The sequence below is a fragment of the Mycobacterium sp. UM_11 genome (genome assembly GCF_001414075.1).
GTDB lineage: Bacteria > Actinomycetota > Actinomycetes > Mycobacteriales > Mycobacteriaceae > Mycobacterium.
This window is the reverse complement of record NZ_LATC01000035.1, coordinates 1-46,050: the sequence shown is the minus strand read 5'-3', so window position 1 is coordinate 46,050 and position 46,050 is coordinate 1. Positions and strand designations below refer to the sequence as shown.

Below are 46,050 nucleotides of genomic sequence, written 5' to 3'. Positions count from 1 at the left end.
GATGTGTATAAGAGACAGGTTCGGGCACTTCGACTTCAGCGGCATCACGGTGCGCAACGCCGATCAGACCTTCGAGCGCGACCTGACCATCGAAGTGGGCGGGCGGCGCGTCGACCTGCTGAACCTGGGTCCCGCGCACACCGCCGCGGATTCGGTGGTGCACGTGCCCGATGCCGGGGTGCTGTTCGGCGGCGACCTGCTGTTCATCGGCTGCACCCCGATCGTGTGGGCCGGCCCGATCGCCAACTGGATCACCGCGTGCGACACCATGATCGGGCTCGACGCGCCGACGGTGGTGCCCGGCCACGGGCCCGTCAGCGACCCGGACGGAATCCGCGCCGTCCGCGGGTATCTCGCGCATGTGTCCGAACAGGCCGAGGCCGCTTATCGCCGCGGCCTGTCGTGGTCCGAGGCGGCGGACACCATCGACCTCGGCGAGTACGGCACCTGGCTGGACGCGGAGCGCGTCGTCGTCAACGTCTACCAGCGTTACCGCGAACTGGACCCCGAGACCCCGCAGCTGGAGGTGATGGCCTTGCTGGTGATGCAGGCCGAGTGGCTGGCCAAGCGGGGCGCCGGCTAAACCCGAACGGCCCGAACGAAATTGATCGTGGTCGCCGGAACCTGCTGGGCCGTCGGCCCCAGCTCGGGCAGCCCCGCGGCGGCGAACAGATCGGTCAGCCGGGATTGGGTGGTGTCCCACCCGTTGTCGTGCAGATGCGCGGCGACGTCGGTGTGCTCGCCCGGGTACGTCAACTTGCCGAGGTCCATGTCGAGTCCCCATCGTCGCCAGCCCTCGTTCATCAGCCGGGCTTGTTCCTGGGCCTCCGGCGAAGTCCCGGTCACCGTTCCGTAGTCAGCGGCGAACCGGCTGCCCTCGGCGGACAGCGGGATGATGGAATCCAGCAACCGAACCTCGGCCTCCGGGGGCAGCCATCCAATCAGCACCCCCTCGGCGAGCCATGCGGTGGGATGGGCCGGATCGAAGCCCTCGTCCTGAAGCGCCGCCGGCCAATCCTCGCGCAGATCGATCCCGACCTCGCGAAGCTTGGCGGTGGGCGCCGCCCCGATCGCCGACATCGTCGCGGCCTTGAACGCGATCACCTCGGGCTGATCGATCTCGTACACGATCGTTCCGATCGGCCAGCGCAGCCGGTAGGCGCGCGAATCCAGACCCGACGCCACGATCACCACCTGCAGCAGCCCCGCTTCGCCGGCGGCGGCGAGGTAGTCGTCGAAATACCGCGCGCGGGCCGCGAACGTGTCGACCATCCGGGCGAAGCCCACGGTCCGCTCGAGTTCGTCGGAATCCAGTTCACCGCTGGCCAGCTTGGTGAAGACGTCCAACCCGACGGCACGCACCAGGGGTCCGGCGAAGTCATCCGTGATCACCGGCTGCGGCCGCTTGCTCGCGGCGGCCCGGGCGGCGGCGACCATGGTGGCCGTCGCTCCCACGCTGTTGGCCAGGTCCCAACTGTCACCTTCGGTTCGCGCCATGGTTCTCCTTCGACGTCGCGGCAAAACCACCGTATGCCCCTTCCGTGAACTTCCGCGTCGCCTACGGTTTCTCCCATGCCCGCAGTGGAATTGGAAACCCTCGAAGACGACATCGCCCTCGTCACCCTGAACCGGCCCGAGCGTCTCAACGCCATCGACGGATCGCTGATCGACGGCGTGCACGACGCCCTGGCCGAACTCTCCGCCGGCGAGTTCAGGGCCGCGATCCTGACCGGCGCCGGTCGCGGATTCTGCGCGGGTGCCGACCTGAGCGGCACCGGCGAGCCGTGGACCAAGCCCAGGCCGTCGACCCCGCCGTTCAAGGTCAACTACGACTCCCAGGTCCGGCTCGCCGACCTGTTCGTCCGGATCTACGAGTTGCCCATTCCGGTGGTCGCCGCGGTCAACGGCGTCGCCGTCGGGGGAGGGCTGGCGTTCACACTGGTCTCCGATGTCCGGGTCGCGTCCGAGCAGGCCAGGTTCGGGTCCGCGTTCATCAAGGCGGGCTTCTCGTCGATGGACATGGGCACCAGCTACCTCCTGCCGAAGATCGTCGGCGCGGGGGTGGCGCGCGAACTCATGCTGTCCGGACGGATCATCGACGCGGCCGAGGCCTACCGCATCAAGTTGGTGCACGAGGTGGTGGCCGCCGACGAGCTGATGGCGGCCGCGCTGAAGGTGGCCCGCTCGATCGCCGAGAACAACGCCTACGGCGTGTGGCAGACCAAGATCGGCCTCAACGCGGCGCTGGACGCGCCGAGCTTGCGCCACGCCATCGAGATCGAGAACCGCACCCAGATCCTCAGCGGTTTCACCAACAATCCCGTCGAGGCGGCCATGGCGCACCGGGAGAAACGGGCCCCGAAGTGGGACCCGCTATAAGCGGCCTTCGCCCGGCCTGATGGCGGCCGCGCTCGCGACCGCCGCTAGACCTTCGCGATCACGTTCTCGGCGAACATCTCCAGATTGCGGATCTTGGTCTCCAGCGGCTCGGTGTCCTTGCCCTTGATGTAGGGAATGCGGAAGCCGACGATGGCGTCGGTGACGCCCTTGTCCTCGAGGCGTTTGATGCCGTCGACGGTGTAGGCGTCGACCGAGATAACGTGAATCTGGAACGGCCCGGTCTTGCCGGCTTCCTCCCGATACCGCTTGAGCTTGGCGATCAGCCCGTCGAGTTCCTCCGGGTCCCCGCCGCCGTGCATCCAGCCGTCCAGCCGCGCGGCGCGGCGCAGCGCAGCGTCGGCGTGCCCACCGATCAGGATCGGGATCGGCTGGGTGGGCGCCGGCGTCATCTTGGTCTTCGGGATGTCGTAGAACTCGCCGTGGAACTCGAAGTAGTCACCCGTGGTGAGGCCCTGAATGATCTCGATGCATTCGTCCATGCGCTTGCCGCGCTTGGCGAACGGGACACCCAGCAGCTCGTAGTCCTCCGGCCAGGGGCTGGTGCCGACGCCGAAACCCACCCGGTTGTTGGTCATCGCCGCCAACGAGCCGATCTGCTTGGCCACCAGCGCCGGCGGCCGGATGGGCAGCTTGAGGACGAAGAAGTTGAAGTGCAACTTCGTCGTCACCGCGCCCAAAGCCGCTGTCAGCACGAAGGTTTCGATGAACTCCTTGCCGTCCAGAAATTCGCGGTCGCCGTCCGGCGTGTACGGGTACTTCGAGTCGGACTCGAAGGGATAGGCGATGCTGTCGGCGATCGTCATCGCGTGATAACCCGCCGCCTCGGCCGCCTGGGCCAGCGGGATGTAGTACCGGTGGTCGGTCATCGCCTCCGCGTAGGTGAACCGCACGTCATCCGCCTTCCTGGAACGGGTCGTCACACGAGATTAGAACGTGTTCTAGTTCTACCCGTGCGCGGGTTCCCAGACAATAAGGCGTCAGAGCTGGTTTTCGGGGCCGATGACCGCCCACACCGTCTTGCCGGACGAGGTGGGGGTGCTGCCCCACGCCCGGGACAACGCATCGACGATCGCCAGGCCGGAGACGTCGATGCCGGGGCCCGGCGACGGCAGCCGCAGGGCCGGGGCGTGGCTGCTGTCGGACACCGCGATGGTCGCGGTCGCGCCGTGGCTCTCGATCCGCATCACGGGCATGCTCGCGGTGTGCTCCAGCACGTTCTCGACGAACACGTTGACCACGACCAGCGCGACGGGGATGAGCGTGGACTGCGACCAGGCGGTCAGCCATTCGCGGACCAGGCGCCGTGATTCGCGCAGGCTGGTCAGGTCGGCGGGCAGCTGCGCGTCGGCGCGGCGCACCGCACGCCGGCTCTGCTGACCCAGTGCCTTCATCGCCGCCTTCTCGGTCGAGTAGACCGGCATGAAGTAGGCGACGCCGCTGCGGGCGATCGCCTCGCGGGTGCCGCGGTGCGCGCAGACCAACACGATCGGCACATTGGGGTTGCTGCGGACTTGCCAGTGCGCCCCGATGAAGGTCGACCACGCCAGTTCGGCTATCACCTTGAGCGCCGAGATGTTGACGACGACGGCGGCGGGTTCGTCCAGCGTGGCCTGCAGGATGTGGTCGCGCAGGGCCGCGGAGTTGGTGGTGTCGAGCACGCCGTCGACGGTCAGCACGGTGACCGATTCGTCCGTCCGCGTCGCGACGGCCAGCGTGCTGGGGGACTCAGCTACCGAGCTCGCCACCGCGACCCCTCTCCATGGCCGGACCGCGTGGTGTCGAGGCGCTCGAATACCCGGGCGGGCGACGACGGATGGGACGTCGCAACGCGGCTGCCCACCTGGGTCCTGCCGTCGGGTTCCATCGCTGCTCCTCGAATCGCTGCCGGGCCGACTGCTTGAGTATCCGCCCTCAGCGGCAAAAGTCTAATTCGGGTGCAGCGGCCAAGACGCCAACGGAAAGAGCAGCCCACGGGCGCGGCGCCCCGAGCGCGCGACGCAGGGGCGCGGTATGAGTGAGGCGCGTGCGAGTCCCCACCCGTTCGAGGCCCCCGCCTCTACCGCACCGAACATATCGTTCGAATTCGCTGCGCAGCACGCGCACTCGCCGGGGTTACCCCGTCGCGGGGGTCCCCAAACGCCCGGAAAATATCGCGATAAGCAGGCGAAAAGGGGTCAGCGGGATGCGTACGGCGGCGCGCCCACGCCGGCGATCGAGTGCGTGCCCCACGGCGTTTGTTCGACGATGCGCGCGGCGGCGCTGCGCCGGCCGACCGTCAGCGTCGCGGTCCTTGCTTGCTTGAGCGCATCGTCGGGCAGCGGCCGCGACGGCGAACCGGACACCGTTCCCTGCCAGTGGTAGCGGCCGTCGATCGGGTCGAGATGGCCGGCGAGCCGCACCCGGACCGGATGACGCGCGCCGGCGATCTCCAGCGTCGCCGCCCCGTCATAGGTGTCGTCGCGCCCGGGTGCGCTCGCCGACACGTCGAAGACCGCCGCGGCCGCGGGAGGCCGGTCGGGTGCCAGCTGGGCGCGGTCGTTGAACACCCGCAGGCTGCTGGCGCGCACCTCGATGCGGCTGCTGGACGTGCGCTCCATCAGCCGCAGGCACTCGGCGAGGTAGCGGGCCTGCGCGTCGGTGTCGGGGCCGGTCAGGAAGAAATAGTTGGGAAATCCGCACACCGCCACCCCGTAGAACGGCTCCATGCCGTCGCGCCACACCCGCTGGAGGGTCAGCCCGCCGGAACCGACGAGGGCCCGATCGGGCAGTTCGTCGGCGATCGAGAACCCGGTGCCGTAGACGATCGCGTCGAGGTGGTGCTCGACGCCGTCGCGGGTGCGCAGGCCCGTCGCGGTCACCGCGTCGATCGGCGCGGCGGCCAATGCCGGGAGCTTGGCGGCCGGACGGATGCGGCGCCGCAGCCAGCGTTTGGCGCGGGTCGGCCACCGCGGGAGTTCGGTGACGACGCGGCGCGGCGAGTGCGCGAAGACGGTGACCGACGCCGCCGATTCGATCAGCCCGCGGATGTGGTGGCCGGCCGTGGCGTCGACGCCGACGACGGCGATGCGCTTGCCGGACGGATCGAAATCCGGGTCCCAGGCGGCGGCGTGAAACGACGCGCCAAGGAACTCATCGCGGCCCGCGATGTCCGGCAGCCAGGGCACGAACGGCGCCGGGCCGGCGGCGACGACGGCCCGCACCTGCACGTCCTCCCCGTCGGCCGTGGTCAACAGCCAGGTATCGGTGGCGTCGTCGAACGTGCATTGGACTGCCGAGGGGACGACGACGAAGTCGGTGAGGCCGGCCGCCAGCAACGCCGAGCGGGGGCCGTCGGGCGCGCCGAGGACGGCGATCGGGTGGCGGGGATCGCCGGGGCCGGGCGGCCGCGTCACAGAAACCTGCTGCGCTTCCAGCCGCGGCGTGCGAGGGGGCCCAGCAGTCCCACCTCGGTCAGGAACGCCGCCAGCGGGGCGAAGCCGGCGACCTGCATGTCGCGGCGATGCGGGCTGGTCCGCGCGGCCCGCCGCGCCCGCTTCGGGTCCAGGCCCGTGCGCGCGTACGGGATGGGGTTGCTGAACAGGTAATTGAAGAAGTACCCGCCCAGCCCGTTGATGTTGGCCATGAACCACCGGTTGAGGCGCGGCATCTCGGCGACGCGCTTGCGCGCGCCGTCGCGGGCGAACTGGATGTGGCGCGCTTCCTCGGTGACGTGAATTCGCATGAGCCGCTGGATGATCGGCTGTAACTCCGGGTCGTCCATCATCTGCCGCTGCAGCGAATCGAAAATCTCCTCACCGATCAGCGCCGCCACCCACAGCATCGAGCCGCGCTGGAAGGCCAGGGGCAGCGCGTTGATGATCGTGCGGTGAAACCGCCCGGGGCGCACCGGCTTTGCGCCAATGCGCTCGATGGCCTTACCGAACATGACCATGTGTCGGGTCTCGTCGCCCAGCTCGGTCAGCTTGTAGTGCGTCGACCGGCTGGTCGGGTCCTCGTGCAGGATCGTCCGCAGCAACGACTGATTGAGCATGTTCTCGAACCAGATGCCGGCCGACAGGGTGTTGACCAACTCCTGACGCGACAGCTCGATCTGCTGTTCGCGGGTCATCTCGTCCCACATCGGCGTGCCGTACAGCGACACCAGCCGAGGCGGCAGGTAGAACTTGTCGGGATCCAGCGGGGCGTCCCAGTCGATGTCGACGACCGGCTCGTAAGACTTCTTGACCGAGCCCTTCAGCAGACGCTCCGAGAACTCCTCCCGGCTGGGCCCATCCGGTTTCACCGCAGTAGTCATTCTCGCTGGCGTCCCTTCATTGGGTGCTGCAGACGGTACCCATGGTACTGGGTACTTTTGGTCCCGACTAGGCCCTTTCGATATCGATTCGGCAATCTTGGCTCAGCGAGGAGGAGGTTTTCGTGGGCCGGCACATCCACGTCATCGGCATCGGCGCCGGCGACCCCGACTACCTGACCGTCCAGGCGATCGAGGCGCTCAACGACACCCAGGTGTTCTTCGCGATGGACAAGGGCGAGCGCAAGAGCGACCTGGTAGCGCTGCGCCGGGCCGTCTGCGCCCGATTCATCCGCGAGCCCGGCTACCGCTTCGTCGAGCTGCCCGACCCCGAACGGGCGACCGACGCCGACTACCGCGAGGCGGTTTCGGACTGGCACGCGGCGCGGGCGCGGGTCTGGGCAGCGGCCATCGCCGCCGAACTGGGACCCGACGGCGTCGGCGCCTTCCTGGCCTGGGGCGATCCCTCGCTCTACGACAGCACGCTGCGCATCCTGGACACCGTCGGTGCGCAGCTCGACTTCACCTTCGACGTCATCCCCGGAATCACCGCGGTGCAGGCGCTCACCGCCCGGCACCGCATCCCGCTCAATGAGGTCGGCGAACCGGTCCTGATCACCACCGGCAGAAAGCTGCGCGCGCACGGGCTGGCCGGCTCCGCGGTCGTCATGCTCGACGCCGAGTGCTCCTTTGCGGCGTGCCCGCCCGACACCCGGATCTGGTGGGGCGCCTACCTGGGCACCGACGACGAGCTGTTGGTGGCGGGAACGATCGGCGAGGTCGCGACGCGCATCGCGGAGCTCCGGACGCAAGCCCGCGCGCGGCACGGCTGGATCATGGACACCTATTTACTGCGACCGGCAGACTGAGAGCGTGCCTGAACTACCCGAGGTCGAAGCGCTGGCCGACCATCTGCGCCGCCACGCCGTCGGCCTGACGATCGGACGCGTCGACGTCGGCGCGCTGTCCGTGCTGAAAACCTTCGACCCGCCCCTGAGCGCGCTGCACGGCCAAACCGTGACGGGGGCCCACCGCTGGGGCAAGTACCTCGGACTGCAGGCCGGCGAGCTGTACCTGATCGCACACCTGTCGCGGGCGGGGTGGTTGCGGTGGTCGGAAAAGCTGGCCGCCGCGCCGCTACGACCGGGCAAGGGCCCGATCGCGCTGCGCGTGCACCTGGGCAGGCCCGGCGAGGCGCCCGGTTTCGACCTCACCGAGGCCGGCACCCAAAAGCGGCTGGCCGTCTGGCTCGTCGACGATCCGCAGCTGGTGCCGGGGATCGCCGCCCTCGGGCCCGACGCGCTGGAACTCAGCGCCGACGACCTCGCCGGCCTGTTGGCCGGAAACACCGGGCGGATCAAGACCGTCATCACGGATCAGAAGGTGATCGCCGGCATCGGCAACGCCTACAGCGACGAAATCCTGCACGTCGCCAAGATCTCCCCGTTCGCCACCGCGGGCAAGCTGACCGACGAGCAGCTCGCCACGCTGCACGACGCGATGGTGTCGGTGCTGCGCGACGCGGTGACCCGCTCCGTGGGCCAGGGGGCGGCCACGCTCAAGGGCGAGAAGCGTTCCGGCCTGCGGGTGCACGCCCGCACCGGCCTGCCCTGCCCGGTGTGCGGGGACACCGTGCGCGAAGTTTCCTTCGCGGACAAGTCTTTTCAGTACTGCCCCACCTGCCAGACCGGGGGCAAGGTGCTGGCCGACCGGCGGATGTCGCGGCTGCTCAAGTAGGCGGCGGCCCGCAAGTTGACACCTGTCGATATGCTGCCCGGGTGACTCGTCAGAAGATCCTCATCACGGGCGCCAGCTCCGGACTGGGCGCCGGCATGGCTCGCGCCTTCGCCGCCAAGGGCCGCGACCTGGCGCTGTGCGCCCGGCGCACCGACCGGCTGGACGAGCTGAAAGCCGAACTGTCGCAAAAGTATCCGGGCATCGAGATCGCCGTGGCCGCGCTGGACGTCAACGACCACGAGCAGGTGCCCAAGATCTTCGGCGAACTGCGCGACGAGCTCGGCGGGATCGATCGGATCATCGTCAACGCCGGCATCGGCAAGGGCGCGAAGCTCGGCTCGGGCAAGCTGTGGGCCAACAAGGCCACCATCGAGACCAATCTGGTGGCCGCACTGGTGCAGATCGAGACCGCGCTGGAAATGTTCAACGACGCGGGCTCGGGCCACCTGGTGCTGATCTCCTCGGTGCTCGGCAACAAGGGGGTGCCGGGCGTCAAGGCCGCCTACGCCGCGAGCAAGGCCGGGCTGAGCTCGCTGGGTGAATCCCTGCGCGCCGAATACGCCAAGGGCCCCATCAAGGTTTCCGTCATCGAGCCCGGCTATATCGAGTCGGAGATGACCGCCAAGTCCAACAGCACAATGCTGATGGTGGACAACGAGACTGGTGTGAACGCGCTCGTCGCCGCCATGGAACGCGAGCCCGGCCGGGCGGCGGTGCCATGGTGGCCGTGGGCCCCGCTGGTGCAGGTGATGCGGGTGCTGCCGCCCCCGCTCACCAAGTGGTTCGCCTAGCTGGTGCGGCCGCGTTCGGTCCGGTAGCGGCGGACCAGCGCGTCGGTCGAGCTGTCCGACTGCGGCGCCGGTGAGTCGTCCGACGTGATCACCGGCAGCAGCGCCTTGGCCTGCGTCTTGCCCAGCTCGACGCCCCACTGATCGAACGAATCGATGCCCCACACCACGCCCTCGGTGAAGACCTGGTGCTCATAGAGCGCGATCAGCTGGCCCAGCACCGACGGCGTGAGGCGGTCGGCCAGGATCGAGGTCGTCGGCCGGTTGCCGGGCATCACCTTGTGCGGCACGATGTCGGCCGGCGTGCCTTCGTCGGCGATCTCCTCGGCGGTCTTGCCGAACGCCAGCACCTGCGTCTGGGCGAAGAAGTTGCTCATCAGCAGGTCGTGCATGCTGCCGGTGCCCTCGACGGTGGGCAGGTCGTCGAGGGGCTGGCTGAAGCCGATGAAGTCGGCCGGCACCAACCGGGTGCCCTGGTGCAGCAATTGGTAGAACGCATGCTGGCCGTTGGTTCCCGGCTCGCCCCAGAAGATTTCGCCGGTGTCGGTGGTGACGGGCGTGCCGTCGGCGCGGGTGGATTTGCCGTTGGACTCCATGGTCAGCTGTTGCAGATACGCGGCGAACCGCGCCAGGTCGTTGGAGTAGGGCAGCACCGCGCGTGACTGCGCGCCCATGAAGTTCGAGTACCACAGCCCGATCAGCCCCAGCAGCGCGGGCGCGTTCGATTCCAGCGGGGCGGTCTTGAAATGCCGGTCCACGATGTGGAATCCGGACAGGAAATCGGCGAAGGCCTCCTTACCGATGGCCGCCATCACCGACAGGCCGATCGCCGAATCGACCGAGTACCGTCCGCCGACCCAGTCCCAGAAGCCGAACATGTTGTCGGTGTTGATGCCGAAGTCGTCGACCAGGCGCTTGTTGGTGGAAACCGCCACGAAGTGCTTGGACACCGCGGCGTCGCCGAGGGCGTCGGTGAGCCAGCGGCGCGCGGCGGTCGCGTTGGTCAGCGTTTCCAGTGTGGAGAACGTTTTCGATGCGACGATGAAAAGCGTTGTGGCAGGGTCTAAGTCGGCCAGGGTGGCGATCAGGTCGGCCGGGTCGACGTTGGAGACGAACCGGGCCGAAATCCCGGCGTCGGCGTAGTGGCGCAGCGCCTGGTAGACCATCACCGGACCCAGATCCGAACCGCCGATGCCGATGTTGACCACCGTGCTGATTCTTTTCCCGGTCGCCCCGGTCCATTCACCGCTGCGTAACCGGTCGGTGAAGTCGCCCATCCGGTCGAGTACCTCGTGCACGTCCTCGACCACGTTGTGGCCGTCGACGATCAGCTCGGCGTCCCGGGGCAGCCGCAGCGCGGTGTGCAGCACCGCCCGGTCCTCCGAGACGTTGATGTGGGCGCCGGCGAACATCTCGTCGCGACGCTCTTCGAGGTTAGCCGTCCGTGCCAGATCGATCAGTAGCCGCAGCGTCTCTCGGGTGATGCGGTGTTTGCTGTAGTCGATGTAGAGGTCGCCCACCGAGACGGTGAGGTCGCGGCCGCGGTCGGGATCCTCGTCGAACAACTGGCGCAGATGGGTCGCGCCGATTTGTTCGTGATGCCTGCGCAGGGCGTCCCACGCTGGGGTGGCGGTGATGTCGGGGAGGCTTTGCAGGGAGGTCATGCTTTCGACCCTAGTGACGGTCGCAAGCGCGGCGTAGCCGGGCGCGGCGGGCCGTCACCATTGAAGCTAGTGACGGTCGCAAGCGCGGCGTTGGGGGCACCTCCCGCTTGCGGGGGACCGGGCGCGGCGGGCCGTCACCATTGAACCTAGTGACGGTCGCAAGCGCGGTGCGACCGCGTGACGGGGCGACCTCAGTGGCCGAGCCGGCCCCTGCCCAACCTCAGCAGCAGGATCGCGAGGTCCTTGCCGTCGGGACCCAGCTCGCTGTAGCGCTCGATCACCTTCATCTCGCGGCTGTGCACGAGCCGCGTGCCGCCGGACGCCATCCGTACCTTGCCGATCGCCTGCGACACCTCGGTGCGCCGCTTCACCGCGGCGAGGATCTCGGCGTCCAACCGGTCGATCTCGTGGCGCAGGTCGTCGATGCTCAACTCTTCGGCGGCGGTCTGTGGGGTTTCCACCGTGTCAACCTTCATCTCTGCTAACTCCGCATTGTCGGGATGTGGGGGTTGTGGTCTCATCCGGTTTCGGGCCTCACAAAAGAGACGAGCCCCGATTTCGCCGAAGCGGACCACGGGGCTCTGGTGAAGCAGCTAGACCACGGGGACCGCGAACCGGTACCCGTAGAAAAATCGGCGGCAGTTCGGGGTGAAGGCCTGCCGACGGCACTGCGCGTTGAGCACAAAACGAGTGTGCCACTAAAAACGGCTTACACGCAAAAATGTATGCGTGAACTGGTGATTACATCCGGGCGCCGCGCGGCGTCCGAGGCCGCCTTCCGCGGGCGCCGCGGTGGCGTGCCGTTCTGGATTCCCTTAACAATGCGCGAAGTTCGCGCCCATTTCGATTCCACCCTGTCAGCGCCGGCGAGAAACTCGGATGCGTTTAGCGCGGCTTTTTGTACTCGCGTGTAATTGCGTCGCCAATTTGAAAGGGCCGAGCATTACCACGCGAAACACGCCATTTCCGATGGGCGGATTTGGCGGGCGAAGGCCGCTCGTGGCACTAGCGTGGTCTCACGCCTGGGCGCGTTGCGTCGGTGGGCGGCGGTAAGTTTGGACCAACATGAGTGTGTACGTAACCGATCCCAATCTGGCCTCCGAAGCAGATCAGCTGCTGGAAGGCCTCAACCCGCAACAGCGCCAGGCGGTGTTGCACGAGGGTTCGCCGCTGCTGATCGTGGCCGGGGCGGGCTCGGGCAAGACCGCGGTGCTCACCCGCCGCATCGCCTACCTGATCGCGGCGCGCGGAGTCGGGGTCGGCCAGATCCTGGCCATCACCTTCACCAATAAGGCCGCCGCGGAGATGCGCGAGCGGGTGGTGCGCCTGGTGGGCAACCGGGCCCGCGCCATGTGGGTGTCCACCTTCCACTCGACGTGTGTGCGGATCCTGCGCAACCAGGCGTCGTTGATCGAGGGCCTCAACTCCAACTTCTCCATCTACGACGCCGACGATTCCCGCCGGCTGCTGCAGATGATCGGGCGGGACATGGGGCTCGACATCAAGCGCTACTCGCCCCGGCTGCTGGCCAACGCCATCTCCAATCTGAAGAACGAGCTGATCGATCCCGCGGACGCCGTGGACAAACTGACGGATGAGTCCGACGACCTGGTTCGCACCGTGGCCTCCGTGTACGGCGAATACCAGCGGCGGCTGCGCGCGGCCAACGCGTTGGACTTCGACGACCTGATCGGCGAAACCGTCGCCGTGCTGCGGGCCTTCCCGCAGATCGCCCAGCACTACCGGCGTCGATTCCGCCATGTCCTCGTCGACGAATACCAGGACACCAACCATGCGCAGTACGTCCTGGTGCGCGAACTCGTCGGTCACGGCGTCACGGAATCGGCCGACGATGTGCCCCCGGCGGAGTTATGTGTGGTCGGCGACGCCGATCAGTCGATCTATGCCTTCCGCGGCGCCACCATCCGCAACATCGAGGACTTCGAGCGCGACTACCCGGACGCGACAACCATTCTGCTGGAACAGAATTACCGCTCGACGCAGAACATCCTCTCGGCGGCCAACTCGGTGATCGCCCGCAACTCCGGGCGCCGGGAGAAACGGCTGTGGACCGACGCCGGCGCCGGCGAGTTGATCGTCGGCTACGTCGCGGACAACGAGCACGACGAGGCCAGGTTCGTCGCCGAGGAGATCGACGCGCTCGCCGACCGCGGCGAGATCACCTACAACGACGTGGCGGTGTTCTACCGCACCAACAACTCGTCGCGGTCGTTCGAAGAGGTGTTCATCCGCGCGGGCATTCCGTACAAAGTCGTTGGGGGAGTGCGCTTTTACGAGCGCAAGGAGATTCGCGACATCGTCGCCTATCTGCGGGTGCTGGACAACCCCGGCGATGCGGTCAGCCTGCGGCGCATCCTCAACACCCCGCGCCGTGGCATCGGGGATCGCGCCGAGGCCTGCGCCGCGGTGTACGCCGAGAACACCGGCGCCAGTTTCGCCGACGCGCTGGTGGCCGCCGCCGAAGGCAAAGTGCCGATGCTGAATTCGCGCGCGGAGAAGGCGATCGCCGGTTTCGTCGAACTGCTCGACGAGCTCAGGGGCCGCCTCGACGAGGATCTCGGCGACTTGGTCGAGTCGGTGCTGGAGCGCACCGGATACCGCCGCGAGCTTGAGTCCTCCACCGATCCCCAGGACCTGGCCCGCCTGGACAACCTCAACGAACTCGTCAGCGTCGCACACGAATTCAGCACCGACAGGGCCAACGCGGCCGCGTTGGACGAGTCGTTGCAGGCGCCCGACGACGAAGACGTGCCGGACACCGGTGTGCTGGCGGAGTTTCTGGAGCGGGTTTCGCTGGTTTCCGACAGCGACGACATCCCCGACGACGGCGCCGGCATGGTCACCCTGATGACGTTGCACACCGCCAAGGGTCTGGAGTTCCCGGTGGTGTTCGTCACCGGCTGGGAGGACGGCATGTTCCCGCACATGCGGGCGCTGGACGATCCGACGGAACTGTCCGAGGAGCGGCGGCTGGCCTACGTCGGCATCACCCGCGCCCGCCAGCGGCTCTACCTGAGCAGGGCCATCGTCCGGTCGTCTTGGGGGCAGCCGATGCTGAACCCGGAATCGCGCTTCCTGCGCGAGGTTCCGCAGGAACTCATCGAGTGGCGGCGCACCGCGCCGGCCCCGTCGTTCAGCGCGCCGGTGAGCGGCGCGGGCCGATTCGGCGCGCCGCGCGCCGCGCCTACCCGGTCGGGCGCGGGCAAGCGCCCGCTGCTGGTGCTCGAGCCCGGCGACCGGGTGACGCACGACAAGTACGGGCTGGGCCGCGTCGAGGAAGTGTCCGGGGTGGGCGAATCGGCCATGTCGCTCATCGACTTCGGCAGCGCGGGGCGGGTCAAGCTGATGCACAACCACGCCCCGATCAGCAAGCTCTAGCAGCCGCGGGCGCCGGGCCCGCTAGGCCTCCAGCCAGCGCTTGGTTCGCGGGTGCAGGGCCAGCACCACGCTGGCGATCGGCAGTAGCGGCAGCAGGTGCACGATCCACGCGACCCGGGCGCCGGCGATGAACACCCCGATGTAGGTCAACACCGCGACCACCGCGCCGACCACGATGAGCCAGCGCCCAAAGGGCCGGCGCTGCAGCAACATGATCACGCCCGAAATGGTGGCCGCGGCGAACACCAGGGCCAGAAACGCGATGGCGGTGCAGAACAGCCGGTCGGACCGCCACCAGCCGGCGATCAGGTCGGTCGCCACCACCGAGGTCGCCCAGCCGCTCACGATGCTGACGGCGCAGGCGGCGGCGGCCGTCCGGCCGCCCGGCTCGCCCGCCAGAGCGGGTCGGGGCCCGGCGCCGGGAGCGGCATAGGGCGGCGGTTGCGGCGGAATATGGGTGGTCGGTGACTCCGGCGCGATGGGGAGCGGTCCGGTGGGTGCGCGGCGGATGATCCGCGTCTTGGAGTCCGACGGCGTCGTGGACTCGGGCGGTTGCGGACCGGGAGGTGGCTGGTTCGGCGCGGTCACCTCAACCAGCGTAGTTACCGACCATAAGACCCCGCTTAGCCAACCATGGCACGGGATCGATGCGTTCGGTGCCGCCCTGGAGCACCTCGAAATGCAGGTGCGGACCGGTGGAGTTGCCCCGGTTGCCCATGGTGGCGATCTGGTCGCCGGCCATCACGCGCTGGCCGACGCTGACGAGGGTGGTGTTGACGTGGCCGTAGAGGGTCACCGTGCCGTCGGCGTGGCGCAGCTTGACCAGCGCCCCGTAGCCGGCGGCGGGACCGGCATCGATGACCACGCCGTCGGACACCGCGTAGATCGGCGTCCCGATGGAGTTGGCCAGGTCGATGCCGGCGTGCAGCACCCCCCAGCGGTAACCGAAGTTGGAGGTGAAGATGCCCTTGGTCGGCATCACGTAGAGCGGCTGCTGCAACCGCGCCTCGCGCTGGGCGCGGTCGTTGGCGAACGCGACGCCCTTGGCGAGCTCCTGGTTGTGCAGCGCGGCGGTCGCGGCCGGCTCGAGGGCGACCACCTGGGCGCCGCGAATGGTGTTGTTGCCGGAGCCGCCGGTGAGCGCCGACGCGTTCGCGGTCAGCACGGCCTCGGTCTTGGGGGTGTCGGCGTGGCTGGTGGCGGTGTGGGCCGCAGCGGCGGCGGCGCCGGCGGCCATCGCGGAGATCAGCAGGCGACCCCGGGCCGCGCTGGTCGGTTGCTTGCGATGCTGCCCGCCCTGCCGTGCCACCCCGACCACGTCGGTGGTGTGCGCGCGTCCGAGCCGCGGCGCGGCGGCGGGTGCGATGACCACGCGCGGCAGCACCTCGGTCACCGGTGCGGCCAGCCACCGGGGAGACGGTTCGTCGTCGTCGTTCAGGTCGTCGAGCTCGGGCGCCAGCAGCACCTGCGCCGCGTTGTCGAACGTGGAGTCGTTGCTGTAGTCGAGGTCGCCGAGATCGCCCGCCTCGTCACGCCAATCGAGGTCGTCGAAGTCGAAGCCGTCGAGTGGGAGGATTTCGGTGACTTCGTTCCGATGGGGCTCGATACCCCGGCCGCCGGCGGCACGACCAACCCTCACCACGCCTGCTGTTTCGGCAGCAAAAGGTGCCAAACGGTGCTGGGACAAGCTGAAATGTCCTCGTATCGTGACCATAACGTTATCTGGACCCTAGGACGGTATCCGCTGACTCGCGGAACTGGCAACCTCGTCGCGCAATCCGGTCGAAATTGTGATTTGGGTCACGAACCGGGTACGCCGCTACGCCGTGAGCTGTGCCACATCGCCGGACGCGCCCGTAAGAGCCGGTTGGCCAGTGGATACAGTTCGTCCGTGCGAGTTGCCGAACGCGGCACCGCCCATCAAGAGGCCTAGCAGTTGAGTCGAGCGAAGACAGAGAGCCCATGGACCTTTTCGAGTATCAAGCCAAAGAATTGTTCGTCAAGCACAACGTACCGACCACGCCGGGGCGGGTGACCGACACCGCCGAGGGCGCGAAGGAAATCGCCACCGAGGTCGGCGCGCCGGTAATGGTCAAGGCGCAGGTCAAGGTCGGTGGGCGCGGCAAGGCGGGCGGCGTCAAATACGCGGCGACCCCGGACGACGCCTACGAGCACGCCAAGAACATCCTCGGTCTCGACATCAAGGGTCACGTCGTCAAGAAGCTGTTGGTCGCCGAGGCCAGCGACATCGCCGAGGAGTACTACATCTCCTTCCTGCTCGACCGCGCCAACCGCACCTACCTCGCGATGTGTTCGGTCGAGGGCGGCATGGAAATCGAGGAGGTCGCCGCCACCAAGCCCGAGCGGCTGGCCAAGGTCCCGGTGGACGCCGTCCAGGGGGTCGACCTGGCGACCGCGCGTTCCATCGCCGAGAAGGGTCACCTGCCGGCCGAGGTGCTCGACGCGGCCGCGGTGACCATCAACAAGCTGTGGGAGCTCTTCGTCGCCGAGGACGCCACGCTGGTCGAGGTCAACCCGCTGGTGCGCACCCCCGACGACCGGATCCTGGCGTTGGACGGCAAGGTCACCCTGGACGCCAACGCCGACTTCCGCCAGCCCGGCCACGCCGAGTTCGAGGACCGCGACGCAACCGACCCGCTCGAGCTCAAGGCCAAGGAGCACGACCTCAACTACGTGAAGCTGGACGGCGCCGTCGGCATCATCGGCAACGGCGCGGGCCTGGTCATGTCGACCCTCGACGTCGTCGCCTACGCGGGCGAGAAGCACGGCGGAGTGAAGCCGGCCAACTTCCTCGACATCGGTGGCGGTGCGTCGGCCGAGGTGATGGCGGCGGGGCTGGACGTCATCCTGAACGACAAGCAGGTCAAGAGCGTGTTCGTGAACGTGTTCGGCGGCATCACCTCGTGCGACGCCGTCGCCAACGGCATCGTGACCGCCCTCAACATGCTGGGCGACGAGGCCAACAAGCCGCTCGTGGTGCGGCTGGATGGCAACAACGTCGACGAAGGCCGGCGCATCCTGGCCGCGGCCAACCACCCGCTGGTGATCCAGGCCGACACGATGGACGCCGGAGCCGACAAAGCCGCCGAGCTGGCGAACAAGTAAGGGAGCCAACACATGTCGATCTTCCTGAACAAGGATTCCAAGGTCATCGTCCAGGGCATCACCGGCGGCGAGGGCACCAAGCACACCGCGCTGATGCTGAAGGCCGGCACCCAGGTGGTCGGTGGCGTGAACGCCCGCAAGGCGGGCACCACGGTCTCGCACGTCGACCCAGTCGGCAAGGACGTCGAACTGCCGGTGTTCGCCACCGTCGCGGAGGCGATGAAGGAGACCGGCGCCAACGTTTCCGTGGTCTTCGTGCCGCCGAAATTCGCCAAGGACGCGATCATCGAGGCGATCGACGCCGAGATCCCGCTGCTGGTCGTCATCACCGAGGGAATCCCGGTGCAGGACACCGCTTTTGCGTGGGCCTACAACGTCGATAAGGGCCAGAAGACCCGCATCATCGGGCCGAACTGTCCCGGCATCATCACGCCGGGCGAGGCGCTGGCGGGTATCACCCCGGCCAACATCACCGGTCCGGGACCGGTCGGGCTGGTGTCCAAGTCGGGCACCCTGACCTACCAAATGATGTACGAGCTGCGCGATTTCGGGTTCACCACGTCGATCGGTATCGGCGGTGACCCGGTGATCGGGACGACGCACATCGACGCCATCGAGGCCTTCGAGAAGGACCCCGACACCAAGGTCATCGTGATGATCGGCGAGATCGGCGGGGACGCCGAGGAGCGGGCCGCCGACTACATCAAGGCCAACGTCTCCAAGCCGGTCGTCGGCTATGTCGCGGGATTCACCGCGCCGGAGGGCAAGACGATGGGCCACGCCGGCGCCATCGTGTCCGGCTCGTCGGGCACCGCGGCCGCCAAGAAGGAGGCCCTGGAGGCGGCCGGCGTCAAGGTCGGTAAGACCCCGTCGGAGACCGCGGCGCTGGCCCGGGAGATCCTGCAGAGTCTGTAGTTGCCCATTGGGACCGTGGTCAGATCGCGAATCCGCGAACTGGCCACGGTTTCGTTTCGGCCTCAGCCATCCGTTAGCCTGTCGAACTAACAGTTGCCAGGAGGTTCGTCATGCCGGTGGATCCGCGTACTCCGGTGCTCGTCGGGGTCGGCCAGTTCACCGAGCGCATCGACGATCCCGACTATCGGGGCATGTCGGCGGTCGACCTCGCGACCGCGGCCGCGCGAGCGGCTCTTGCGGATACCGGCGCCAAAGGCGTCGCCAAGGCCGTCGACACCGTCTTCGGGCTGCGGCAATTCGAGATCTCCGGACCGATGCCGGCGACGCTGGGCAGGTCCAACAACTACCCGCGTTCGGTGATGAACCGGCTGGGCGGCGACCCGGCCCGCGTGGTGCTCGAACCGGTTGGGGGGCAGGGTCCGCAGAAGCTTGTCACCGAGGCGGGCAATGCCATCGTGGCCGGCGACGCCGAAGTCGTGCTGATCATGGGCTCGGAGCCGGGGTCGACGGCTCGTTACTTCGCCAACCGTGATGACAAGCCCGACTTCACCGAGCACGTCGAGGGTCAGCTGGAGGACCGGGGTCACCAGATCTCCAGCTACATCGACGAGTACACGATCCAGCACGGCCTGACCGGCGCCCCCGTGCAGTACGGGCTTCTGGAGAATGCCCGCCGCGCCCGCCTTGGGCGCAGCGTGGCCGACTACCGGCGCGAAATGGCCGAACTGTTCGCCCCGATGTCGAAAGTGGCTGCCAAGAACCCGTTTTCGTCATCACCGGTCGAGCGGTCGATCGAGGAGATCATCACGATCACCGACGACAACAGGATGATCAGTGACCCGTACCCGCGTCTGCTCGTCGCCCGCGATCAGGTCAATCAGGGCGCCGCGGCGGTGTTGATGTCGGTCCAGGCGGCGAGGAGCCTCGGGGTGGCCGAGGACAACTGGGTCTATCTGCACGGCCACTCGGACATGGTCGAGCAGGCGATGCTCGATCGCGCCGACCTGGGCGCCAGCCCGGCCGCCGTCCATGCGGCGCGCGAAGCGCTGCGGGTGGCCGGAATCGGCGTCGACGACGTCGCCACCTTCGATCTGTACAGCTGCTTTCCGTTTCCGGTGTTCGTCATCTGCGAAGCCCTGGGCATCGCCGGCGACGACCCGCGCGGCCTGACCCTGACCGGCGGATTGCCGTATTTCGGCGGCCCCGGCAACAGCTATTCGCTGCATGGTATCGCTGAGACGGTCGCCCAGATGCGGGACAGGCCAGGGCAATTCGGGTTCGTCGGCGCCAATGGCGGCATCATGAGCAAGTACTCGGTCGGTATTTACTCGACCACGCCGGTGGACTGGCGCAGCGACAACTGCGCGGAGCTGAGAACGCAGATCGCCGCACTCCCGAAGGTCGCCGTCACGAAGAAGGCCGAGGGTGCGGCAACCATCGAGACGTACTCCGTGCGCTACGACTGGCCGGTCCGCACCGGCATCATCGTCGGCAGGCTCGCCGCGGACAACACGCGATTCATGGCCACCACCGACGACGACGATCTCGTGGCGTTGATGTGCGACGGCGACCCCCTCGGCGCGGAGATCTTCGTGTGGTCAACCGACAACGGCAACCGGGCTTCGCTGGGTTAGGCCCGGCCGTGGTTTATGTCTCGCGGATCCGACCCGGCGTCAGACCAGGGCGGCCAGCTTGCCGGCCAGCCGCTCGACGTAGGCGGCGACCTCGTCCTCCGAGCGGTCCGGTAGGCCGAACAGCACCTCGGTCACCCCGAGCTCGGCCCACTTGGCGAGCTTCTCGGGCACCGGCTTGAAGTCCAGCGCCACGATCTGCGGGGCGCCGTCGCGGCCGGCCGCCGCCCAGGTGTCCTGCAGCAACTTCACCGGCTCGTCGATGTCGAAGTCGCGCGGGGTGGTGATCCAGCCGTCGGCGCTGCGGGCGATCCATTTGAAGTTCTTCTCCGTGCCGGCCGCGCCGACCAGCACGGGAATGTGGGGTTGCACGGGCTTGGGCCACGCCCAGCTCGGCCCGAACTTCACGAACTCGCCGTCGTAGGCGGCCTCCTCCTTGGTCCACAGCTCGCGCATCGCCTCGATGTATTCGCGCAACATCGTGCGGCGCCGGGCGGGCGGCACGCCGTGGTCGGCGAGCTCATCGGTGTTCCATCCGAATCCGACGCCGAGGCTCACCCGCCCGCCGGACAAATGATCGAGTGTGGCAATGCTTTTCGCCAACGTGATCGGGTCATGTTCGACGGGCAGCGCCACCGCGGTGGACAGTCGCACCCGCGACGTCACGGCGCAGGCCGCGCCCAGGCTTACCCATGGGTCTAGTGTCCGCATGTAGCGGTCGTCGGGCAGCGATTCGTCACCCGTCGTCGGATGGGCCGCCTCCCGCTTGACCGGGATGTGGGTGTGTTCCGGCACGTAGAAGGTGGTGAAGCCGTGTTCGTCGGCAAGCTTCGCGGCCGCCGCCGGGGAGATGCCACGGTCGCTGGTAAAAAGCACAAGCCCGTAATCCATGCAGAGAATTAGAACGTGTTCTACCTCCGCGGAGCAAGCGGCCGCCCTCACGGCACGGATCGGTGCCCAAGCCGGTGGTCACGGCGCGGGCGTTCGGAAGTGCGCTAGCGTGGTTGATCGATCGCGTCGCGACGCACCCGCCGGGCACGGCGGTTACGGAACGGCGCGCCCGCAAGCACAGCGCCGCGATGCAACCGCGGTGGCCGCACCGGCACTTCAAAGGCACAGCAACAGGAGGAGCCAATGACCTACTCGCCCGGTAGCCCCGGATACCCGCCCGCGCAGCCCGGCGGCTCCTACACCGGCGGCACGCCGTCGTTCACCAAGGACGACGACGGCACGTCGAAGCTCCCGCTCTACCTGACCATCGCGGTGGTAGTGCTGGGCCTGGCGGTGTATCTGCTGAACTTCGGGCCGACGTTCACCATCGGCGCCGACCTGGGCCCGGGCGTCGGCGGACGCGCCGGCGACGCGGGCACCGCCGTCATCGTCGCGCTCCTGGCCGCGCTGCTCGCGGGGCTGAGCCTGGTGCCCAAGGCCAAGAGCTACACCGGAATCGTCGCGGTCATCGCGGTTTTGGGTGCGTTGCTCGCCATCACCGAGACGATCAACCTGCCCACCGGCGTCTCGATCGGCTGGGCGATGTGGCCGCTGGTGGCGTGCAGCGTGCTGCAGGCGATCGCCGCCGTCGTCGCCGTCCTGCTGGAGGCCGGCGTCATCACCGCGCCGGCACCCCGGCCGAAATACGACCCCTACGCCCAATACGGCCAGTACGGGCAGTACGGCCAGTACGGCCAGCAGCCCTATTACGGTCAGCAGCAGTCGCCCCAGCACCCCGGCTACGGATCGCAGTACGGCGGCTACCAGCCCAGCCAGGCCCCGACCCAGACCGCGGTGCAGACCGGCGGCTTCGGCGCCCAGCCGCAGTCGGGCCCCCAGCCGGCCGCGCAGCAAGGACCCAACACGCCGCCCACCGGCTTCCCCAGCTTCAGCCCGCCGCCCGCGGCCGGTTCCGAGGGTTCGGCGCCCAATTACTCCGGACAGGGCGGCGGCCAGCAGCCCTACGGCCAGGAGCAGCAGCCGCCCTCGTCGCCGTCTGGTCCAGCGCCCTCCTAACCGTGCGCCCTCGCGGCTAGTCGGGACGTACGCCAAAGAGTGAAGAGGGTGTCGGAAGGCGCGGACAACCGGCCGGCGGGCGCTCGCCAGGCGCGTGACCTCGTCCGGGTCGCGTTCGGCCCGGCGGTGGTGGCCCTGGTCATCATCGCCGCCGTCACGCTATTGCAGCTGTTGATCGCCAACAGCGACATGACCGGTGCGCTGGGCGCGATCGCCAGCATGTGGCTCGGCGTGCACCAGGTGCCGATCTCGATCGGCGGCCGCGAGCTGGGCGTCATGCCGTTGCTGCCGGTGCTGCTGATGATCTGGGCGACCGCGCGCAGCACCGCCCGGGCCACCTCCCCGTATTCCTCCTGGCTGGTGATCCGCTGGGTCGTCGCGTCGGCGCTGGGCGGGCCGCTGCTGATCGCGGCCATCGCTCTGGCGGTCATTCACGACGCGTCGTCGGTGATCACCGAGCTGCAGACGCCCAGCGCCCTGCGCGCATTCGCCAGCGTGCTCGTCGTGCACGCCCTCGGCGCCGCGATCGGCCTGTGGTCGCGGGTGGGGCGGCGGGCGTTGGCGGCGGCGTCGCTGCCGCTTTGGCTGGGCGATGCGCTGCGCGCCGCGTCGGCCGGGGTGCTCGCGCTGCTCGGACTTTCCGGCCTGGTGACCGCGGGCTCGCTGGTGGTGCATTGGGCAACGATGCAAGACCTTTACGGCATCACCGATTCGATCTTCGGGCAGTTCAGCCTCACGGTGCTGTCGATCTTGTACGCGCCCAACGTCATTGTGGGCACCGCGGCGATGGCGGTCGGGTCCAGCGCTCATGTGGGCTTCGCGACGTTCAGTTCGTTCACCGTCTTCGGTGGCGACATTCCGGCGCTGCCGATCCTGGCCGCGACCCCCCGGCCGCCGCTCGGGCCGGTATGGGTGGCGCTGCTGATCATCGGCGCCTCGGCCGGGGTGGCCGTCGGGCAGCAGTGCGCCCGGCGGGCGCTGCCGCTGATCCCCGCGATGGCCAAGCTTCTGGTCGCGTCGGTGATCGGGGCGCTGGCGATGTCCCTGCTCGCCTACGGCGGCAGCGGCCGGCTGGGAAACTTCGGCGACGTCGGCGTCGACCAGGGGACCCTGCTGGGCGGGGTGTTCTTCTGGTTCGCGGTCGTCGGCGGGATCACGGTGGTGATGAGCGGGGGCATCCGGGCGCGGCCGCGGCGGCCCAAGCCCGCGCCGCCGCAGGAACCGGCGGACTTCGCGGAGGCGTTCGAAGGGCCGGACGACGAGGCGCCGACCGGTGTTCCCGACCCGGACGATGTCGCCGAGCACGACGCGCCGGTCAGCCACGACGACGCCCCGGTGGGCGACGACGACGGGCCGCCCCCCGACGAGGCGAAGCCGACCGCGCCCGACCGCGAGACCGGCGAGTAGCTCCCACTAGGCTCTGTCCCTGTGGCCGAACAGCTTCAGGTGCCCCCGAGTGCGCCGGCACGGGTGGTGGTGCTGGCATCGGGCACCGGCTCGCTGTTGAGCTCCCTACTCGAGGCCGCCGTCGGCGACTACCCGGCCCGCGTGGTCGCGGTCGGCGCCGACCGCGATTGCCTGGCCACCGAGATCGCCGCGGGGGCGGCGCTGCCCACCTTCACGGCCCGGCTCGGCGATCATCGGGACCGGAGCGCCTGGGACGCGGCCATCACCGAAGCCACCGCCGCGCACTCCCCGGATTTGGTGGTGTCCGCGGGATTCATGAAAATACTTGGGCCGCAATTTCTTTCCCGGTTCTACGGCCGGATCATCAACACCCACCCCGCGCTGTTGCCGGCCTTCCCGGGCGCACACGGCGTGGCCGACGCGTTGGCCTACGGCGTCAAGGTCACAGGCTGTACGGTGCACCTGGTGGATGCCGGGACCGACACCGGGCCGATCCTGGCGCAGCAATCCGTGCCGGTGCTCGACGGTGACAGCGAGGAGACCCTGCACGAACGCATCAAGGTCACCGAACGGAAGCTCTTGGTGGACGTGGTGGCCGAGATCGCGACCGGCGGCCTGACCCTGGTCGGGAGAACAGCGACGATCGGACGAAAGGCGACCAATCGATGAGCACCGACGACTGGCCGGAGACGGCGAAAAGGCCGATCCGCCGCGCGTTGATCAGCGTCTACGACAAGACCGGGCTCGTCGAACTCGCCCGGGGACTGGCGGACGCGGGCGTGGAGATCGTCTCGACCGGGTCGACGGCGAAGACCATTGCCGAGAAAGCGATTCCGGTCACCAGGGTGGAGGAGCTGACCGGCTTCCCCGAGGTGCTCGACGGCCGGGTCAAGACGCTGCACCCGCGGGTGCACGCCGGCCTGCTCGCGGATCTGCGCAAACCCGAACACGCCGCGGCGCTCGAGGAACTCGGGATCGCGGCGTTCGAACTGGTCGTCGTCAACCTGTATCCGTTCAGCGAGACCGTCGACTCGGGCGCCAGCATCGACGAGTGCGTCGAGCAGATCGACATCGGCGGCCCGTCGATGGTCCGCGCGGCCGCGAAGAACCATCCCAGCGTGGCGGTGATCACCGACCCGCGCGGCTATGACGGCGTGCTGGCGGCGGTGCGCCACGGCGGCTTCACCCTCGCCGAGCGCAAAAAGCTGGCCGCGCTGGCGTTTGCGCACACCGCGGAATACGACATCGCGGTGGCCGGGTGGATGGAGTCGACGCTGGCGCCCGAGCATCCCCCGACGGCGTTCCCAAAGTGGTTGGGGCGCAGCTGGAGTCGCTCGACAATGCTGCGCTACGGGGAGAACCCGCACCAGCAGGCGGCGCTCTACAGCGACCCCGGCGCCTGGCCGGGCCTGGCGCAGGCCGAGCAGCTGCACGGAAAAGAGATGTCCTACAACAACTTCACCGACGCGGACGCGGCCTGGCGGGCCGCCTTCGACCACGAGCAGACCTGCGTCGCCATCATCAAGCACGCCAACCCCTGCGGGATCGCCATTTCGTCGGAATCGGTGGCCGACGCGCACCGCAAGGCCCACGAATGCGACCCGCTGAGCGCCTTCGGCGGCGTCATCGCGGCCAACACCGAGGTCAGCCTTGAGATGGCCGAGTACGTGAGCACCATCTTCACCGAGGTGATCATCGCCCCCGCCTACGCGCCCGGGGCGCTGGAGGCCCTGACGCGCAAGAAGAACGTCCGGGTGCTGGTGGCCTCCGAGCCGCTGACCGGCGGCACCGAGCTGCGGCCCATCAGCGGCGGGCTGCTGGTGCAGCAACGCGACGAGCTCGACGCGCACGGCGACAACCCGGCGAACTGGACGCTGGCGACCGGCTCACCGGCCGATCCGGCCACGCTGACCGACCTGGTCTTCGCGTGGCGCGCGTGCCGCGCGGTCAAGTCGAACGCCATCGTGATCGCCGGCGGCGGCGCGACCATCGGCGTCGGCATGGGCCAGGTGAACCGGGTCGACGCCGCGCGGCTGGCGGTCGAACGCGGCGGCGACCGGGTGCGCGGCGCGGTCGCGGCCTCGGACGCGTTCTTCCCGTTCCCCGACGGCCTCGAGACGCTGACCGCCGCCGGGGTGAAGGCGATCGTGCACCCGGGCGGGTCGGTGCGCGACGAGGAGGTGACGGCGGCGGCAGCCAACGCCGGCGTCACGTTGTATCTCACCGGGGCCCGCCACTTCGCCCACTGAACGCTCAGCGCGTGAGCCGGTTGGGCAACGCGTAGCGTGGAGTGGTGCCATCACCCAGCAATCTGCCCCGCACCGTCGGCGAACTGCGTGCCGCCGGTCACCGCGAGCGGGGAGTCAAACAGGAAATCCGGGAAAACCTGCTGACGGCGTTGGCCGAGGGTGACGAGGTCTGGCCGGGGATCCTGGGTTTCGACGACACCGTGCTGCCCCAGCTGGAGCGGGCGCTCATCGCGGGTCACGACTTCGTCCTGCTCGGCGAGCGCGGCCAGGGCAAGACGAGGCTGCTGCGGGCCCTCGTCGGCCTGCTCGACGAGTGGACGCCGGTGATCGCCGGGGCCGAACTGGGCGAGCATCCCTATTCGCCGATCACACCGGAATCCATCCGCAAGGCCGCGACGCTGGGCGACGACCTGCCGGTTGAGTGGCGGCACCGCAGCGAGCGGTACACCGAGAAGCTGGCCACCCCCGACACCAGCGTCGCCGACCTGGTCGGCGACGTCGACCCGATCAAGGTGGCCGAGGGCCGCAGCCTCGGCGACCCGGAAACCATCGCCTACGGGTTGATCCCCCGCGCCCACCGCGGCATCGTCGCGGTCAACGAGCTGCCCGACCTGGCCGAGCGCATTCAGGTGTCGATGCTCAACGTGATGGAGGAGCGCGACATCCAGGTCCGGGGGTACACCCTGCGCCTGCCGCTGGACGTGTTGGTGGTCGCCAGCGCCAACCCCGAGGACTACACCAACCGCGGCCGCATCATCACCCCGCTCAAGGACCGGTTCGGCGCGGAGATCCGCACCCACTACCCGCTGGAGCTCGAGGCGGAGGTCGGGGTCATCGTCCAGGAGGCGCACCTGTCCGCGCAGGTGCCCGACTACCTGATGCAGGTGATCGCCCGGTTCGCCCGGTACCTGCGGGAGTCCAACTCCGTCGACCAACGCTCCGGGGTGTCGGCGCGGTTCGCGATCGCGGCGGCCGAGACCGTGGCGGCGGCCGCCCGGCATCGCGGCGCGGTGCTGGGGGAGACCGACCCGGTGGCCCGGGTGGTGGACCTCGGCACGGTGATCGACGTGCTGCGCGGCAAGCTGGAATTCGAGTCCGGCGAGGAGGGCCGCGAGCAGGCCGTGCTCGAACACCTGCTGCGCCGCGCGACGGCCGATACCGCGTCGCGGGTGCTCGGCGGCATCGATGTCGGATCGTTGGTGTCCGCGGTCGAGGGCGGCTCGGCGGTCACGACGGGCGAGCGGGTGTCGGCCAAGGACGTGCTGGCCGCGGTTCCGGCCCTGCCGGTGGTGGACAAGATCGCGGCCAAGGTCAACGCCCAGTCCGAGGGCGAGCGCGCCGCAGCGCTGGAGCTCGCGCTGGAGGCGCTCTATCTGGCCAAGCGGATCGACAAGGTGTCCGGGGAGGGCCAAACCGTCTATGGCTAACCCTGTTTCGAGGGGTCACTCCTCCAGGTACTCGGCGTACACCGGCGGGCCCGACCCGCTGGCCCCGCCGGTGGACCTGCGCGAGGCCCTCGAGCAGATCGGCCAGGACGTCATGGCCGGCACGTCGCCGCGCCGCGCGTTGTCCGAGCTGTTGCGCCGCGGCACCAAGAACATGCCCGGCGCCGACCGGCTGGCGGCCGAGGCGAACCGGCGGCGACGGGAGTTGTTGCGTCGCAACAACTTGGACGGCACCTTGCAGGAGATCAAGAAGCTGCTCGACGAGGCCGTGCTGGCCGAGCGCAAGGAACTGGCGCGGGCACTCGACGACGACGCCCGCTTCGGCGAACTGCAGCTCGACGCGCTGCCCGCCTCACCCGCCAAGGCCGTCCAGGAGCTCTCCGACTACAACTGGCGCAGCAACGAGGCCCGCGAAAAGTACGACCAGATCAAGGATCTGCTCGGACGCGAGATGCTCGATCAGCGCTTCGCCGGCATGAAGGAGGCGCTGCAGGGCGCCACCGACGAGGACCGTCAGCGCGTCAACGAGATGCTGAACGACCTCAACGAGCTGCTCGACAAGCACGCCCGCGGTGACGACACCCAGCAGGACTTCGACGAATTCATGGACAAGCACGGCGAGTTCTTCCCGGAGAACCCGCGCAATGTCGACGAGCTTCTGGACTCGCTGGCCAAGCGCGCCGCCGCCGCGCAACGCTTCCGCAACAGCCTGAGCCCCGATCAGCGCGCCGAGCTGGATGCCTTGGCGCAGCAGGCATTCGGGTCGCCCTCGCTGATGCAGGCGCTGAACCGGCTCGACGCGCACCTGCAGGCCGCCCGGCCGGGGGAGGACTGGACGGGGTCCGAGCAGTTCTCCGGCGACAATCCGTTCGGCATGGGTGAGGGCACCCAGGCGCTGGCCGACATCGCGGAGCTCGAGCAACTGGCCGAGCAGCTTTCGCAGAGCTACCCGGGCGCCACCATGGACGACGTCGATCTCGACGCGCTGGCGCGCCAACTCGGGGACCAGGCCGCCGTCGACGCCCGCACCCTCGCCGAATTGGAACGCGCCCTGGTCAATCAGGGCTTCCTGGACCGCGGTTCCGACGGCCAGTGGCGGCTTTCACCCAAGGCCATGCGCCGGCTCGGCGAGACGGCGTTGCGCGATGTGGCGCAACAGCTTTCCGGCCGACGCGGTGAGCGGGACCATCGGCGGGCGGGCGCGGCCGGTGAACTGACCGGTGCCACCCGGCCCTGGCAGTTCGGCGACACCGAGCCGTGGAACATCTCCCGCACCCTGACCAACGCGGTGCTGAGGCGTGCGGGCACCGCCACGCTGGACGGCGCCGCCGGATCGCTGAACATCACGGTCGACGACGTCGAGGTGTCCGAGACGGAGACGCGCACCCAGGCCGCGGTGGCGCTGCTGGTCGACACGTCGTTCTCGATGGTGATGGAGAATCGGTGGCTGCCGATGAAGCAGACGGCGCTGGCGCTCAACCATCTGGTGTGCACGCGATTTCGTTCGGATGCCCTGCAGATCATCGCGTTTGGACGGTACGCGCGGACGGTGACGGCCGCCGAGCTCACCGGCCTGGAGGGCGTCTACGAGCAGGGCACCAACCTGCATCACGCGTTGGCGCTGGCGGGTCGTCACCTGCGACGGCATCCCAACGCGCAGCCCGTCGTGCTGGTGGTGACCGATGGCGAGCCCACGGCTCACCTGGAGGACTTCGAGGGCGAAGGCACTACCGTGTTCTTCGACTACCCGCCGCATCCGCGGACGATCGCGCACACCGTGCGCGGGTTCGACGATATGGCCCGCCTCGGCGCGCAGATCACCATCTTCCGCTTGGGCAGCGACCCCGGCCTGGCCCGCTTCATCGACCAGGTCGCCCGGCGCGTCGAGGGTCGCGTCGTGGTACCCGACCTCGACGGCCTGGGTGCGGCGGTGGTGGGTGACTACCTCCGGTCCCGCCGCCGCTGATCCCAGGGATAGGTGCTCACTCGACCGGGTACACGGAGCGAGAAGGAGGAGACGCATGAGCAAGGTTCCGACGATCGAACTCAACAATGGTGTCAGCATCCCGCAGCTTGGCTTCGGGGTGTTCCAGATCAAGCCCGACGAGACAGCCGCGGCGGTCAAGACCGCGCTGGAGATCGGCTACCGACACATCGACACCGCCGAGATGTACGGCAACGAAGCCGAAGTGGGACAAGGCATTCGCGATGCCGGACTGGATCGCGCCGACGTCTTCGTCACCAGCAAGCTCAACAACGGTTTTCACAAACCCGACGACGCGCGCCGCGCGTTCGACCGCACGCTGAAGGCGCTGGAATCCGATTACGTGGACCTGTTTCTCATCCACTGGCCGCTGCCGACGCTGTACGACGGCGACTTCGTCTCGACTTGGAAGGTCTTCGAGGAGTTCGCCCGGGACGGGCGCGCCCGCAGCATCGGTGTCTCGAATTTCCAAGTGGCGCACCTGGAACGGCTCGCCAGCGAAACCGACACGGTGCCGTCGGTCAACCAGATCGAGCTTCATCCGTACTTCGGTAATAAGGAGGTCCGGGCGTACGGACGCGAGCACGGCATCGCCACCGAGGCGTGGGCGCCCATCGCGCAGGGCAAGGTGCTCGATGACCCGGTGATCAACCGCATCGCCGATGCCCGGGGTAAGTCGGCGGCGCAGGTGGTGTTGCGCTGGCACATTCAGCGGGGCGACATCGTCTTTCCGAAGTCGGTGACCCCGGAGCGGGTCAAAGGAAACTTCGAGCTTTTCGACTTCGAGTTGGACGATTCCGACATGGACGCGATTTCAGCCCTGGACAAGGGCGAGTCGGGACGCAACGGGCCCAACCCCGACAAGTTCGACTACGTGCCGAGCTGAGACGCGCGGCTACCCGCGCGGCCGGCGCGCCTTGCGGAGAATGCCGACACCGCCCCAAAGCGACCAGCCGCGAATTCGCACCGTCGGTGCGCCGGGCGTGCCCTGGCCGAGGACGCTGCGGTCGAAGTTGCCCATCACCCCGCGGCCGTGGATTTCGACGTTGACTTCGGGCGGCAGCAAAATGTTCTGCACGCCCATGATGGACATCGCGTGGATGTCGACCTCGGTCGAGGTGAAGTCGGCGTAGCGCAGATCGACCACCCCGCTGCCCCATAGCGTGAAGGTGGTGAGCTTCTTGGGCACGTTCCATCGACCCCGCCGCTCGAAGCCGCTCAGCAGGGCCAGCAGCAGTGTGGACGGCGCCGGGTTGGGCTTGCCGCCCCGGCGCGGGTTGACCGGTGCGCCCGGCAGGTCGGCCCGCAGCTGGTCCAGTTCCGCGTACGTTGTCGCGGCATAGGCCTTGGTCAAGCGGTCTTCGTAGTCCTTGAGCTGCAGGCGGCCCTGCTCGGCCGCGTAGGCCAGCAACTGCGCGATCTGGATGCGATCGGTGTCGGCCGCGCGCGACGATTCGTCGCGCGTGTCGTTCGCATCGGGTTGTGCAGAGTTGCTCATCACCCACGAGCCTACGACGTCCGGCTATTGCCGCAAGAGGATTGGTCAAACTGCAATGTTGCCCCGCGCCGCCGCGTCCACGCGGGGGCGGTTGTTTGACACCTGGCTAACTTGCCCAGCTAGGGGCGCGCTTCTGCAGGAACGCCAGCATGCCTTCGCGGGCTTCGTCGGACACGAAGAGGCGGGCCGATTCCTCGGCCAGCCGTTCCGCGTCGCGGTCGAACCCCTCCAGCACCGCGGCCGTCGTCAGCGCCTTGGAGGCCGCCAACCCCTGCGGCGAACCGCGGCCCACGTCGGCGAGCAGTCCACCGACCGCGGCGTCGACGTCCTCGGCGGCGATCGTGATCAGCCCGATCTCCGCCGCGGCGCCGGCGTCAAACGTCTCGCCGGTCAGGTAGTAGCGCGCCGCGGCGCGCGGCGCCAGTTTCGGCAGCAGCGTCAGCGAGATGATCGCCGGCGCGACGCCGATGCGGGCCTCGGTCAGGGCGAAGGTGCTGCGCGGGCCGGCGACGGCGATGTCACACGCGCCGACGAGCCCGAACCCGCCGGCGCGGACGTGCCCATTGATCGCGGCGATCACCGGCCGCGGCGAGGACACGATGGCCCGCAACACCGCCGTCAATTCCCGGGCGCGGGCGAGAGCGAGGTCGAATGGGCTGCCGCCGCTGGCCTCCCCGAGGTCGGCCCCGGCGCAGAACGTGTTGCCGGTGTGCCCCAACACCACCGCGCGCACGGCCGGGTCCGCCGCGGCGTCGCGCAGGCCCCGGTGCAACTGCTCGACGAGCGCGGTGGACAGCGCGTTGCGGTTGTGGGGCGAGTTCAGCGTCAGGCGCGCGAACGGTCCGCCGCTGTCGGCGGGACCGGCGTATTCGACCAGCGTCTCCATCAGTACGACCGGGGCAGACCCAGCGATGTCTGCGCCACGAAGTTCAGCACCATCTCCCGGCTGACGGGGGCGATGCGGCCCAGCCGCGCCGAGGCGAGCATGGCGGCAACGCCGTACTCCTTGGTCAGCCCGTTGCCGCCCATCGACTGCACGGCCTGGTCCACCGAGCGGGTGGCCGCTTCGGCCGCAGCATATTTCGCCATGTTGGCCGCCTCCGCCGCGCCCGCGTCGTCACCGCTGTCATACAGCGCGGCGGCCTTCTGCATCATCAGCTTGGCCAGTTGCACCTCGATGTGGCACTGCGCCAACGGGTGCGACAGCCCCTGGTGCGCCCCGATCGGCGTGCCCCACACCTGGCGGCTCTTGACATAGTCGGCGGCCTTTTCGAGCGCGAACCGACCCATACCGACCGAGCTGGCGGCGCCCATGATCCGTTCGGGATTCAGCCCCGCGAAGAGCTGCGCGATCGCGGCGTCCTCCGAACCCACCAGAGCGTCGGCCGGCAGCCGGACGTCGTCGAGGAACACCTGGAACTGCCGCTCGGGACTGATCAGCTCCATTTCGATTGGCGTGTAAGTGAATCCGGGGGCGTCGGTGGGCACCACAAACAGCGCGGGACGCAGCTTGCCGGTCTTGGCCTCCTCGGTGCGGCCCACCACCAGGACGGCCTGCGCCTGGTCGATGCCGGAGATGTACACCTTCTGTCCTTTGAGGATCCAGTCGCCGCCGTCGCGCCGGGCGGTGGTGGTGATCTTGTGCGAATTGGACCCGGCGTCGGGCTCGGTGATGGCGAAGGCCATCGTCAGGGTGCCGTCGGCGATGCCGGGAATCCAGCGTTTCTTCTGCTCGTCGGTGCCGAACTTGCTGATGATCGTGCCGTTGATCGCCGGCGATACCACCATCAGCAGCAGCGCGCTGCCCGCCGCCGCCATCTCCTCCATCACCAGCGACAGCTCGTACATGCCGGCGCCGCCGCCGCCGTACTCCTCGGGCAGGTTCACCCCGAGGAAACCGAGTTTGCCTGCCTCCGACCACAATTCGTCGGTGTGCTGCTGCGCGCGGGCCTTCTTCAGGTAGTACTCGCTGCCGTAGTTGGCGGCCCAGGCGGCCACCGACTTGCGCAGGGCCCGCCGCTCCTCGCTCTCGATGAAGCTGGTGTCGGTCATGCTGGATCTCCTTCTGCTTGCGGCGCTTCCACCCTTGCCAGGACGGCGCCCACCTCGACTTGCTGACCGGTCTTGACGTTGAGTTCGACGAGCACCCCGTCGGCCGGTGCGGTGATGGTGTGTTCCATCTTCATCGCCTCGAGCCAGATCAACGCCTGGCCGGCCTCGACGGTGTCGCCGGCCGCGGCACCGATCCGAATCACGTTGCCGGGCATCGGCGCCACCAGGGACCCCTGTTCGACGGCCGAACCCGGTTCCGGGAAACGCGGCAGCGCGACCAGGTGCACGGGCCCGCGCGCCGAGTCGACGTAGACGTCGTCACCGTAGCGCGCGACCGTGAGGGCGCGCGCCACCCCGGAGCCGTCGGCCAGCACCACCTCGTCGGGCGTGGCCGAGACGAGCTGGACCTGTTCGTCGTCGGAGAACCGCAATCCGGTTCTGGTGAAGCGGTATTCGACGCGGTGCTCACCGCCTTCGGCATCGCGGTAGGTCTTCACCTGGTAGCCGGACGGCAGGTTTCGCCAGCCGCTGGGCAGCGTGCCCAGGACGGGCGCGGCCGCGCGGTTGTGCGCGGCGTCGGAGAGCGCGGCCGCGATCGCGGACAACCGGACGGTGGCGGCGTCGGCCAGGGGGGCGGACAGCTTCTCCAAGCCGTGTGTGTCGAAAAACGCGGTGTCCGTGGCGCCGTCGAGAAAGGCGGGGTGGCGCAGGACGTTGACCAGCAACTCGCGGTTGGTGCGCAGGCCGTGCAGGCGGGTGCGGGCGAGCGCGTCGGCCAGCACCAGCGCCGCTTGGCGGCGCGTCGGCGCATAGGAGATGACCTTGGCAAGCATCGGGTCGTAGTGGATGGACACCGTGGATCCGGCGGCGATGCCCGAATCGAGCCGGATGCCGGTTCGGCGCGCCAACGTGGTGAACCGCGCACCGACGCCGGGCACGTCGACGGTGTGCACGCGGCCCGCCTGCGGTTGCCAGCCCTGGGCGGGATCCTCGGCGTAGAGGCGGGCCTCGATCGAATGGCCCTGCGCGGCAGGGGGTTCGGTGTCGAGCCGACCGCCGTCGGCGACGGTGATCTGCAGTTCGACGAGGTCGAGCCCGGTGGTCTCCTCGGTCACCGGGTGCTCGACCTGCAGCCGGGTGTTCATTTCGAGGAAAAAGAAATCGCCGTCATCGTCGGCGAGGAATTCAACCGTCCCGGCGCCCGTGTAGCCGATGGCCTCGGCGGCCAGTCGGGCCGCGTCGAACAGCTTGGCCCGCATGCCGGGTGTGCGCTCGACCAAGGGGGAGGGGGCCTCCTCGATGATCTTCTGGTGCCGGCGCTGAATGGAGCATTCGCGTTCCCCGACGGACCAGACGGTGCCGTGGGCGTCGGCCATCACCTGCACCTCGATGTGGTGCCCGGTGGGCAGGTAGCGCTCGCAAAACACGGTCGGGTCGCCGAACGCGGATTGCGCCTCCCGGCGGGCCGCCTCTACTTCGCTTGCGAGAGAGCCCAATTCGCGGACGACCCGCATCCCGCGGCCGCCGCCGCCGGCGGAGGCCTTGACCAGCACCGGCAGCTGCGCCTCGGTGACCGCGTCGGGGTCGAGCTCGTCGAGCACCGGAACTCCGGCGGCGGCCATCAGCTTCTTGGACTCGATCTTGGAGCCCATCGCCCGCACCGCGTCCACCGGCGGCCCGATCCAGGTCAGGCCCGCGGCCTGTACGGCGGCGGCGAATTCGGCGTTCTCCGAGAGGAACCCGTATCCCGGATGCACGGCGTCGGCGCCCGCGGCGCGGGCGGCGGCGATGATCGCCTCCGCGTTGAGGTAGTCGTTGGTCTTCGGCAGCCGGACCCGGGCGTCGGCCTCGGCGACGTGCGGCGCGGCGGCATCCGGGTCGGTGTAGACCGCGACGGTGCCCAGGCCCAGCCGCCGGCAGGTGGCGAACACCCGTCGGGCGATCTCGCCCCGGTTGGCGACCAGCACTCGAGTGACCATGGGGCTCACATCCGGAAGACGCCGAAGTTCGACGTCCCCTTGATCGGGCCATTTGCGATGGCGGACAGACACATTCCCAACACGGTGCGGGTGTCGCGCGGGTCGATCACCCCGTCGTCGTACAGCATCCCGGACAGGACCAGCGGCAGCGACTCGGCCTCGATCTGCCCCTCGACGGCGGCCCGCATCGCGGCGTCGGCGTCCTCGTCGACCTGCTGGCCGCGGGCTTCGGCGGCGGCCAGCGCCACGATCGACAAGACGCCCGCCAGCTGGGCGCCGCCCATCACCGCGGACTTGGCGCTGGGCCAGGCGAACAGGAACCGGGGGTCATAGGCCCGCCCGCACATGCCGTAGTGGCCGGCGCCGTAGGAGGCGCCGATCAACAGCGAGATGTGCGGGACGGTTGAGTTGGAGACCGCGTTGATCATCATCGAGCCGTGCTTGATCATCCCGCCCTCTTCGTAGTCCCTGCCCACCATGTAGCCGGTGGTGTTGTGCAGGAACAACAGTGGGGTGTTGGAGCGGTTGGCCAGCTGGATGAACTGGGTCGCCTTCTGCGATTCCTCGCTGAACAGCACGCCGCGCGCATTGGCCAGGATGCCCAGCGGGTAGCCGTGCAGGCGGGCCCATCCCGTCACCAGCGATGACCCGTACATGGCCTTGAATTCGTCGAATTCGGAGCCGTCGACGATGCGGGCGATCACCTCGCGTGGGTCGAACGGGATGCGCAGATCCGCGGGCACGATGCCGATCAGCTCTTCGGCGTCGAACAACGGATCGATGACCGGCCCGGGCGCCGGGCCCTTTTTGCGCCAGTTGAGCCGGGCGACGATACGGCGGCCGATGCGAATGGCGTCCAGCTCGTCCACTGCGAAGTAATCCGCCAAACCGGATACGCGGGAATGCATTTCGGCCCCGCCCAGCGATTCGTCGTCCGACTCCTCACCGGTGGCCATCTTCACCAGCGGCGGGCCGGCGAGGAACACCTTCGAGCGTTCCTTGATCATCACCACGTGGTCGGACATGCCGGGAATGTAGGCACCACCGGCGGTGGAGTTGCCGAATACCAGGGCGATGGTGGGGATGCCTGCGGCCGACAGGCGGGTCAGGTCGCGGAACATCCGCCCGCCGGGGATGAAGATCTCCTTCTGGGTGGGCAGGTCCGCCCCGCCGGACTCCACAAGGGAGATGACCGGCAGCCGGTTTTCGAACGCGATCTGGTTGGCGCGCAGGATCTTTTTCAGGGTCCACGGGTTGCTGGTGCCGCCCTTGACGGTCGGGTCGTTCGCGACGATCAGGCATTCCACCCCGCACACCACGCCGATCCCGGTGACCGTGCTGGCGCCGACGGTGAACGCGGTGCCGTAGGCCGCCAGCGGGCTGAGCTCCAAGAACGGGGAGTCGGGGTCCACGAGCAACTCGATGCGTTCGCGGGCGGTCAGCTTGCCGCGGGCGTGGTGGCGCTCGACGTACTTGGGGCCGCCGCCCGCAAGCGCTTTGGCGAGTTCGGCGTCGATCTCCTCGAGCCGGGAGGTCGCGGTCGACGCCGCGTCGGAGTAGGCGGCCGATTGCGGGTCGAGGGTGGACTGCAGGACGGTCATGATTGATATCCAAGCGTTTTCGCGGCCAGTGCGGTCAGTATCTCGGTGGTTCCGCCGCCGATGCCCAGGATCCGCATGTCGCGGTACTGGCGTTCGACTTCGGATTCGGCCATGTAGCCCATGCCGCCGAACAGCTGCACCGCCTGGTTGGCCACCCATTCGCCGGCCTCGACGGCGGTGTTCTTGGCGAAGCACACCTCGGCGATCAGGTTGGTCTCGCCGGCGAGCTGGCGCTCGACCACGTTGCGGGAGTAGACGCGGGCGACGTCGATGCGCCGGGCCATCTCGGCGAGCGTGTTCTGCACCGACTGGCGCGAGATCAGCGGCCGGCCGAAGGTCTCCCGGTCGCGGCACCACTGCAGCGTCAGGTCCAGGCACCGCTGGGCGCTCGAATACGCCTGTGCGGCAAGGCCGATCCGCTCGGCCACAAAGGCCTGCGCGATTTGCAGGAAGCCGCTGTTCTCGGTGCCGACCAGGTTGGCCGCCGGCACCCTGGCGTCGACGAAGGACAGCTCGGCGGTGTCGGAGGACCGCCATCCCATCTTGGCCAGCTTGCGGCTCACCTCGAAACCCGGTGTGCCCTTCTCGATCACCAGCAGGGACACCCCCGCCGCCCCGGGCCCGCCGGTGCGCACCGCGGTGACGACGTAGTCGGCGCGGACCCCGGAGGTGATGTAGGTCTTGGCGCCGTTGACCACGTAGTGATCCCCGTCCCGGACCGCCGAGGTTCGCAGGTGCCCGACGTCCGAACCGCCGCCGGGCTCGGTGATGGCCAGCGCGCCGATCTTGTCGCCGGCCAGCGTCGGCCGGACGAACTCCACGATCAGCCGTTGATCGCCGGAGGCGATCATGTGCGGCACCGCGATGCCACAGGTGAACAGCGACGCGAAAACACCACCGGGAGCGCCGGTCTGGTGCACCTCCTCGCAGATGATCACCGCGTCCGCGCCGTCGCCCCCACCCCCGCCAACCGTCTCGGGAAAGTTCGCGCCCAGCAGCCCGGCCGCCCCGGCGCGCCGGTGCAGTTCGCGCGGGAGCTCGCCGACGCGTTCCCACTCGTCGACGTGGGGCAGGATCTCCCGTTCGGTGAAGGAGTGCACCGTCTTCCGCAACTCTTCGCGCTCCGGCGTCGTCCAAAGATTCATAGGAGCCTTTCGGGGATCTCGACGTGGCGGCCGCGCAGCCATTCACCCAGCCCCTTGGCCTGGGGGTCGAACCGCGCCTGATAGGCGACGCCCTGGCCGAGGATGCCGTCGATGACGAAGTTGACCGCGCGCAGGTTCGGCAGCACGTGGCGGGTGACGTCGAACTCCGCCGCTTCCGGCAGCAGCTCCCTGAGCTTCTCGACGGTCAGCGTGTTGGCCAGCCAGCGCCATTGTTCGTCGGTGCGGACCCAGACCCCCACGTTGGCCGAGCCGCCCTTGTCGCCGCTGCGGGCCCCGGCGATGCGGCCCAGCGGCACGCGGCGGGTGGGCCCATCGGGCAACGGTTCCGGCAGCGGCGGGGGGTCGGCGGGCGCGAGCTCCAAAGTGTCTGCGGCGCTGGGGATCTCGACTCGGGTATGGTCGGCGTGCACCGCGACGTGCGGCACCTCCTTGGCGTCCACGTAGCCCGCGGTGAACACCCCGTAGACCTGGCCGTCACCCGGCGGGGCGGTCACGTGAAAGCCCGGGTAGCTGGCGAGCGCCAATTCCACGGCGGCCGAGGAGAATTGGCGCCCGACGTTCGCGGGATCGGGATCGCGGACCACGCAGTGCAGCAGCGCGCTGGCCGCTTCCTCGGTGTCGGCGTCGGTGTGGTCGGTGCGGGCGAGCGACCACTGCAGCTCCGCGGGCTTGACCGTGAGCGCGGCCTCGAGTTGCCGGCGCACCAAGTCGGCTTTGGCCTCGATGTCGAGACCGGTCAGCACGAACGTCATGGAATTGCGGAATCCGCCGATGCTGTTCAGCGACACCTTATAGGTGGGCGGCGGGGCCTCCCCGCGCACGCCGCTGATGCGCACCCGGTCGGGGCCGTCCGCGGACAGCTCGACGGTGTCCATCCGGGCGGTGACGTCGGGGTTGGCGTAGCGGGCGCCGCTGATCTCGTAGAGCAGCTGCGCCGTGACGGTGTCGACGCTGACGAGCCCGCCGGTGCCCGGGTGCTTAGTGATCACCGAGGAACCGTCGGCGTGGACCTCGGCCAGCGGGAAGCCGGCGTGGCCCAGGTCGGAAATTTCGGTGAAGAAGGAGTAGTTGCCGCCGGTGGCCTGCACCCCGCACTCGATGACGTGGCCGGCCACCACCGCCCCGGCCAGCCGGTCGTAGTCGGTGCGCCCCCAACCGAAGTGCGCGGCGGCCGCCCCGACGATCACCGACGCGTCGGTGACCCGGCCCGTGACGACGACGTCGGCGCCGTCGTCCAGGCAGTCGACGATGCCCCAGGCGCCCAGGTAGGCGTTGGCGGTCAGGGGGGTGCCCAGCCCGAGTTCGGCGGCGCGCCCCAGCAGGTCGTCGCCCTCCACGTGTGCGACGCGGGCCGGGATGCCGAGCCGCTCGGCCAGGGCGCGGATCGCGGCGGCCAGGCCGGCCGGGTTGAGGCCGCCGGCGTTGGCGACGATGCGGACGCCCCGGTCGCGGGCCTCGCCCAGGCAGTCCTCGAGCTGGGTGACGAAGGTCTTGGCGTAGCCGCGTTCGGGATGCTTCATCCGGTCGCGGCCCAGGATCAGCATGGTCAGTTCGGCCAGGTAGTCGCCGGTCAGGTAGTCCACGGGGTCATTGGAGCCGCCGGTGAGCATCTCGCGCATCGCCGAGAGCCGATCGCCGTAGAAGCCGGAGCAGTTCGCGATTCGGACCGCGCCACGACCAGGGGCAGAGGCCACGGCGTCCTCCCATCTGCGATTCACCGGTGAGCGCAAACCAACCAACCAACCGGTAGGTTAGCGGGTCGCGCCGGCGCCCCGTCAAGGACGCCCCCGCCGCTTCCCGCGCCGAGATTGCCGCCATGGTCGTGGTCCGCGCCCGGATCACGGCCGCCACGGCAATCTCGACGCCCCCGGGCGCCATTTTGGTGCGCGGCAGGCCACCGACTATCCTGATAGCAATCGTCGCACGTTCGGCCGCACCGGCCACGCCGCGCGACAAACCCCCGAGACGAGGAGTTAGGCCCGACCATGGCCGTACCCAAGCGCAGGATGTCGCGCGCGAACACCCGTAGCCGTCGCGCGCAGTGGAAGGCCACCAAGACCGAGCTCGTCGGTGTGACGGTCGCGGGCCAGAAGCACAAGGTGCCCCGCCGGCTGCTCAAGGCCGCCCGCCTCGGCCTGATCGACCTCGACCGCCGTTAGTTAATCTCGGCAAATACGCGGCGCGCCTCTCAGCCCGCTCTCAGGCGTCGGGACGACACTAGGCCCGTGCGGATACTGGTCGTCGACGACGATCGCGCAGTGCGTGAATCGCTGCGCCGGTCGCTTTCCTTCAATGGCTACTCGGTCGAGTTGGCCCACGACGGGGTGGAGGCGCTGGAGCTGATCGCCAGCGACCGGCCCGACGCGCTCGTGCTCGACGTGATGATGCCGCGGCTCGACGGCCTCGAGGTGTGCCGTCAGCTCCGCAGCACCGGCGACGACCTGCCGATCTTGGTGCTCACCGCCCGCGATTCGGTTTCCGAGCGGGTCGCGGGCCTGGACGCCGGCGCGGACGACTACTTGCCCAAGCCGTTCGCGCTCGAGGAGCTGCTGGCCCGGATGCGGGCTCTGCTGCGCCGCACCAAACCCGACGACGAGGACGCCGAATCGGTGGCCATGACGTTCTCCGATCTCACGCTGGACCCGGTGACCCGGGAGGTCACCCGCGGGCAACGCCAGATCAGCCTGACCCGCACCGAATTCGCTTTGCTGGAGATGCTGATCGCCAATCCGCGCCGCGTGCTCACCCGCAGCCGGATTCTGGAGGAGGTGTGGGGATTCGACTTCCCCACCTCCGGCAACGCGCTGGAGGTCTACGTCGGCTATCTGCGCCGCAAGACCGAGGCCGACGGAGAACCACGACTCATCCACACGGTGCGCGGCGTGGGCTACGTCCTCCGGGAGACGCCGCCGTGACCAGCCACCCTCGCCGATGATCCGGTACCAACGGCCGCAACGCGTACCGCTGCGCGCCACCAGCTCGTTGTCCCTGCGGTGGCGCGTGATGCTGCTGGCGATGTCGATGGTGGCGATGGTCGTCGTGCTGATGGCGTTCGCCGTGTACGCGGTGATCTCGGCCGCGTTGTACAACGACATCGACAATCAGCTGCAAAGCCGGGCGCAGCTGCTGATCGCCAGCGGTTCGCTGGCCGCCGACCCGGGGAAGGCCATCGAGGGCACCGCCTACTCCGACGTCAACGCGATGCTGGTCAATCCCGGCCACTCGATCTACACGGCGCAGCAGCCGGGCCAGACGCTGCCCGTCGGCGCGCCGGAAAAAGCGGTGATCCGCGGTGACCTGTTCATGTCGCGGCGCACGGCGGCCGATCAACGGGTCCTGGCCATCCACCTGCCCAACGGCTGCTCGCTGTTGATCTCCAAGAGCCTCAAACCGACCGAGGCGGTGATGACCAAGCTGCGCTGGGTGCTGCTGATCGTCGGCGGCGTCGGCGTCGCGGTCGCGGCGGTGGCCGGCGGCATGGTCACCCGGGCGGGGCTCCGTCCGGTGGCCCGCCTCACCGAAGCGGCCGAACGGGTGGCGCGCACCGACGACCTGCGGCCCATTCCGGTGTTCGGTAGCGACGAATTGGCCCGGCTCACCGAGGCGTTCAACTTGATGCTGCGCGCGCTGGCCGAGTCGCGCGAGCGGCAGGCGCGGCTGGTCACCGACGCCGGGCACGAATTGCGCACCCCGCTCACGTCGTTGCGCACCAACGTCGAGCTGCTGATGGCGTCGATGGAACCCGGGGCGCCGCGGCTGCCCGAGCAGGAGATGGTCGGCCTGCGCGCCGACGTGCTGGCGCAGATCGAAGAGCTCTCCACGCTGGTCGGCGATTTGGTGGACCTGACCCGTGACGACGCCGGCCAGGTGGTGCACGAACCCGTCGACATGTCCGAGGTCGTCGAACGCAGCCTCGAGCGAGTCCGGCGGCGGCGCAACGACATTCACTTCGACGTCGACGTGACGCCCTGGCAGACGTTCGGCGACGCCGCCGGGCTGTCGCGCGCGGTGCTGAACCTGCTGGACAACGCGGCCAAGTGGAGCCCGCCGGGCGGCCACGTCGGCGTCAGGATGCGGCAACTCGACCCGTCGCACGCGGAGTTGGTGGTGTCCGACCACGGCCCCGGCATTCCGCCGCACGAACGCCGCCTGGTGTTCGAGCGGTTCTACCGTTCGACGACCGCCCGCGCGATGCCGGGGTCCGGGCTCGGGCTGGCGATCGTCAAGAAGGTTGTGCTCAACCACGGCGGATTGCTCCGGGTCGAAGACACCGTGCCGGGCGGTCAGCCGCCGGGGACCTCGTTCTACGTGCTGCTGCCCGGGCGGCCGATGCCGCCGCCGGCGTACCCCGCACCCGCCGACAAGGAATCGGGCACCGACCCCACCGTTCCCGTGGCGACCGGGGAGTCGAACTCTCGGGAACCGGCGAACGTTATCTCAGTGGACTCTCAGTCCGCGCGGGCAACCTAGGTCTGCGGCTAGGGTTGAATGGCCCAGTCGAGCCGCCGAGCCGAATACATAGAGGAAGAGCGACGTAGCGACATGACGAATGACCCGAGGTATTCGCCACCGCCGCAGCAGCCGGGATATCGTCCTGCGCCGAATCAGCCTGCGCCCACCCCGAGCCACCCGGGGAACTCTGCTTATGGCCAGGGGCAACCGTACGGCCAGCCGTTCGACTGGCGGCAGCAATCGCAGCCGACCGGCCAGTTCCGGCAGCCCTACGACCCGTTCAGCGGCACCGGCCCGGGCCGGATCCCCGGCGGCACCGGGGTGGGCCCGATCCCCGGGGCCACGGGGACGGGCCCGATTCCCGGCATGCTGCCGCCGATGCCCCCGGGGCCCCAAAAACGGCCCCGCGCGGGGCTGTTGGCCGTGGGCGCCCTGGCCATCGCGGTGGTGTCGGCCGGCATCGGCGGCGCCGCGGCGACGGCCGTCGAGCTGGGCACGCATTCGAACAACGGCAGCGGGCACAGCATCACCGGCGGCGGCGCGCCCAGCGTCCCGGCGGCGAACATGCCACCGGGCAGCGTCGAACAGGTCGCCGCCAAGGTGGTGCCCAGCGTCGTCATGCTGGAGACCGACCTGGGCCGGCAGTCCGAGGAGGGCTCCGGCATCATCCTTTCGGCCGATGGGTTGATCCTGACCAACAACCATGTGGTCGCCGCGGCCGCCGGGACGCCCAAGCCGCCCGCTCCTCCCGGTGCGCCCCCCGGCGGTCCGCCCGGAGGTCCCGGTGGCGGACCGGGTGGTCCCGCCCCGAAGACCACGGTGACCTTCGCCGACGGTCGCACCGCGCCGTTCACGGTTGTCGGCGCCGATCCCACCAGCGACATCGCCGTGATCCGCGTGCAGGGCGTCTCCGGCCTCGCCCCGATTTCCCTGGGCTCCTCGTCGGATCTGCGCGTGGGCCAACCGGTGGTGGCCATCGGGTCGCCGCTGGGCCTGTCGGGAACCGTCACCACCGGAATCGTCAGCGCGCTGAACCGGCCGGTGTCCACCACGGGCGAGTCGGGCAACCAGAACACCGTGCTGGACGCGATCCAGACCGACGCCGCCATCAACCCGGGTAACTCGGGCGGCGCGCTGGTCAACATGCAGGGTCAACTGGTCGGCGTCAACTCGGCGATCGCCACCCTGGGTGCGGATTCGCCGGACGCCCAGAGCGGTTCGATCGGGCTCGGTTTCGCGATCCCCGTCGACCAGGCCAAGCGCATCGCCGACGAGCTGATCAGCAGTGGCAAGGCGTCCCACGCCTCACTGGGCGTGCAGGTGACCAACGACAAGGGTTCGCCGGGCGCCAAGGTCGTCGACGTCGTGCCGGGCGGTGCGGCCGCGACCGCCGGGGTGCCCAAGAACGTGACCGTCACCAAGGTCGACGACCGCCCGATCAGCAGTGCCGACGCGTTGGTCGCCGCCGTGCGGTCCAAGGCGCCCGGCGACAAGATCTCGCTGACCTTCCAGGATCCCGCTGGTGGCAGCCGTACCGTGCCGGTAACCCTGGGGAAGGCGGATCAGTAATGCGAGTCGAAGAACCCTCCGCGGCGGGATTGTCGGAGCTCGGTTATACGGTGGCACCCATGGAAACGGGCGCGGAGTTGGTCGTTGGCCGGGCCCTGGTCGTCGTGGTCGACGATCGCACGGCCCACGGGGACGAGGACCACAGCGGGCCGTTGGTCACCGAGCTGCTGACCGAGGCGGGTTTCGTCGTCGACGGTGTGGTTGCGGTCGCGGCGGACGAGGTCGAGATCCGCAACGCGCTCAACACCGCGGTGATCGGCGGGGTGGACCTGGTGGTCTCCGTCGGCGGGACGGGTGTGACGCCGCGCGACGTCACCCCTGAGGCCACCCGCGAGATCCTGGATCGCGAAATCCTCGGCATCGCCGAAGCCATCCGGGCGTCGGGACTGTCCGCGGGCATCACCGACGCCGGGCTGTCACGCGGCCTGGCCGGGGTGTCCGGCAGCACGTTGGTGGTGAACCTGGCGGGTTCCCGCTATGCCGTGCGTGACGGCATGGCGACGCTGAACCCCCTGGCCGCCCAGATCATCGGGCAGCTGTCGAGCCTGGAAATCTAGGCGCCGCAGCGCGCGGTCACTGCTCGGCGTCCGCGCGCGGGCCGTGCTCCGGGGGCGGCGTAGTGGCCGCCGCGCCGCCGTGCCTGCCCGATGAATCCCCGTTGGTCTGCGCGAGCAGGTCGCGGATCTCGGTCAGCAGGACCACCTGCGCGTCGTCGGCCTGCTCGACCTCACCGCGCTTGCGCAACGTGTTGTAGGGCAGCACGACGAAGAAATACACGACCGCGGCGATGAGGATGAAGTTGATCGCGGCGGACAGCAGGATGTTCAGGTCGATCGTCTGACCGCCGCCGATGCCGATCTTCAGGGCGCCGACATTGGATTGCTGATTGACGCCGATCCGGTTGATCAGCGGCGTGATGATGCTGTCGGTGAACTTGGTGACCAGCGCGGTGAATGCGGTACCGATGACCACCGCGACGGCCAGGTCGACGATGTTCCCCCGCGACAGAAACTCCTTGAACCCTTTGAACATTGAAGATGTCCTTCCTGGGATTGGACAGAGTTTGCTCCTCGGCTGCTTGGCCAACCGCGGCGGGGCGCTCAGTGCAGGGTGAGGGTGACCGCCTGGCCCAGCGCCGAGCCCGCCACCGTGTTCGCCACGCGGGCCGGCAGCGCCACCAAGACTACGCGGTCGCCGTCCGCGCCCTGGATCTTTGGCTTGGCCGACACGAGCACCACGACGGCGTCGGTGGCCACCACCTTGGGGACGGGCTGGGTGGTCTCCGTTGATGCCGCCGGCGCGGCCAGCACGTCGACGACGTCGCCGACGCGGACCAGGTCGATCAGGGCGCTGTCGGCCAGCCGCAGCGGCACGATGCGGGCGCCGGGCCCGGCGGTCACTTCCGCCAGCCGGCTGCCCAGCAACCGGACGTCGGTGAGGACCTCGCCGCGCCTGGCCGGGCCGGCCAGCGTCGAACCCGTCACGGTCCGCACATCGACCAGCGACCCATCGGGAATGGTTGTGGCCAAACGCTTTTCGAGGCGAACGTCGTTCGGGGTCAGCGCTGCGCCGGGCCGCAGGTCGTGATCGGCGACCACCACGTCGGCGTAATCACCGGCCGGGTTGGAGCGCAGCGCCGCCAGGCCGGCCAGCACCACGAGGCCGCCTGCGGCGACCCGACGCGCCATGACGGTCCGAGTCCAATCCGGACGCGCCGTCCAGAGGCGGCCGAACAGGCTTGGGTTCAGCGACGATTCGCGCACGCGGCAACGGTAATTGCAGCCCGCTCAGGGGCGAATGCCGCCGACGACGGCGATTGTGGATAACCCGTCAGGCCGACGCGGCCGCGGTGGACGCCGTGGAGCTGGCGCCCGACTTGTCGCCCGACCCGCTCGACCCGGTCGACTTCTCGCTCGACGACGAGCCCGAACCCGAATCGCTCGACGAGGACCCGTTGCTCGAGCCCGTCTTCTTGCCGGATTCCCGGCTGTCGGTGCGGTAGAAGCCGCTGCCCTTGAACACCACCCCGACGGAGTTGAACAGCTTGCGCAGCCGGCCGGAGCAGCGCTCGCAAGTGGTCAGCGCGTCGTCGGTGAAGGCCTGCACGATGTCGAAGCGATCGTCGCACTGGGTGCACTGATAGCTGTAAGTCGGCACGAAAACCTCCGGGTGATTGCAAAGCTTGTTAGCACTCTAGCGTCTCAAGTGCTAGAACCGCCACGTGATGTCACTCATTCCCGAACTGTTACCCGAGGGCGATCAAGCCCCGCCGCGGCGTGAGGGCGTGGGTCATCGCAACGTCGTGCGGCTCGGCGGGTAACTCGTCCACCAATTCCGCGTCGCGCACCACGGCGACCAGCCGCGCCCCGGGGTCCCGGCCGCCCAGCGATCGGTCGTAGAAGCCGCCGCCCCGGCCCAACCGCACCCCGGAGCGGTCGACGGCCAGCGCCGGCACCAGGATCAGGCTCGCCTCGGCGATCGCCGACGCGGGCAGCCACGGCTCCGGCGGCTCGAGCAATCCCCACCGCGCGGAGGTCAGCGTGCCGGGCCGGTATTCGCCCCAGCGCAGGGGCAGCGGCGCGTTGCCGGCGGCGGTGCGCGCAACCGGAAGCAGCACCCGTGCGTACCGCCGCAGCAACGCCTCGACCATGTCGATCGACCCTGGTTCGGCACCTGTCTCTTATACACAT

Annotated in this window: 41 protein-coding genes and 2 pseudogenes; 22 read left to right on the top strand and 21 right to left on the bottom strand. The window is 69.0% G+C overall.

The window, feature by feature from the left end:
* Positions 1 to 583 (top strand): MBL fold metallo-hydrolase (locus WU80_RS11510; protein ID WP_055405758.1); only part of this gene is annotated, 583 nt, incomplete at its 5' end.
* Here the strand turns inward: WU80_RS11510 and WU80_RS11505 are convergent.
* The gene (locus WU80_RS11505) at positions 580 to 1,497 is read right to left on the bottom strand and encodes an SAM-dependent methyltransferase (protein ID WP_055402686.1); all 918 of its coding nucleotides are present in this window, start codon (positions 1,495 to 1,497) and stop codon (positions 580 to 582) included. The two genes, WU80_RS11510 and WU80_RS11505, sit on opposite strands and share 4 nt — an antisense overlap.
* Positions 1,498 to 1,581: 84 nt before the next feature.
* On the opposite strand from WU80_RS11505, the gene WU80_RS11500 reads away from it, so the two are divergent.
* On the top strand, positions 1,582 to 2,379 hold the full coding sequence (locus WU80_RS11500; protein ID WP_197281205.1) for an enoyl-CoA hydratase/isomerase family protein: 798 nt from the start codon (positions 1,582 to 1,584) through the stop codon (positions 2,377 to 2,379).
* A gap of 44 nt (positions 2,380 to 2,423) precedes the next feature.
* Here the strand turns inward: WU80_RS11500 and WU80_RS11495 are convergent, their stop codons facing one another.
* The 4 genes from WU80_RS11495 to WU80_RS11480 all read right to left on the bottom strand — a co-directional run bounded on the left by WU80_RS11495 (position 2,424) and on the right by WU80_RS11480 (position 6,694).
* Complete coding sequence (locus WU80_RS11495; RefSeq protein WP_055402690.1) at positions 2,424 to 3,290, bottom strand: LLM class flavin-dependent oxidoreductase; 867 nt, start codon at positions 3,288 to 3,290, stop codon at positions 2,424 to 2,426.
* An 87-nt stretch (positions 3,291 to 3,377) separates the two neighbouring features.
* A complete protein-coding gene (locus tag WU80_RS11490) occupies positions 3,378 to 4,145 on the bottom strand; it encodes an STAS domain-containing protein (RefSeq protein WP_231633805.1) in 768 nt (255 codons plus the stop codon).
* 429 nt (positions 4,146 to 4,574) lie between these two features.
* Positions 4,575 to 5,564 (bottom strand): DUF4873 domain-containing protein, encoded by a 990-nt coding sequence (locus WU80_RS11485; RefSeq protein WP_231633808.1) that lies wholly within the window; start codon positions 5,562 to 5,564, stop codon positions 4,575 to 4,577.
* Positions 5,565 to 5,788: 224 nt separating this feature from the next.
* Positions 5,789 to 6,694: a diiron oxygenase gene (locus WU80_RS11480; protein ID WP_055402692.1), complete on the bottom strand. Its 906-nt coding sequence runs from the start codon at positions 6,692 to 6,694 to the stop codon at positions 5,789 to 5,791.
* A gap of 122 nt (positions 6,695 to 6,816) precedes the next feature.
* Here WU80_RS11480 and cobF point away from each other — a divergent pair, with 122 nt between their 5' ends.
* From cobF to WU80_RS11465, 4 genes and pseudogenes are all read left to right on the top strand, one after another.
* Entirely contained in the window at positions 6,817 to 7,560 is a 744-nt protein-coding gene (cobF, locus tag WU80_RS11475; protein WP_055402694.1) for a precorrin-6A synthase (deacetylating), read from the top strand.
* Between the two features lie 4 nt (positions 7,561 to 7,564).
* Positions 7,565 to 7,807 (top strand): annotated as a pseudogene (locus WU80_RS26385) (DNA-formamidopyrimidine glycosylase family protein); the annotation flags it as partial.
* 150 nt (positions 7,808 to 7,957) lie between these two features.
* On the top strand, positions 7,958 to 8,428 hold the full coding sequence (locus WU80_RS26380) for a zinc finger domain-containing protein (RefSeq protein ID WP_231633807.1): 471 nt from the start codon (positions 7,958 to 7,960) through the stop codon (positions 8,426 to 8,428).
* A 41-nt stretch (positions 8,429 to 8,469) separates the two neighbouring features.
* Complete coding sequence (locus tag WU80_RS11465) at positions 8,470 to 9,219, top strand: SDR family oxidoreductase (protein WP_055402698.1); 750 nt, start codon at positions 8,470 to 8,472, stop codon at positions 9,217 to 9,219.
* Here the strand turns inward: WU80_RS11465 and pgi are convergent.
* Complete coding sequence (gene pgi, locus WU80_RS11460; protein ID WP_055402701.1) at positions 9,216 to 10,880, bottom strand: glucose-6-phosphate isomerase; 1,665 nt, start codon at positions 10,878 to 10,880, stop codon at positions 9,216 to 9,218. The genes WU80_RS11465 and pgi overlap by 4 nt on opposite strands.
* Before the next feature lie 191 nt (positions 10,881 to 11,071).
* Positions 11,072 to 11,401 carry a chorismate mutase gene (locus tag WU80_RS11455; protein ID WP_082459827.1) on the bottom strand — a complete coding sequence of 110 codons (330 nt, stop codon included), beginning with the start codon at positions 11,399 to 11,401 and terminating at the stop codon, positions 11,072 to 11,074.
* Between the two features lie 544 nt (positions 11,402 to 11,945).
* On the opposite strand from WU80_RS11455, the gene pcrA reads away from it, so the two are divergent.
* A complete protein-coding gene (gene pcrA / locus WU80_RS11450; protein ID WP_055402705.1) occupies positions 11,946 to 14,279 on the top strand; it encodes a DNA helicase PcrA in 2,334 nt (777 codons plus the stop codon).
* A gap of 21 nt (positions 14,280 to 14,300) precedes the next feature.
* On the opposite strand, the gene WU80_RS11445 is transcribed toward pcrA, so the two are convergent.
* Together WU80_RS11445 and WU80_RS11440 are read right to left on the bottom strand one after the other, a co-directional pair.
* Positions 14,301 to 14,867: a hypothetical protein gene (locus tag WU80_RS11445; protein ID WP_055402707.1), complete on the bottom strand. Its 567-nt coding sequence runs from the start codon at positions 14,865 to 14,867 to the stop codon at positions 14,301 to 14,303.
* 1 nt (position 14,868) lies between these two features.
* Positions 14,869 to 15,918, bottom strand: a complete 1,050-nt coding sequence (locus tag WU80_RS11440; protein ID WP_156349520.1) for a M23 family metallopeptidase — start codon at positions 15,916 to 15,918, stop codon at positions 14,869 to 14,871.
* A 323-nt stretch (positions 15,919 to 16,241) separates the two neighbouring features.
* Here WU80_RS11440 and sucC point away from each other — a divergent pair, with 323 nt between their 5' ends.
* The 3 genes from sucC to WU80_RS11425 all read left to right on the top strand — a co-directional run bounded on the left by sucC (position 16,242) and on the right by WU80_RS11425 (position 19,954).
* On the top strand, positions 16,242 to 17,405 hold the full coding sequence (gene sucC / locus WU80_RS11435; RefSeq protein WP_055402711.1) for an ADP-forming succinate--CoA ligase subunit beta: 1,164 nt from the start codon (positions 16,242 to 16,244) through the stop codon (positions 17,403 to 17,405).
* 12 nt (positions 17,406 to 17,417) lie between these two features.
* The gene (gene sucD / locus WU80_RS11430; RefSeq protein ID WP_055402714.1) at positions 17,418 to 18,320 is read left to right on the top strand and encodes a succinate--CoA ligase subunit alpha; all 903 of its coding nucleotides are present in this window, start codon (positions 17,418 to 17,420) and stop codon (positions 18,318 to 18,320) included.
* A 110-nt stretch (positions 18,321 to 18,430) separates the two neighbouring features.
* Positions 18,431 to 19,954 carry an acetyl-CoA acetyltransferase gene (locus WU80_RS11425; protein ID WP_055402716.1) on the top strand — a complete coding sequence of 508 codons (1,524 nt, stop codon included), beginning with the start codon at positions 18,431 to 18,433 and terminating at the stop codon, positions 19,952 to 19,954.
* Between the two features lie 39 nt (positions 19,955 to 19,993).
* Here WU80_RS11425 and WU80_RS11420 read toward each other — a convergent pair whose 3' ends face one another.
* Positions 19,994 to 20,842 carry an LLM class F420-dependent oxidoreductase gene (locus WU80_RS11420; protein ID WP_055402718.1) on the bottom strand — a complete coding sequence of 283 codons (849 nt, stop codon included), beginning with the start codon at positions 20,840 to 20,842 and terminating at the stop codon, positions 19,994 to 19,996.
* A 243-nt stretch (positions 20,843 to 21,085) separates the two neighbouring features.
* Between WU80_RS11420 and WU80_RS11415 the strand changes: the two genes are divergently transcribed.
* The 7 genes from WU80_RS11415 to WU80_RS11385 are packed head-to-tail and all read left to right on the top strand — an operon-like array spanning position 21,086 to position 29,929.
* Entirely contained in the window at positions 21,086 to 21,958 is an 873-nt protein-coding gene (locus tag WU80_RS11415) for a DUF5336 domain-containing protein (protein WP_055402720.1), read from the top strand.
* Positions 21,959 to 21,997: 39 nt separating this feature from the next.
* Positions 21,998 to 23,365: a DUF6350 family protein gene (locus WU80_RS11410; RefSeq protein ID WP_082459828.1), complete on the top strand. Its 1,368-nt coding sequence runs from the start codon at positions 21,998 to 22,000 to the stop codon at positions 23,363 to 23,365.
* Between the two features lie 21 nt (positions 23,366 to 23,386).
* The gene (gene purN, locus WU80_RS11405; RefSeq protein ID WP_055402724.1) at positions 23,387 to 24,034 is read left to right on the top strand and encodes a phosphoribosylglycinamide formyltransferase; all 648 of its coding nucleotides are present in this window, start codon (positions 23,387 to 23,389) and stop codon (positions 24,032 to 24,034) included.
* Positions 24,031 to 25,614 (top strand): bifunctional phosphoribosylaminoimidazolecarboxamide formyltransferase/IMP cyclohydrolase, encoded by a 1,584-nt coding sequence (gene purH / locus WU80_RS11400; RefSeq protein WP_055402725.1) that lies wholly within the window; start codon positions 24,031 to 24,033, stop codon positions 25,612 to 25,614. Before purN ends, purH begins: the two co-directional genes overlap by 4 nt.
* A 41-nt stretch (positions 25,615 to 25,655) precedes the next feature.
* The gene (locus WU80_RS11395; RefSeq protein ID WP_055402727.1) at positions 25,656 to 27,041 is read left to right on the top strand and encodes an ATP-binding protein; all 1,386 of its coding nucleotides are present in this window, start codon (positions 25,656 to 25,658) and stop codon (positions 27,039 to 27,041) included.
* Positions 27,034 to 29,025 carry a VWA domain-containing protein gene (locus WU80_RS11390; protein WP_055402729.1) on the top strand — a complete coding sequence of 664 codons (1,992 nt, stop codon included), beginning with the start codon at positions 27,034 to 27,036 and terminating at the stop codon, positions 29,023 to 29,025. Before WU80_RS11395 ends, WU80_RS11390 begins: the two co-directional genes overlap by 8 nt.
* A 55-nt stretch (positions 29,026 to 29,080) precedes the next feature.
* Positions 29,081 to 29,929 carry an aldo/keto reductase gene (locus WU80_RS11385; protein ID WP_055402730.1) on the top strand — a complete coding sequence of 283 codons (849 nt, stop codon included), beginning with the start codon at positions 29,081 to 29,083 and terminating at the stop codon, positions 29,927 to 29,929.
* 9 nt (positions 29,930 to 29,938) lie between these two features.
* Here the strand turns inward: WU80_RS11385 and WU80_RS11380 are convergent, their stop codons facing one another.
* From WU80_RS11380 to WU80_RS11350, 7 genes are all read right to left on the bottom strand, one after another.
* Positions 29,939 to 30,541: a DUF1707 domain-containing protein gene (locus WU80_RS11380; protein WP_055402732.1), complete on the bottom strand. Its 603-nt coding sequence runs from the start codon at positions 30,539 to 30,541 to the stop codon at positions 29,939 to 29,941.
* A gap of 106 nt (positions 30,542 to 30,647) precedes the next feature.
* Positions 30,648 to 31,427, bottom strand: coding sequence for an enoyl-CoA hydratase family protein (locus WU80_RS11375; protein ID WP_055402734.1), 780 nt, complete (start codon positions 31,425 to 31,427; stop codon positions 30,648 to 30,650).
* On the bottom strand, positions 31,427 to 32,593 hold the full coding sequence (locus WU80_RS11370; RefSeq protein ID WP_055402736.1) for an acyl-CoA dehydrogenase family protein: 1,167 nt from the start codon (positions 32,591 to 32,593) through the stop codon (positions 31,427 to 31,429). Before WU80_RS11370 ends, WU80_RS11375 begins: the two co-directional genes overlap by 1 nt.
* Complete coding sequence (locus WU80_RS11365; protein WP_055402738.1) at positions 32,590 to 34,572, bottom strand: biotin carboxylase N-terminal domain-containing protein; 1,983 nt, start codon at positions 34,570 to 34,572, stop codon at positions 32,590 to 32,592. Before WU80_RS11365 ends, WU80_RS11370 begins: the two co-directional genes overlap by 4 nt.
* 5 nt (positions 34,573 to 34,577) lie before the next feature.
* Positions 34,578 to 36,173, bottom strand: coding sequence for an acyl-CoA carboxylase subunit beta (locus tag WU80_RS11360; protein ID WP_055402740.1), 1,596 nt, complete (start codon positions 36,171 to 36,173; stop codon positions 34,578 to 34,580).
* A complete protein-coding gene (locus tag WU80_RS11355; RefSeq protein WP_055402742.1) occupies positions 36,170 to 37,318 on the bottom strand; it encodes an acyl-CoA dehydrogenase family protein in 1,149 nt (382 codons plus the stop codon). The genes WU80_RS11360 and WU80_RS11355 overlap by 4 nt, the downstream gene beginning before the upstream one ends.
* A complete protein-coding gene (locus tag WU80_RS11350) occupies positions 37,315 to 39,033 on the bottom strand; it encodes an acyclic terpene utilization AtuA family protein (protein WP_055402760.1) in 1,719 nt (572 codons plus the stop codon). Before WU80_RS11350 ends, WU80_RS11355 begins: the two co-directional genes overlap by 4 nt.
* A 291-nt stretch (positions 39,034 to 39,324) precedes the next feature.
* On the opposite strand from WU80_RS11350, the gene rpmF reads away from it, so the two are divergent.
* The 5 genes from rpmF to WU80_RS11325 all read left to right on the top strand — a co-directional run bounded on the left by rpmF (position 39,325) and on the right by WU80_RS11325 (position 43,917).
* Positions 39,325 to 39,498 carry a 50S ribosomal protein L32 gene (rpmF, locus tag WU80_RS11345; protein ID WP_007168835.1) on the top strand — a complete coding sequence of 58 codons (174 nt, stop codon included), beginning with the start codon at positions 39,325 to 39,327 and terminating at the stop codon, positions 39,496 to 39,498.
* Between the two features lie 66 nt (positions 39,499 to 39,564).
* On the top strand, positions 39,565 to 40,254 hold the full coding sequence (gene mprA, locus WU80_RS11340; protein WP_055402744.1) for a two-component system response regulator MprA: 690 nt from the start codon (positions 39,565 to 39,567) through the stop codon (positions 40,252 to 40,254).
* Positions 40,255 to 40,270: 16 nt separating this feature from the next.
* The gene (locus tag WU80_RS11335) at positions 40,271 to 41,809 is read left to right on the top strand and encodes a HAMP domain-containing sensor histidine kinase (protein ID WP_055402745.1); all 1,539 of its coding nucleotides are present in this window, start codon (positions 40,271 to 40,273) and stop codon (positions 41,807 to 41,809) included.
* 18 nt (positions 41,810 to 41,827) lie between these two features.
* Positions 41,828 to 43,360 (top strand): S1C family serine protease, encoded by a 1,533-nt coding sequence (locus WU80_RS11330; protein WP_156349521.1) that lies wholly within the window; start codon positions 41,828 to 41,830, stop codon positions 43,358 to 43,360.
* Positions 43,360 to 43,917 (top strand): molybdenum cofactor biosynthesis protein B, encoded by a 558-nt coding sequence (locus WU80_RS11325; RefSeq protein ID WP_055402749.1) that lies wholly within the window; start codon positions 43,360 to 43,362, stop codon positions 43,915 to 43,917. Before WU80_RS11330 ends, WU80_RS11325 begins: the two co-directional genes overlap by 1 nt.
* Before the next feature lie 16 nt (positions 43,918 to 43,933).
* On the opposite strand, the gene mscL is transcribed toward WU80_RS11325, so the two are convergent.
* From mscL to WU80_RS11305, 4 genes and pseudogenes are all read right to left on the bottom strand, one after another.
* Positions 43,934 to 44,392: a large-conductance mechanosensitive channel protein MscL gene (gene mscL, locus WU80_RS11320; protein WP_055402751.1), complete on the bottom strand. Its 459-nt coding sequence runs from the start codon at positions 44,390 to 44,392 to the stop codon at positions 43,934 to 43,936.
* Positions 44,393 to 44,460: 68 nt separating this feature from the next.
* Positions 44,461 to 45,123, bottom strand: a complete 663-nt coding sequence (locus WU80_RS11315) for an SAF domain-containing protein (RefSeq protein ID WP_055402753.1) — start codon at positions 45,121 to 45,123, stop codon at positions 44,461 to 44,463.
* Positions 45,124 to 45,190: 67 nt separating this feature from the next.
* Positions 45,191 to 45,517: an FmdB family zinc ribbon protein gene (locus tag WU80_RS11310; RefSeq protein WP_055402755.1), complete on the bottom strand. Its 327-nt coding sequence runs from the start codon at positions 45,515 to 45,517 to the stop codon at positions 45,191 to 45,193.
* 88 nt (positions 45,518 to 45,605) lie between these two features.
* A pseudogene (locus WU80_RS11305) lies at positions 45,606 to 46,034 on the bottom strand (5-formyltetrahydrofolate cyclo-ligase); the annotation flags it as partial.
* Positions 46,035 to 46,050: the final 16 nt, after the last annotated feature.

Bases quoted from the DNA above. Each gene is read 5' to 3' on its own strand.
- WU80_RS11505 (WP_055402686.1), bottom strand. From the start codon at position 1,497: ATGGCGCGAACCGAAGGTGACAGTTGGGACCTGGCCAACAGCGTGGGA.
- WU80_RS11480 (WP_055402692.1), bottom strand. From the start codon at position 6,694: ATGACTACTGCGGTGAAACCGGATGGGCCCAGCCGGGAGGAGTTCTCG.
- pgi (WP_055402701.1), bottom strand. From the start codon at position 10,880: ATGACCTCCCTGCAAAGCCTCCCCGACATCACCGCCACCCCAGCGTGG.
- WU80_RS11455 (WP_082459827.1), bottom strand. From the start codon at position 11,401: ATGAGACCACAACCCCCACATCCCGACAATGCGGAGTTAGCAGAGATG.
- pcrA (WP_055402705.1), top strand. From the start codon at position 11,946: ATGAGTGTGTACGTAACCGATCCCAATCTGGCCTCCGAAGCAGATCAG.
- sucC (WP_055402711.1), top strand. From the start codon at position 16,242: ATGGACCTTTTCGAGTATCAAGCCAAAGAATTGTTCGTCAAGCACAAC.
- sucD (WP_055402714.1), top strand. From the start codon at position 17,418: ATGTCGATCTTCCTGAACAAGGATTCCAAGGTCATCGTCCAGGGCATC.
- WU80_RS11425 (WP_055402716.1), top strand. From the start codon at position 18,431: ATGCCGGTGGATCCGCGTACTCCGGTGCTCGTCGGGGTCGGCCAGTTC.
- WU80_RS11420 (WP_055402718.1), bottom strand. From the start codon at position 20,842: ATGGATTACGGGCTTGTGCTTTTTACCAGCGACCGTGGCATCTCCCCG.
- WU80_RS11415 (WP_055402720.1), top strand. From the start codon at position 21,086: ATGACCTACTCGCCCGGTAGCCCCGGATACCCGCCCGCGCAGCCCGGC.
- purH (WP_055402725.1), top strand. From the start codon at position 24,031: ATGAGCACCGACGACTGGCCGGAGACGGCGAAAAGGCCGATCCGCCGC.
- WU80_RS11390 (WP_055402729.1), top strand. From the start codon at position 27,034: ATGGCTAACCCTGTTTCGAGGGGTCACTCCTCCAGGTACTCGGCGTAC.
- WU80_RS11385 (WP_055402730.1), top strand. From the start codon at position 29,081: ATGAGCAAGGTTCCGACGATCGAACTCAACAATGGTGTCAGCATCCCG.
- WU80_RS11380 (WP_055402732.1), bottom strand. From the start codon at position 30,541: ATGAGCAACTCTGCACAACCCGATGCGAACGACACGCGCGACGAATCG.
- WU80_RS11375 (WP_055402734.1), bottom strand. From the start codon at position 31,427: ATGGAGACGCTGGTCGAATACGCCGGTCCCGCCGACAGCGGCGGACCG.
- WU80_RS11370 (WP_055402736.1), bottom strand. From the start codon at position 32,593: ATGACCGACACCAGCTTCATCGAGAGCGAGGAGCGGCGGGCCCTGCGC.
- WU80_RS11365 (WP_055402738.1), bottom strand. From the start codon at position 34,572: ATGGTCACTCGAGTGCTGGTCGCCAACCGGGGCGAGATCGCCCGACGG.
- WU80_RS11360 (WP_055402740.1), bottom strand. From the start codon at position 36,173: ATGACCGTCCTGCAGTCCACCCTCGACCCGCAATCGGCCGCCTACTCC.
- WU80_RS11355 (WP_055402742.1), bottom strand. From the start codon at position 37,318: ATGAATCTTTGGACGACGCCGGAGCGCGAAGAGTTGCGGAAGACGGTG.
- rpmF (WP_007168835.1), top strand. From the start codon at position 39,325: ATGGCCGTACCCAAGCGCAGGATGTCGCGCGCGAACACCCGTAGCCGT.
- WU80_RS11335 (WP_055402745.1), top strand. From the start codon at position 40,271: ATGATCCGGTACCAACGGCCGCAACGCGTACCGCTGCGCGCCACCAGC.
- WU80_RS11330 (WP_156349521.1), top strand. From the start codon at position 41,828: ATGGCCCAGTCGAGCCGCCGAGCCGAATACATAGAGGAAGAGCGACGT.
- WU80_RS11325 (WP_055402749.1), top strand. From the start codon at position 43,360: ATGCGAGTCGAAGAACCCTCCGCGGCGGGATTGTCGGAGCTCGGTTAT.
- mscL (WP_055402751.1), bottom strand. From the start codon at position 44,392: ATGTTCAAAGGGTTCAAGGAGTTTCTGTCGCGGGGGAACATCGTCGAC.